Annotated in this window: 45 protein-coding genes and 3 riboswitches; of the genes, 29 read left to right on the forward strand and 16 right to left on the reverse strand. The window is 51.7% G+C overall.

Features of this window, described 5'->3' with window-relative positions:
• Positions 1-225: 225 nt before the first annotated feature.
• The 7 genes from ACFSDB_RS11530 to ACFSDB_RS11560 form a co-directional block, all read right to left on the reverse strand.
• Positions 226-1,779 carry a polyamine aminopropyltransferase gene (locus tag ACFSDB_RS11530; protein WP_204893283.1) on the reverse strand — a complete coding sequence of 518 codons (1,554 nt, stop codon included), beginning with the start codon at positions 1,777-1,779 and terminating at the stop codon, positions 226-228.
• A 16-nt stretch (positions 1,780-1,795) separates the two neighbouring features.
• Positions 1,796-2,191 (reverse strand): DUF350 domain-containing protein, encoded by a 396-nt coding sequence (locus ACFSDB_RS11535; RefSeq protein ID WP_204893234.1) that lies wholly within the window; start codon positions 2,189-2,191, stop codon positions 1,796-1,798.
• Between the two features lie 23 nt (positions 2,192-2,214).
• Positions 2,215-2,766 carry a DUF4247 domain-containing protein gene (locus ACFSDB_RS11540; protein WP_204893235.1) on the reverse strand — a complete coding sequence of 184 codons (552 nt, stop codon included), beginning with the start codon at positions 2,764-2,766 and terminating at the stop codon, positions 2,215-2,217.
• Between the two features lie 60 nt (positions 2,767-2,826).
• A complete protein-coding gene (locus ACFSDB_RS11545; RefSeq protein ID WP_204893236.1) occupies positions 2,827-3,498 on the reverse strand; it encodes a PspA/IM30 family protein in 672 nt (223 codons plus the stop codon).
• Between the two features lie 18 nt (positions 3,499-3,516).
• Positions 3,517-4,026, reverse strand: a complete 510-nt coding sequence (locus ACFSDB_RS11550; protein WP_204893237.1) for a DUF4178 domain-containing protein — start codon at positions 4,024-4,026, stop codon at positions 3,517-3,519.
• A gap of 230 nt (positions 4,027-4,256) precedes the next feature.
• Positions 4,257-5,018, reverse strand: coding sequence for a peptidoglycan editing factor PgeF (gene pgeF / locus ACFSDB_RS11555; RefSeq protein ID WP_204893238.1), 762 nt, complete (start codon positions 5,016-5,018; stop codon positions 4,257-4,259).
• A 63-nt stretch (positions 5,019-5,081) separates the two neighbouring features.
• Complete coding sequence (locus ACFSDB_RS11560) at positions 5,082-5,531, reverse strand: SRPBCC family protein (protein ID WP_204893239.1); 450 nt, start codon at positions 5,529-5,531, stop codon at positions 5,082-5,084.
• 717 nt (positions 5,532-6,248) lie between these two features.
• Here ACFSDB_RS11560 and mnmH point away from each other — a divergent pair.
• The 4 genes from mnmH (at position 6,249) to ACFSDB_RS11580 (ending at position 10,193) form a co-directional block, all read left to right on the forward strand.
• Positions 6,249-7,358 (forward strand): tRNA 2-selenouridine(34) synthase MnmH, encoded by a 1,110-nt coding sequence (mnmH, locus tag ACFSDB_RS11565; RefSeq protein ID WP_204893240.1) that lies wholly within the window; start codon positions 6,249-6,251, stop codon positions 7,356-7,358.
• Between the two features lie 71 nt (positions 7,359-7,429).
• A riboswitch (Lysine riboswitch) is annotated at positions 7,430-7,613 on the forward strand.
• A gap of 133 nt (positions 7,614-7,746) precedes the next feature.
• Complete coding sequence (locus ACFSDB_RS11570) at positions 7,747-8,592, forward strand: transporter substrate-binding domain-containing protein (protein ID WP_204893241.1); 846 nt, start codon at positions 7,747-7,749, stop codon at positions 8,590-8,592.
• A 63-nt stretch (positions 8,593-8,655) separates the two neighbouring features.
• A complete protein-coding gene (locus ACFSDB_RS11575; protein WP_204893242.1) occupies positions 8,656-9,423 on the forward strand; it encodes an amino acid ABC transporter permease in 768 nt (255 codons plus the stop codon).
• A gap of 35 nt (positions 9,424-9,458) precedes the next feature.
• Positions 9,459-10,193: an amino acid ABC transporter ATP-binding protein gene (locus ACFSDB_RS11580; protein ID WP_377340126.1), complete on the forward strand. Its 735-nt coding sequence runs from the start codon at positions 9,459-9,461 to the stop codon at positions 10,191-10,193.
• A gap of 33 nt (positions 10,194-10,226) precedes the next feature.
• Here the strand turns inward: ACFSDB_RS11580 and ACFSDB_RS11585 are convergent, their stop codons facing one another.
• Positions 10,227-11,153, reverse strand: coding sequence for a DMT family transporter (locus ACFSDB_RS11585; protein ID WP_204893243.1), 927 nt, complete (start codon positions 11,151-11,153; stop codon positions 10,227-10,229).
• A gap of 215 nt (positions 11,154-11,368) precedes the next feature.
• On the opposite strand from ACFSDB_RS11585, the gene ACFSDB_RS11590 reads away from it, so the two are divergent.
• The 8 genes from ACFSDB_RS11590 to ACFSDB_RS11625 all read left to right on the forward strand — a co-directional run bounded on the left by ACFSDB_RS11590 (position 11,369) and on the right by ACFSDB_RS11625 (position 19,754).
• Positions 11,369-11,857, forward strand: a complete 489-nt coding sequence (locus ACFSDB_RS11590) for an Lrp/AsnC family transcriptional regulator (protein WP_204893244.1) — start codon at positions 11,369-11,371, stop codon at positions 11,855-11,857.
• A gap of 13 nt (positions 11,858-11,870) precedes the next feature.
• Positions 11,871-12,275 (forward strand): MazG nucleotide pyrophosphohydrolase domain-containing protein, encoded by a 405-nt coding sequence (locus ACFSDB_RS11595; protein WP_204893245.1) that lies wholly within the window; start codon positions 11,871-11,873, stop codon positions 12,273-12,275.
• A 32-nt stretch (positions 12,276-12,307) separates the two neighbouring features.
• Positions 12,308-12,649: a zinc ribbon domain-containing protein YjdM gene (locus tag ACFSDB_RS11600; protein WP_204893246.1), complete on the forward strand. Its 342-nt coding sequence runs from the start codon at positions 12,308-12,310 to the stop codon at positions 12,647-12,649.
• Between the two features lie 569 nt (positions 12,650-13,218).
• Entirely contained in the window at positions 13,219-13,839 is a 621-nt protein-coding gene (locus ACFSDB_RS11605) for a muramidase family protein (protein WP_204893247.1), read from the forward strand.
• Positions 13,840-14,094: 255 nt separating this feature from the next.
• On the forward strand, positions 14,095-17,238 hold the full coding sequence (locus ACFSDB_RS11610; RefSeq protein ID WP_204893248.1) for a DEAD/DEAH box helicase: 3,144 nt from the start codon (positions 14,095-14,097) through the stop codon (positions 17,236-17,238).
• A 14-nt stretch (positions 17,239-17,252) separates the two neighbouring features.
• Entirely contained in the window at positions 17,253-17,867 is a 615-nt protein-coding gene (locus ACFSDB_RS11615; protein ID WP_204893249.1) for an NUDIX hydrolase, read from the forward strand.
• Positions 17,868-18,071: 204 nt separating this feature from the next.
• Complete coding sequence (locus ACFSDB_RS11620) at positions 18,072-18,530, forward strand: hypothetical protein (RefSeq protein ID WP_204893250.1); 459 nt, start codon at positions 18,072-18,074, stop codon at positions 18,528-18,530.
• A gap of 147 nt (positions 18,531-18,677) precedes the next feature.
• Positions 18,678-19,754 carry a branched-chain amino acid aminotransferase gene (locus ACFSDB_RS11625; protein WP_204893251.1) on the forward strand — a complete coding sequence of 359 codons (1,077 nt, stop codon included), beginning with the start codon at positions 18,678-18,680 and terminating at the stop codon, positions 19,752-19,754.
• 133 nt (positions 19,755-19,887) lie between these two features.
• On the opposite strand, the gene ACFSDB_RS11630 is transcribed toward ACFSDB_RS11625, so the two are convergent.
• Positions 19,888-23,400 carry an Ig-like domain-containing protein gene (locus tag ACFSDB_RS11630; protein WP_204893252.1) on the reverse strand — a complete coding sequence of 1,171 codons (3,513 nt, stop codon included), beginning with the start codon at positions 23,398-23,400 and terminating at the stop codon, positions 19,888-19,890.
• Between the two features lie 882 nt (positions 23,401-24,282).
• On the opposite strand from ACFSDB_RS11630, the gene ACFSDB_RS11635 reads away from it, so the two are divergent.
• The 7 genes from ACFSDB_RS11635 (at position 24,283) to ACFSDB_RS11665 (ending at position 32,262) form a co-directional block, all read left to right on the forward strand.
• Entirely contained in the window at positions 24,283-25,170 is an 888-nt protein-coding gene (locus ACFSDB_RS11635) for a proline iminopeptidase-family hydrolase (protein ID WP_204893253.1), read from the forward strand.
• Positions 25,171-25,566: 396 nt separating this feature from the next.
• Complete coding sequence (locus ACFSDB_RS11640; protein ID WP_204893254.1) at positions 25,567-26,769, forward strand: Bcr/CflA family efflux MFS transporter; 1,203 nt, start codon at positions 25,567-25,569, stop codon at positions 26,767-26,769.
• A 144-nt stretch (positions 26,770-26,913) separates the two neighbouring features.
• Positions 26,914-28,311: an alkaline phosphatase gene (locus tag ACFSDB_RS11645; RefSeq protein WP_204893255.1), complete on the forward strand. Its 1,398-nt coding sequence runs from the start codon at positions 26,914-26,916 to the stop codon at positions 28,309-28,311.
• 12 nt (positions 28,312-28,323) lie between these two features.
• Positions 28,324-28,965, forward strand: coding sequence for a DUF4352 domain-containing protein (locus ACFSDB_RS11650; protein WP_204893256.1), 642 nt, complete (start codon positions 28,324-28,326; stop codon positions 28,963-28,965).
• Positions 28,966-29,289: 324 nt separating this feature from the next.
• Entirely contained in the window at positions 29,290-30,723 is a 1,434-nt protein-coding gene (locus ACFSDB_RS11655) for a carbon starvation CstA family protein (RefSeq protein WP_204893257.1), read from the forward strand.
• A 182-nt stretch (positions 30,724-30,905) separates the two neighbouring features.
• The gene (locus tag ACFSDB_RS11660) at positions 30,906-31,256 is read left to right on the forward strand and encodes a PadR family transcriptional regulator (protein WP_204893258.1); all 351 of its coding nucleotides are present in this window, start codon (positions 30,906-30,908) and stop codon (positions 31,254-31,256) included.
• Positions 31,243-32,262 (forward strand): HAAS signaling domain-containing protein, encoded by a 1,020-nt coding sequence (locus ACFSDB_RS11665; protein WP_204893259.1) that lies wholly within the window; start codon positions 31,243-31,245, stop codon positions 32,260-32,262. Before ACFSDB_RS11660 ends, ACFSDB_RS11665 begins: the two co-directional genes overlap by 14 nt.
• 90 nt (positions 32,263-32,352) lie before the next feature.
• Here ACFSDB_RS11665 and ACFSDB_RS11670 read toward each other — a convergent pair whose 3' ends face one another.
• On the reverse strand, positions 32,353-32,733 hold the full coding sequence (locus ACFSDB_RS11670; RefSeq protein WP_204893260.1) for a VOC family protein: 381 nt from the start codon (positions 32,731-32,733) through the stop codon (positions 32,353-32,355).
• A 284-nt stretch (positions 32,734-33,017) separates the two neighbouring features.
• Between ACFSDB_RS11670 and proB the strand changes: the two genes are divergently transcribed.
• On the forward strand, positions 33,018-34,139 hold the full coding sequence (proB, locus tag ACFSDB_RS11675) for a glutamate 5-kinase (protein ID WP_204893261.1): 1,122 nt from the start codon (positions 33,018-33,020) through the stop codon (positions 34,137-34,139).
• 3 nt (positions 34,140-34,142) lie between these two features.
• Positions 34,143-35,411, forward strand: coding sequence for a glutamate-5-semialdehyde dehydrogenase (locus ACFSDB_RS11680; protein ID WP_204893262.1), 1,269 nt, complete (start codon positions 34,143-34,145; stop codon positions 35,409-35,411).
• 40 nt (positions 35,412-35,451) lie between these two features.
• On the opposite strand, the gene ACFSDB_RS11685 is transcribed toward ACFSDB_RS11680, so the two are convergent.
• From ACFSDB_RS11685 to mtnW, 6 genes are all read right to left on the reverse strand, one after another.
• Entirely contained in the window at positions 35,452-35,859 is a 408-nt protein-coding gene (locus ACFSDB_RS11685) for a DUF4395 domain-containing protein (protein ID WP_204893263.1), read from the reverse strand.
• 562 nt (positions 35,860-36,421) lie between these two features.
• The gene (locus ACFSDB_RS11690; RefSeq protein ID WP_204893264.1) at positions 36,422-36,601 is read right to left on the reverse strand and encodes a hypothetical protein; all 180 of its coding nucleotides are present in this window, start codon (positions 36,599-36,601) and stop codon (positions 36,422-36,424) included.
• Between the two features lie 115 nt (positions 36,602-36,716).
• The gene (locus ACFSDB_RS11695; RefSeq protein ID WP_204893265.1) at positions 36,717-37,253 is read right to left on the reverse strand and encodes a 1,2-dihydroxy-3-keto-5-methylthiopentene dioxygenase; all 537 of its coding nucleotides are present in this window, start codon (positions 37,251-37,253) and stop codon (positions 36,717-36,719) included.
• 16 nt (positions 37,254-37,269) lie between these two features.
• On the reverse strand, positions 37,270-37,887 hold the full coding sequence (locus ACFSDB_RS11700; protein ID WP_204893266.1) for a methylthioribulose 1-phosphate dehydratase: 618 nt from the start codon (positions 37,885-37,887) through the stop codon (positions 37,270-37,272).
• Positions 37,884-38,549 carry a 2-hydroxy-3-keto-5-methylthiopentenyl-1-phosphate phosphatase gene (locus ACFSDB_RS11705; RefSeq protein ID WP_204893267.1) on the reverse strand — a complete coding sequence of 222 codons (666 nt, stop codon included), beginning with the start codon at positions 38,547-38,549 and terminating at the stop codon, positions 37,884-37,886. Before ACFSDB_RS11705 ends, ACFSDB_RS11700 begins: the two co-directional genes overlap by 4 nt.
• 5 nt (positions 38,550-38,554) lie before the next feature.
• Positions 38,555-39,769, reverse strand: coding sequence for a 2,3-diketo-5-methylthiopentyl-1-phosphate enolase (gene mtnW, locus ACFSDB_RS11710; RefSeq protein WP_204893268.1), 1,215 nt, complete (start codon positions 39,767-39,769; stop codon positions 38,555-38,557).
• A 144-nt stretch (positions 39,770-39,913) separates the two neighbouring features.
• A riboswitch (SAM riboswitch) is annotated at positions 39,914-40,020 on the reverse strand.
• 167 nt (positions 40,021-40,187) lie between these two features.
• A riboswitch (SAM riboswitch) is annotated at positions 40,188-40,342 on the forward strand.
• Positions 40,343-40,447: 105 nt separating this feature from the next.
• On the opposite strand from mtnW, the gene mtnK reads away from it, so the two are divergent.
• From mtnK to ACFSDB_RS11750, 8 genes are all read left to right on the forward strand, one after another.
• Positions 40,448-41,635, forward strand: a complete 1,188-nt coding sequence (gene mtnK / locus ACFSDB_RS11715) for an S-methyl-5-thioribose kinase (protein WP_204893269.1) — start codon at positions 40,448-40,450, stop codon at positions 41,633-41,635.
• Positions 41,632-42,693 carry an S-methyl-5-thioribose-1-phosphate isomerase gene (gene mtnA, locus ACFSDB_RS11720; RefSeq protein ID WP_204893270.1) on the forward strand — a complete coding sequence of 354 codons (1,062 nt, stop codon included), beginning with the start codon at positions 41,632-41,634 and terminating at the stop codon, positions 42,691-42,693. The genes mtnK and mtnA overlap by 4 nt, the downstream gene beginning before the upstream one ends.
• A complete protein-coding gene (locus tag ACFSDB_RS11725; RefSeq protein WP_204893271.1) occupies positions 42,690-43,772 on the forward strand; it encodes a sugar ABC transporter substrate-binding protein in 1,083 nt (360 codons plus the stop codon). Before mtnA ends, ACFSDB_RS11725 begins: the two co-directional genes overlap by 4 nt.
• 62 nt (positions 43,773-43,834) lie before the next feature.
• Positions 43,835-45,391 (forward strand): sugar ABC transporter ATP-binding protein, encoded by a 1,557-nt coding sequence (locus ACFSDB_RS11730; RefSeq protein ID WP_204893272.1) that lies wholly within the window; start codon positions 43,835-43,837, stop codon positions 45,389-45,391.
• Positions 45,315-46,352 (forward strand): ABC transporter permease, encoded by a 1,038-nt coding sequence (locus ACFSDB_RS11735; protein WP_204893273.1) that lies wholly within the window; start codon positions 45,315-45,317, stop codon positions 46,350-46,352. Before ACFSDB_RS11730 ends, ACFSDB_RS11735 begins: the two co-directional genes overlap by 77 nt.
• A gap of 406 nt (positions 46,353-46,758) precedes the next feature.
• Entirely contained in the window at positions 46,759-47,151 is a 393-nt protein-coding gene (locus ACFSDB_RS11740) for a cbb3-type cytochrome c oxidase subunit I (RefSeq protein ID WP_204893274.1), read from the forward strand.
• A 198-nt stretch (positions 47,152-47,349) separates the two neighbouring features.
• Positions 47,350-48,357, forward strand: a complete 1,008-nt coding sequence (locus ACFSDB_RS11745; protein WP_204893275.1) for an EAL domain-containing protein — start codon at positions 47,350-47,352, stop codon at positions 48,355-48,357.
• A 168-nt stretch (positions 48,358-48,525) separates the two neighbouring features.
• Positions 48,526-49,119 (forward strand): flavin reductase family protein, encoded by a 594-nt coding sequence (locus tag ACFSDB_RS11750; protein WP_204893276.1) that lies wholly within the window; start codon positions 48,526-48,528, stop codon positions 49,117-49,119.
• Positions 49,120-49,221: the final 102 nt, after the last annotated feature.

The following is a 49,221-nucleotide window of genomic DNA, read 5'->3' on the forward strand; positions in this document are numbered from 1 at the left end:
AGGCTTGGCGCTCGCCCGCGGCAAAGAGATGGCTCTAAGGAAGTTAGAGCCATCTCTTTGCGACGAGCGCATAGCGCGCAGGAGCACAGGGGTTTTACGAAGCTGTCTTGCGGAATATCGTCTATGAGTATTCTTTACTTCAATTTATATAATAAAAAAGTGTTGAAGAATGAAATCTTCAGCACTTTTTCCTTTTAAGCAGGTTTTATTTGAGAATGAAGCCTCTCAATAATTCGTCCATGATTTCTCGTAGACCTCGATCAAGTTCGGCCGGATCAGCGTGTTGGGTTCAAGCGTGACCGCTTCGCCGCTGCTGTCCAGGATCTCTGCATCTTCATCTTTGCCGAACGCCGTCAAAGCCGGCAGCAGCTCGGTGGTCAGGTACTCGGTGTCCTCGATGATGGCCAGGCGGTCCATGTCTACTTCGCCGCGTGAAGCAAGCACATAGCCCCAGCCGCCGAAGCTCGGGATATCGGCATGCAGATTTTGGGTCTGGAGGCCGGTTGCCTGGATGGTCTTGTCGATCGTCCAATAGACTTGCGGCGCGAACACCGGGCTTGTGGCCTGGACCATCATGGCGCCGTCGGGATGCAGATGGTTGCGGGCAAGCGAATAGAATTCCTGCGTGTAGAGTTTATTGAGCGATTCGTTGTTCGGGTCCGGCAAATCGATGATGATGACATCATAAAAGCCGTCCGCATTCTCCAAAAAGCGGAAGGCGTCTTCGTTGATCACCTTCACTTTCGGGTGGTCGAGCGAGCCTTCGTTGAGTTCGGTCAGCAAATGCTGGGTGCGGGCGATTTCGGTCATTTTCGGATCGAGGTCGACCAGGTCCACATTGCCAAGGTCCTCATATTTCAATAGTTCCCTTACCGCGAGCCCGTCTCCGCCGCCAAGGACCAGCACGCGGTCATGGCGCGCTGCCGCAGCCATCGGCGGGTGGACCAGGATTTCGTGGTAGCGGTGCTCGTCGGAAGCGCTAAACTGCAGCTGGCCATCCAGGTAAAGGCGCGTATCGCCCTGCTGCTTGGTCAGGATGATTTTCTGGTACGATGTCTGCTCGGAGAAAATCACCGGATCCTTGTAGAGCTGCTGCTCGAAATGAAAAGCCGCCTGTTCACCGAACAAGGCGCCACCGATAAGAATAGCCAAAAAGAAAATTCCGGAAGCCGCATGCAGCTGGAAACGTTTCAGTTCATGCTTGAAGCGGAAAACGATCCAGAGGGCGACGGAGACGTTGATCAGCGCCACCAAAAAGGACGTTTTGACGAGCCCGAAATACGGGCGCAGCAAAAAGAGGAAAAGCAGCCCGCCGACTAAGCCGCCGGCATAATCGGAAAACAGCACCTTGGCCGCGCTCTTCTGGAGGGAGACGCCGATTTCATTCGCTTTGCGGATCAAAATCGGCAGCTCGACCCCTGTCAACGAACCGACAATCAGGATGACGCTGTACAAAAACAGCGAACTGGTGCCGGGCGGCAGGTAAGCCGTCACGCCGAACAGCAGCATGGCCGAAAAGCCGCCGATGATGCCGATGGCGTATTCGATCCAGATGAAAGAGGCGATCAGGTGCCGGGTCATTTTCTCGCTGAGGTAGGCGCCGATGCCCATCCCGGTTAAAAAAAGGGAGATGGTGAGCGTATACTGCTTCACTCCATCTCCTAAAATGTATGAACCGAGTGCTCCGAACAGCACCTCGAAAATGATGCCGCAGATGGAAACGATCCCGGAAGCATAGTATATCGCCCGGCTTTGCCGGACGGATTCCTGTTGGGTCAGCATGGGAACCACCGCCTTACGTAATCGAAGCGCCGATGACGAACGCCAATCCGACAGAAACGGCAAATGAAATGATACCGACTGATGTATTTCTTTCTTTCAGCTGAGTTTCAACCGAAAAGCGGGGCGTCAGCAATTCGAACAGGAAATAAGCGATGAATTGCAGGAGCAGCCCGAAAAGCCCCCAGGTGACGGTTTCGATAATGGTGTCGTTTTCCAAGATGGAGAACGTCAAGATGACGCACGTACCGATAATTTTTCCGGCAATCGACAATGCGACGGCCGTGTTGTTGGCGTTGATTTCTTCCCAGTCCTTGTATTTTCTCGTCAAGAGTTCAAAAATGACCAGTCCGACAAGGACAACAGCGATTGCTGCCAGGAAATATAAAAAAGTCAGTAAGAATGAATTCACAAGTCAAGCTCCTTTGCTATGAGTTATTTTCCGACGCCCGGACCGCCGCCGCGGAATACGGATCCGCGCCCGCCTGTAGTGGATGGAATCGAATTGTATCCGCCGCCGCCGGAATAGCATCCGCCGCGTGCACAGCGGGTGGCCTGCGACTGGCTCCAGCCCGATCCGAACCGGTTGCTGATGAATGAACCGAAGAACATCCCCGTGAAAAAGCCGGGGTTGTAATGGTTCCGGACAAATTCGTCATCTGCCACTTCGACAAGGGTGGAGCCGGGATTGTCCGGGTCTTCCGTCAAAATAATGAATTCATCATCATAGACCATCACCTGGCGGCCTTCGACTTTCTCGCCGATTTGTTCAGGCTCCTGGATTTCGCTCAGTTCCGCGATGGTGCCTTCAATGTCCTTGCCGGACCGGTACATCATCGCCCGGCTGTTTGAACCGCTTTCGCTTTGGACAGCATTTACAAACGTATAATTGTCTTCCACATAATCTTCCGCCTGTACAAGGCTGCCGCATGCCGACAGGAACAGGACTGCAGCCACCACGCCCGTTAGCCAAGTTTTTTTAGTCATCGTCTAAACACTCCATATGAACGGAAACGGCCCGTCCGCAAGCGAGCGGACCGCGGTTCGTTATTCTTTTCCAAACTGTTTTTTCAAGGCGGCCAACTCGTCGTCCACGGCGCTGCCTTTTTTCAGCGAATCGAATTCATCGTCGAGGCTGCGCGAGCCTGCCCGCAAATCTTCTGACGTCTCCGCTTCCGCTTCCAGGTGCATAACTTTCTCTTCCATCCGGTTGAAGCCTTGGCGGGATTCGTCGCTGCCGACGGAACTCATTGTACGGTTGATCTTGGTGCGCGTCTTCGCAGATTCCGCACGCGCTTTCAGCGAATCCTTCTTGATCTGCATTTCTTCGTATTCGCGCTTCATCTCCGCAAGCTTTTCGCGCAGCACGGCCGAATCGCTCGCTGCCCGTTCGTAAGCCTCTTTCATGGAATTGGCCTGGATTACATGGTTCTGCTTGTCTTCCAAAGCACGGCGGGCCAAGTCTTCATTGCCGGCTTCGACCGCTTGGACGGCTTGCTGCTGGCGTTTCTCCACCATGCTGCTGGCATCATCGTATTTTTTCTTCAGGATCTTTTCATTGGCAATCTGTTTGGCGACAGCCGTCTCGGCTTCCCGGATGTCCAGGGCCATGTCCCGCATGAATTGGTCAAGCATTTTCACCGGATCTTCCGCTTTATCAAGTGCTGCGTTAAGCTCCGATTCTACATAAGTGCGTACACGACTGAAAAATTGAAACATATTCTCTCCTCCTATTGGTTAGCTTGCCGCTAGAATGGTGATTTCGTATTCTTCGATGCTGTAGCCTTTGCTGACTTCGACTTCGCTGCCCCATACTTCGATGGACAGGAAGGTTTCGCCGGATTCATCCAAGTATTCGTAATAATCCATTTCCGCACCGTTGATATTTTCGCTGCGGCCTTGAGAGGTAACGTACGCCCGGCCCTGCTCTTCGAGATAATAGGTTTTGCCGTCATGCTCAATTTGCTTCGCTCCGGGTTCAAGCCCCGGAATCCGGATCTTTTCATAAATGCCCACTTCCAGCTCATCATCCATTTCCACGCTGAGCCATTTGCTTTTGCCGGCAGATGCAAGCTGATAGGCATCCCATGTATAGCCGTTGTCATTGTAATGGATTTTGCCGACGACTTCGTAGTCTGCCAGGTCATAGGTCACGAAATCCTTGACCCGCAGATTGCGCAACGTCCGCTTTTCCACTTCCGGCGGTTGTTTGTCCGTTCCGCCGAACAAACGATTAAAAAACCCCATGTTCTCACCTCTTTAGGAATTACGGGCCATGTGCAAAGAAGTTTCATTTTTTGAGCAGACACTTGCTGAAAAAACGGCCCTTCAAATTCCCGGAATTGAAAAGAATTTCGTTTTTGTATACCCGGTCCAAACAGCGGTTAAGCCTGTTTGGGCAGGACGGGAAAGAAAAAGCCCGCGGCGCAAACCGGTGCATCCGATCGGGCCGTGGGCCATGCTGATATCTTTCGGCTTTACTGTTTTTTCATAATAAATGCCATGTGCCGGCCGCTTTTTTTGTCCTGACGGTAGGAGAAGCCTTGGGAGCTGTCAAACGTACACGTGCGGTCGATGGAAATCCGTTCTTCCGGGACGCCCGCAAGTTCGATCTGCTTTTTCACGGCCGCCTGGTTATCGATGTGGTATTTGCCCGTCGCTTCCTTGAAATACATGAACGCATCCGCATAGCCGAGCGCTTTGAATTTGGAATAGACGTCTTCGTCCACTTCGAAGCGGTTCTGGCTCAAGGCGGCGCCGATCTGGACGCGGAAACCGTCCGGCGGACAGTTTTCCGTGTGGATCAGATGCCGGAACAGCTGTAAGGCGATTTCCTTTACGGTTCCCTGCCAGCCCGAATGCACTGCGCCGATGAGCCCTGACGTTTCGTGATAGAAGACGATCGGGACGCAGTCGGCGGCAAAGCTCGTCAAGACGATCCCCGGTTCATACGTATAAAGGGCATCGGTCTCCGGTATGGCCGTACTTGCTGAAAAGGCGCCGCGGCCTTTGTCCACAGCCTCGGCGCGGTGGAAATTCGCGCTGTGCGTCTGATTCGCACAGACAAAGTTTTCGAGCTCCGTGCCGAGGGAGGCGGCAAAATGCTGCCGGTTCCGGAGGACGAGCGCCGGATCGCTGCAGGCATGGAGCGCCATATTATTGGATTCCAATGCCGCCTCGTCTTTCAATGTCAGCCCTGCAATGTATCTTTCATTATCAACATAAATTTTCCTATCCATATCATCACCCAATTTCAATATAAAGGAGCAGGGGAGATAAGCCAAACAAAAAAGGGGATTCTGCTAATCAGTCCCTTCGCAGATGGCTTTGATGTTTTCGAGCGTATGGTTTGCGGAATTTCTGCTAATCCGTTCGTAGATCATCCGGTCGGTGATACGGCCGAAGAGGTCATGCGGAATATAGCTCTCAATATCCAGCGTCAGCTCGGTGCCGTTGTCGACCGCTTTGTACAGGCCGGTCTGTTTTGCAGTGAAGCTGCCGCTCATCATGCCGGTCCAGCGGGCAGTGGAGCCGGAAAGCTCGCATTCCGTCACTTGGATCGTCTGCGGGAAATGCATGCCCATGATAGCGTAGTCCGCTTCGACGACAGTGCCGGCTTCGCCGTTTCCGTCGATTCTCTTCGGTGCCGCCAGGTTGTTATAGAAATAAGCCCAGTTTTCAGGATTGATCGTATACTGGAAGACATCTTCGAGCGGGGCGTTGATGAAAATGCTTTGGTTTGTATGCGCCATGGAACCGTTCGCCTCCAATAAAATAGGATATACGTTTAAATTAACATAAAATTCTAATAACTTCATGTTATTATTTCAAGGCGGGCAAAAGGGTTCCGGCTGCCGAGTATTAAAACCCTCCTGGAAAACGGTTGGGTGTATACGAACTTGTAGACAAAAGAATAATTTTTTAATTATATGAATAAACTAATGGAAGTTAGGTTGGATCCTCCACTTCAGCCGGACGCTTTCCGCGGGCTCGCGCCGAACTAACTCGGACTGGCGTCCGAGTGGATTTCGGCACTTCGCTTTCCCGCAGGAGTCGCCGCCTTCCGTTGCGGATCCTGAAGCCTGCGGCTTGTTCCTGGTAGATTAAATCAGGATCAGCGTCCTTATCTTATCTATTTAGATACAGGTGATGTTTCCGACCGTGCTGGCCACGAGACTCCTGTGGGCCCAGCTCGAGCTGAAGACCCTGGACTGAGCGTAGCGAGGGAAGCGGCTGAAGCCGAGCCCACGGAAAGCGAAGTGGCCAGCCCGGTCGGGCTTATTCTCTATTCATTCAAATTAGACTTTGTCTACNTCTCTATTCATTCAAATTAGACTTTGTCTACAGTCTGGGGTGTATACTTGGATAAGAGGCTTGGCAATGCCAGGCCGAAGTACAAAGTAACCTTAACGAGTGCTGCCGGCCGAGTATGGCGGCGGCTGCCCGAGGAACTTTTGGAGGAAAGAATCATGTTCAGCAATATAACTGTCGAAGAGCTGGTCCCGGCAATCGAAAACGGAGGAATGGTCCTGATCGATGTCCGGTCGCCGGCTGAATTTAAAAATTTCACGATTCCCGGAAGCATCAATATCCCGTTTTTTGATGACGCGGAACGGGCGGAAGTCGGCACGCTTTATAAACAGGTCAGCGTCGAAGCCGCAAAAGAGCGCGGACTGGAAATCATTTCTGCGAAGCTGCCGGAATTTATCCGGCAATTCAAAGCGCTCGAAGGAAATCTGACGGTTTTCTGCTGGCGCGGCGGAATGCGAAGCCGGACCACTGCCACGCTATTGAGTTTGATGAATATCCATTCGCACCGCTTGGAGGGCGGAATCCGCAGCTACCGGAAATGGGTAGTGGCGCAGCTGGAGGAAATGGCGGCTCCCTCCCGTGCGTTCGTGTTGAACGGCTTGACGGGCGCTGGAAAAACAAGAGTGTTGAAGGCACTGGAGAAGGAAGGCTATCCGGTCATCGATTTTGAAGGGATGGCGAACCATAAGGGATCCATCTTCGGCCAGATCGGCCTCGAGCCGCATAACCAGAAAGTGTTCGATTCGCTGCTTGTGCATCGGTTGAGAAAGCTGGCAGATGCCCCGTATGTGCTGTTTGAAGCGGAAAGCCACCGGATCGGGAAAGTGGTGATCCCGCCGTTTTTATGCGACTTGAAAAACCGGAGCACGCATTTAGTCATTGAAATGCCGATGGCTGAAAGGGTAAAGGAAATCATGGAAGATTACCGGCCGGGAGTGTATGCCGCAGAATGCCTCGAGGCGTTCCACCGCATAAAATCCCGCATTCACGTGCCTGTTGCAGGGCAGATCGAAGCGGATTTGGAAGCGGGGAATTTCCCGTCAGCCATTCAATTGCTGCTGGAATCCTATTACGATTCCCGCTACAAGCACACGGAACATCAATATCCGGATGCGCAGAAAAAGTTCCTGCAGGTAGGCAATGTGGAAGAAGCCGCGCGGGCTGTCAAAGGGAGCATTCCGCACTTTTCCGAAGGGCAGCAGGAATCACGCGGAAATAGGGCCGCCGCTTGGCGGGAGAGCCCCGATTCAATCGAAGTCGGGCGATGAAAACTTAGATTGACAGGTAAAAAGCCTTATTGTAGACTATGAAAAACAAGTGAATATATAACCTCACTTTCTGGTGAGGTAGAGGCGCGGGATTTATTAGTCCATAGAAGAGTTTGAGAAGCTGGGATGCTATGGAGAAGGAAAGACCGCCGAAGTTTGTAATATTTCTCGACTATTACTTGCTGGGTCTGCAGTGAACAATTGCAGGACTGCCGCCATGGACTTCCCGGTCCGTAGCGGAGCGCTATCTCGAACCAGGGAAAAGAGGATTTAGGGCAACTATGCATATAGCGATCTGAGTCTATCTCAGGTCTTTTTTTGTAGCTGGTTGCCTTTTTTGTATATTCAGAAAAATTAAAAGTGCAAAAACCAAAGGGGGAAAAGGATAATGAAGAAGAAAACAGGTTTGTGGTTGACGGCGATTCTTTCGGCCGGCATGATGCTTGGCGGATGTGGATCGGAAGAAAGCGGCTCGACAGGCGGAGGAGCTTCAGAGGAAAGCGAAACATTCAAGGTCGGGATGGAAGCTGCGTATGCGCCGTTCAACTGGACGCAAGGGGATGATTCCAACGGCGCAGTGAAAATTTCAGGGAATGCGGAATATGCTGGCGGCTATGACGTGGAAATCGCCAAGCGCATCGCTGAAGACATGGGCAAAGAGCTTGAAATCGTCAAAACGGAATGGGATGGTCTGGTGCCGGCTCTGACTTCCGGCAAAATCGATGCCATCATTGCAGGGATGTCGCCGACAGCCGAACGCAAAGAGACCATCGACTTTTCGGACCACTACTACACTTCTGAACTGGTGATGGTCGTGAAAAAAGGCGGCGAATTTGAAAATGCTACAAAACTCGCAGATTTTGAAGGCGCGAAAATCACGGCACAATTGAATACATTCCACTACACCGTCATTGACCAGATTGAAGGCGTCTCCAAAGAGACGGCTATGGAAAGCTTCCCGTCGATGCGGGTAGCGCTTGAATCAGGCATGATCGACGGCTATGTATCGGAACGCCCGGAAGCGGTCAGCGCTTCTGCAGCAAATGAAAACTTCGCGATGGTGGAATTCGAAGACGGATTTGAAACATCGGAAGACGATACAGCGGTGGCCGTCGGACTTGAAAAAGGAAGCGACCTCGCCGAAGCGATCAATGAAACCTTGGCGGGCATTTCCGAAGAAGAGCGCCAGGAAATCATGGATACAGCAATCCAGAACCAACCAGCTGCGCAATAATGAAGGGGTGGCGCCGGCTGCATGCACATGCGGCCGGCTTTACTTTTGCTTAGGAGGAAAACAATGAGTCTTGAATGGGTCATTACTATACTTACAGATAATTGGCCGATGTTCCTGCGCGGAGCAGGAATGACGCTGTTGATTTCGATCATCGGGACATTGATCGGCGCTGCCATCGGGCTGATCATCGGCATCATCCACACAATCCCGATGCCGGAGCGGGGCATTAAGAAACCGCTATTGAAAACGGTCAACGGGCTGCTTTCCGCCTATATCGAATTTTTCCGGGGCACCCCGATGATGGTACAGGCCATGGTCATCTTCTACGGCTCGGCGATGGCGTTCGGCATTGACATGGACGTCTTCACCGCCGCTATTTTCATCGTTTCGATCAACACGGGAGCGTATATGGCCGAAATCGTCCGGGGCGGCATCATTTCCGTCGACAAGGGCCAGTTCGAAGCGGCGCAAGCCATCGGCATGAACCATTTCCAGACGATGATGAACGTCGTCCTGCCGCAGGTGATCCGCAACATCCTGCCGGCCACCGGCAACCAGTTCGTCATCAACATCAAAGATACAGCGGTGCTCAGCGTCATCGGCGTAACGGAATTGTTTTTCCAGACCCGTTCGGTTTCCGGGAACAATTTCCGCTATTTCGAATCGTTCTTCATCGCCTGCGTCCTTTATTTCATCATGACGTTTGCCATTACGCTCCTCTTGCGCAAACTTGAAAGAAGGCTGGCAGGGCCGGCAAACTACAGCATGATCGGCGGATTGCCGATGCAAGTGGTGAACCCGGAAGATACGGAACACAAAATCAAAGAGTGACGGCGCCAAAAAGCTGAAATGGAAGAGGAGAGTTTATGGAAAAAGTGATCGAAATCCAGCATTTAAGCAAATCGTTCGGAACGCATGAAGTGTTGAAAGACATCGACTTTTCAGTTCATAAAGGCGAAGTGGTCTGCGTCATCGGCTCTTCAGGGTCCGGAAAATCGACGCTGCTCCGCTGCATCAACCTGCTCGAGAAGCCGAGCGGCGGAAAAATCATCTATAACGGCGAGAACATCCTCGATGACCGTCATGATATCCACGCCTACCGCACGAAACTCGGGATGGTGTTCCAGCAATTCAATCTGTTCAACAACCACAACGTCCTGGCCAATTGCTCCGTCGGCCAGGTGAAAGTGCTGAAGCGCCGCAAGGAAGAAGCGGAAAAAGTGGCGATGAAATACTTGAATGTCGTCGGCATGGACCAGTACGTTAACGCCAAAGCCCAACAGCTCTCGGGCGGCCAGAAACAGCGGGTGGCAATTGCGCGCGCGCTGTCGATGGAGCCGGATGTCATGCTGTTTGACGAACCGACTTCGGCCCTCGATCCGGAAATGGTCGGTGAAGTGCTGAAGGTCATGAAAGACCTCGCGAAAAGCGGGTTGACGATGCTAATCGTCACTCACGAAATGGAATTTGCAAAAGAAGTGGCTGACCGGGTCGTCTTCATGGACAAAGGCGTCATCGTCGAAGAAGGGCCGCCGGAGCAGATTTTCAATGCGCCGCAAAAAGAGCGCACGCGTGAATTCCTGAAACGCACATTAAGGTAATTAGGCACAAAAAGAACCCTCTGACGGACCGGGCTAGGCCTGGCGCGTCAGAGGGTTTGTTATGCCTGCAGAGGGTTGTCTGCGGAACGATTTTGTCTTGAACAGGCTGAAAAGATAGCAGCCAAGAATCACGAGGGCGCTTCCGAGCACCTGCACGCCCGACATGCGTTCGCCTAGGAGCAGGAACGCAAGGAGGGCAGTGAAGACCGGATTGAAGTTCAAAAATAGCCCGGAAGTCGTCGCCCCCAGTTTTTGGACGCCGATGTTCCAGAGAACAAAACAGATTACGGTCGAGACGACGCCCGTATAAAGAATGGAATAGACGAAAGATGCGTTGATGTTGGTCACAGTGAAGTCGGCAAGATTGAACGGCAGCAGCACGGCGACGCCGAATATGCCTGAATACAACGTGGCCATCATGGGGGAGACATGCGCCATCGCCCATTTGCTGCAGACCGAATAGATTCCCCAAATGCCGACAGCGGCCAGCATGAACAAATCGCCCTTGTTGAATTGGAGCGACACCAAGAGTTCGGCATTTCCTTCCGTCAGCACGAGTACCACGCCGAACAGCGAAAGGCCCATCGCGGCCGTCTGCAGCGGACGGATCCTTTCCTTCAGTAAAAGAGCGGAAAAAACAGCGATGGAAATCATGTTCAATGTGGAAATCAACCCAATGTTCGTCGCGGACGTATGGTCGAGTGCGATGAATTGCAGGATGTTGAACAGCACCACGCCGGTTACGCCCATCAACGCGAGCGGCAGCAGCGCCTTGCGCGGCGGCAGGAGCTTTTTCTCGCTGGCCCAGACAAGCGGGATGAGGCAGAGCACGGCAATCATCCATCGCAGGCTGGTCAGCGTTATCGGCGAGGCGTGTCCGACCAGCCATTTGCCGACCACAAAATTGCCGGCCCACATGAAGCTTGTCAGCAATAATAGCAATGAATAGAAATAGCGCATGGCGAACCTTCTTTCCCGGATTTTCTGCAGGAGAACTTCGACTTATTAAGTTTCATGTTAATAATTTTAGCATTTCACGCTATACTAAGAATGAATCTTTTGAAGAATGGTTAAAATTCAAAAAGAATTAAAGTTATTTGATTTATTTCATTATATTCTTCAGAAGTACCTGCTTTATCGAGGCAAGCTCGGAAAAATCGAAAGGGAGTGGAGAAGTGGAATCGGTCGTCAATAAAGTGCTGGATCAGACAGATGTCCAGATCCTCGATATTTTGCAGCGGCAGGCGGATTTAAGCAATACGGAAATTGCGAAGCGGGTCAATCTGTCTTCTCCGGCCGTCCATTCACGGATCAAGCGTTTGGAAACGGAAGGCTATATCAAAGGGCACGTTGCTATCCTGAACCAGGAAAAGCTCGGCTTTGATCTCCTGTGTTTTATATTCATCAGTACGAACCTCCATCAGGCAGAGGAACTGGCAACATTGGAGCGCGCCTTGGAAGGGATGCCGGAAGTGCTGGAATGCCAATGCATCACGGGGGAATACGATTACTTGCTGAAAGTCGCCAACCGGAACCGCAGCGGCCTGCAGGCGTTCATCCGGAAACTGAACGAGCTCGGCATCGCCAAAATCCAGACCAATTTGGCCCTGCGGGAAGTCAAAAGCTCGACGGTGCTGCCGATCGGCGAACCGGAAACCACATGAATGGAGGGGCAGCATGAAAGAGATGCAGAGATTCACCGAACAGTTTCAAGAAGAGATGGGCTGGAGCATCAGTGAGGGGAGCTATCCGGAAACCCGCACGTCGCTACTGGGAAATTACATGCTGTTGACGACGGAAGTGGCCGAAGTGGCGGAAGAGCTGCGAAAAGCCTTTAACCTGACGCGCCGCTATATGGACGAGGGGATGGACGAAGACGCAGCGTTCCGGCTGGCGTCGCAGAACGTGAAGGAGGACATCGGCAAAGAACTGGCCGATTGCCTCGCCTATATGGTGAAGTTCGCGAACTTTTTCGGCATCGACATGGAAGAAAGCTTTTATGCGAAAATGGAAGAAGTGAAACACAGGCAAAACAAAGATGCGGTCGCAACAGGCAGCACTCCCCAAAAGAATCAGGCATAAACGATCATCAAAATGGATGGAGGAAATGAAAAATGGAGAAATTGCCAAATTGCCCGGAATGCAATTCGGAATATACATATGAAGACGGCAGCATGCTGGTGTGCCCGGAATGCGCACATGAATGGGTGCCCGGCGCAGAAGCCGAGACGGAAGAAGCCCAAAAGGTCGTGCGCGATGCCAATGGCAACGTTCTTTCAGACGGCGATTCCGTCACGGTCATCAAGGACTTGAAAGTGAAAGGAAGTTCATCGGTCCTGAAGATCGGCACAAAAGTCAAAAGCATCCGGCTGGTTGAAGGCGACCATGACATCGACTGCAAAATCGACGGGTTCGGCCCGATGAAACTGAAGTCGGAATTTGTCAAGAAAGGCTAAAGCTGTTTACGTGAAATGAACATCAAAATAAAATGAAGTACAGGGCTGCCGAAAAATCGGCAGCTTTTTGATTGTGCGGCAGCCCACTGTCTTTTGATAATTCTTTTCTTAAATCTTGGAGTTAGGAATACCTTGAAGTTTGCCAACTTGTCTTGTGAATAATCATTTTTCTATCGGAATTCCTTCAATTTATTATTCACATTTTTACTTTCTCATTTGCAAATCCAGTCATTAATAATTTGTAATATTATCAGAAAAATAACAAAATAATGATTATTTATTTTTGTTAACGGGAACTTAAGGGTTAAAGGAAGCAAAATAAGAACGGAAAGCAGGGGAATAAGATGGCAAATTGTATGTTCAAACCCGTCCCTCAGGCTAAAAAGAAAGAGCCGAATTCGGCCAGAGGAAAGAAACAGATGGCCAAAATCCTCTTATCGTTTGCGCTAGTCTTTTCCGCTGCAGTTGCTGGTCCGGCCCTTGCACCTACCGCGTCTACTGAAGTGGCCGGTTAGTACATTGTCAAAAAAGGCGACACATTCTACAGCATTGCAAAAAAGTACGGGTTGGTGGTTGAACAGCTGATGGCCGCGAACTTCACCACAAGCACCAAAATCATTGTCGGACAAAAAATCGCCATTCCAGCCAAAGACCAGCCGTGGTCTGGAAATCAGGAAAATCTGGATAACCGAAATTATCGGGTGGTAAAAGGGGATACCTTGTACTCTATCTCGAAACGGACCGGCGTTTCGATCGAAAGCATCAAGAGATTAAACCGCTTGACTTCAGACCTCATTAAAATCGGCCAAATCCTGACGCTTTATCCGGACACTGGGGTCATAGAGCGGACTTCTGCCTCGTACTTCGTGAAGTCGGGCGACACCAAGTACACATTGAAAAATAAGTTCGGCAACACAATCGCTTTGCCAAGTGGGACATTGCAGGTGCTTCAAGAGCTTAAAATCTCAGGGGAAGTATTGGAAATCACCACAGACGAACCTTTTGGGTTGGCAGATGGCCGCGTGATTGAAGTGAAAGTGGGAAATGACTATTACGCAATAAACTTGTATCAAGGAAACGAGCCTATCCAGCATTTGGCAGACCGGAACGATCTTCGCCTAACATTCACGGTGGTTCGTGTGGGGCTGCGCTATGAATTGGTCTCTTTTGCGGTGCAGGAACTGGAATGAAAAATGCGATAAACTAAGTTCGTTTTCTAGAAAATTTATGTAAGGCACCTTAAAGTGAAGCTGAAATGAGATGACCTTGGCATTGTGCCGGAGGTCATCTTTTCTCTTTCATTGTTTGAAGTAGTAGTGTTCCACGTGAAACAGATAGAGCAGACTTCGGTTTTTATATAACCCAAACAAGCGATCAATTGTACAGAAAGAACGTTTTTAGCGATAATGGAGGATACAAGAGATGGATGGCAAAGGGGCAAAACCATGAATTTTTCGTTGAATGACAGACTCATAAAAAAATTATGCGGCGATGCCGCTTATAAAAAAGGACGGAGCTATTTCCTTAACGGAAAAGTAGAATTGGCCCCTCAACACGCAGGAGAGCCGGAAAAGGGGAGGGTGTGGACAGGAGCCGGGTTTGACGTGTCGGTAAAAGCTGTGGGCGGCCGGGTGGAAGCATCCTGCAGCTGTCCGCCGGTCGCTTTTGTCGGTACTTACTGCCAGCACATCGCAGCTGTTCTGCTCGCCATCGAAGAGCGGCAAAAAACAGAAGGCGAAGCGGCAGACCGCATGCTGGGGCTGTTCAGCCAGACGCCTGTCCAGCCGAGCGGAAGGCAGCTCCACTTCGACAGGCGCGAGACGATGCCAGTCGAAGTCATTTGCGTGCCAATCGGCAGGGAAGAAGCCGGCTTCAGCATTGGCATCCGCCTGGCGGCCGGAGGACGGAGGGGTGAAGCGATCGCGGAGCCCCGCCGGTTTTTGAAAAAAATCGCCGGCCGGCTTCCCTATGAATATGCACCGGGCAAACTTTACAGTCCGGAGCGCCATAATTTCGGCCGGGAGACAGATGCCGTGCTGCGCTTTTTGATGAAGAGCCAGGCTGCTGCCTATGATGGGGGCGGGGATGTGCTGCCCGTTTCGGCAGCTGAATGGGAGCTCCTTGTGCCGCTCCTCGAAGCGGCCCCTGACGTCTATATAGAACAAGGAACACGCCGTTACCCGGGCCTTTCCTACGAGGAACGGCTGCCGCTCGCCTTCGAGCTGGTCCCTGCAGAAGCGGGCAGTTTCCGCTTGGAAGCTTCCGGGCTCGACGGGATTGTCGTTTTCACTGCCTACGACTGCGCCCTTTCAGAAGGGAAGTTGTACCGGTTGGCAGCCGAAGACTGCCTGCGGCTCGCGGAACTGAAAGGGATGCTTGGGGAAGGGCGGGATTTCCGGATCCCGGAAAGGCAGGTTCCCCATTTCCTGGAAACGGCTGTACCGGGCCTGATGCGCCTTGGCGAAGTGGATGTGGCTGAAGAAGCGGCCAAGACGATTGAAGAAACCCCGCTGAAAGCGAAATTGTTCCTCGACCGGGTGCGCAGCCGGCTGCTCGCCGGCGTCGAGTTCCATTACGGAAAACTCGTCATCAACCCGTGTGAAGAGGAAGAGCAGGAGTATCGCCACATCCCGGGCATCCGGCGCGAACGCGGCAAGGAGCAGCGCATCATGAAAGCGATGGAGGACAGCCTCTTCACCAGGACGCCGGGCGGATTTTACCTGCAGGACGAAGAAGCGGAATACGAATTCCTCTACCGGAAGGTTCCGGAATTGGAGGAATTGGTGCAGGTCTATGCGACAAGTGCAGTGAAGATGCGCGTGCAGCGCGGATACAGCGGCCCGAAGATCCGGGTGGAAGTCAAGGAGCGCACCGACTGGCTGTCGTTCCGCTTCGACCTCGAAGGGATCCCGGAAACAGAGATCAAAGGGCTGTTGCAGGCGATCGAAGAAAAGCGCAAGTACTACCGGGTGCCGAATGGCACGCTAATGTCGCTTGAAACGCCGGAATATTGGGCGCTGCAGGACTTTATGGAGGAACTCGGCCTGGTCGTGGACGATTTGGAAGAAGAGGAGATCCGGGTACCGCTGATCCACGGCATGCGGCTCGCTGGAGAATTGGAAGAAGGCGGGCTGGCAGAGCCGGACGGGGCGTTTGCGGCATTGATGAAAAACCTATCAGACCCGTCTGAAGCGTTTGCGGCAGTTCCGGATGAACTGAAGCTGGTGCTCCGGGACTACCAGAAAACCGGGGTTGCCTGGCTGAAAGGGCTCGCCCGTTATGGATTCGGCGGCATCTTGGCCGATGACATGGGCCTCGGGAAGACGCTGCAAAGCATCGCCTTCATCGTTTCGGTGCTGCCGGATGTGCGCCGGCGCAAAGAGCCGGCACTGGTCGTCTGCCCGTCGTCGCTTGTCTACAATTGGCTGAATGAATTGAAGAAATTCGCGCCGGGTCTGAAAGCCAAGGTCATTGACGGCAATCGTTCTAACAGGATGGCAGCATTAAAGGACCTTTCGGCTGCCGATGTGGTCATCACCTCGTATCCATCGCTCCGGATGGACAGCCACCTCTACAAGGGCAAGAAGTTCCATACGATTTTCTTTGACGAGGCACAGGCATTCAAAAATCCGGTGACCCGGACGGCCCAAGCCGCAAAAACGCTGGAAGCGGATTACCGGTTCGCATTAACGGGAACACCAGTAGAAAACTCCCTGGATGAACTATGGTCCATCTTCCGGGTCGTCTTCCCGGAACTGCTGCCAAACCGCCGCGAGTTCAGCGAGATGAGGCGCGAGCACATCGCCAAGCGCATCCGGCCGTTCCTGCTGCGCCGGACCAAAGGGGAAGTGCTCGGCGAATTGCCGGCAAAAATCGAGACCGACCAATACTCCGATCTGTACCCGGCACAGAAAAAACTGTATGCCGCGTACCTGGCAGAACTGAAGCACGACGCGCTGAAGCACCTGACAAAAGGCAGCTTCCAGAAAAACCGCATCAAAATCCTGGCAGGGCTGACGCGCCTGCGCCAGATCTGCTGCCATCCGGCCCTGTTCGTGCAAGGCTACGAAGGCGGCTCCGCCAAATTCGATCAGCTGATCGAAATTCTGGAGGAATGCCGGCTCAGCGGGCGACGAGTGCTGATCTTTTCGCAATTCACCCAAATGCTCGGCTTGGTCGGACAGAACCTCAGCCGCCAGGGTGTCCCGTATTTTTATCTGGACGGGCAGACACCGCCCGTTGACCGCGTGGAAATGTGCAGCCGGTTCAACGGCGGCGAAGGCAGCCTGTTCCTGATTTCTTTGAAAGCGGGTGGCACCGGGCTGAATCTGACAGGGGCCGACACGGTCATCCTTTATGACCTGTGGTGGAATCCGGCAGTCGAGCAGCAAGCTGCTGACCGGGCGCACCGCATGGGCCAGGAAAACGAAGTCCACGTCATCCGGATGATGGCGAAAGGGAGCATCGAGGAAAAAATCAGCGAACTCCAGGAGCGGAAGAAGAATCTGGTCGATGAAGTGATCCACTCCGGCGAGGAGTCGCTCACTTCCTTGACAGAACACGATATCCGGGAAATACTGATGTTATAGTGAGAGGTGATTGGATGGACGCCAAAAAAATTACCGAAAAGATCAAAACCCATAAACCGCAGGTGCTCGGCAGCCGCAATTTCTCGAAATACTCGATTTTGCTGCCGCTTGTCCAAAAAGACGGGGAAGTCCATGTCCTCTTCGAGACGCGCTCTGAAGAGCTCCGCCGCCAGCCGGGGGAAGTCTGCTTTCCGGGAGGGCGGATTGATCCGCAGGACAAGACGCCGAAATTTGCGGCGCTTCGGGAAACCAATGAAGAGCTCGGCATCAGCGAAGATGAAATCTCGGAAGTGTTCCCGCTCGACTACATCGTCTCGCCGTTCGGAATGATCGTCTATGCGTTTGCCGGGTTCATCGATCCTTCCGCGACGTTCGAACCGAATCCTGCAGAAGTGGGCAGCCTCTTCAGCGTGCCGCTGAGTTTTTTCCTCGAAAACGAACCGCGCATCTACCAGATCCAATTCGATGTCCAGCCGGAAGATGATTTTCCGTATGAGCTGATCGAAGGGGGCCGCGATTATAGCTGGCGCGCCCGGGAGATGGAAGAATATTTCTACCTGTATGAAGACAAAGTGATATGGGGGCTGACCGCCCGCATCCTTGCCCATTTTATCGATGTGATCCGCTAGAAAGCACTGCTCCGAATGCCGCGTGGCATCGAGGCAGTGTTTTTTTCTCTTTTCATATTGACGGAATAAATAATTTATTTGAAAATGGAGAAAGCTCCATCTTCGCAAGCCACCGCTTTTTTAACCCCCGCATCACATTTTTCCCAGACGGAAAACCGGACCCTTCTCTAATGAATGATCAAAAATAGAAGGGGAGGATCAAGGATGGCTTCTGTTTATTCTGCTGTTGAATGTCCGCATTGCGGAAGATCTGCTAGTGAAGATTATTATTATAAAATTAGTGTGGGGTACATTGTCTGCAGGCGCTGCGGATATAATGCTGTTCGATCCTGCATGCCGGAAGAAGCTATAAAATATGGACACGAAATCCAGGAGAACTTGGGCTATGGCGTCTGTTGCCAGGTATCTGCAGATGGCCGGCGCAAGATGACACTGCTCAATTGCTATCCCGATAACCTGGAGGAGTTCAAACTCGAAATCGAGAACGGCGACCCTGAATTAAAAGAAAGCTATCTTGTCACTTTTTTAGACGGGGTCTTTGAAATCATACTTGGAAACCCGCCGGAAAATTTTCATTTGACGTTCGAGGAGTACAAAGAAAAGATGCATGAAAAGTATGGTGGCTTCGAAGAGTTTGATGGCTTAGTCCCCATCGAAAATTAACAAATGAATAGTTAGTCAGCGCCAATGTCAGGCCTTTACTCTTAATTTTCTTTATTTTATAAAAAACGCTTTCGCTTGGTAGAGAGGGGGTGTATAATTATCCGCATTACCCAATCCCATCTACGATTTCGAAAGGAGTGCCTGACATTGGTAAGTACATACGAACTTGAAATTGTTAACAGCACGAATAAGAAAGAGAAGCCGTCACAGGATCAGGTGCCCTTTGGGACCATTTTTACTGACCACATGTTCACGATGGAATATGAGGAAGGAACAGGCTGGCACGAACCGAAAATCACGCCGTACGCGCCGATTACGCTGGACCCGGCGGCCATGATCTTCCATTACGGACAGACGGTTTTCGAAGGCATGAAAGCCTACCGGACCGAGGACGGCAGAATCTTGCTGTTCCGTCCGGAGAAGAACTTCGAGCGCCTCAACTTGTCGAGCGAGCGTCTCAGCATTCCGCCGGTCGATGAAGCGAAAATGCTCGACTACCTGACAAAACTGATTGAGCTGGAGAAAGACTGGGTTCCTTCCACGCAAGGGACATCGTTGTATATCCGGCCATTCATTATCTCTACTGAAGCGAATCTGGCAGTAGGGCCATCAAAAACCTATAAACTCATGATCATCCTGTCTCCAGTTGGCTCTTATTTCCCGGGCGGTTTGAAACCGGTCGTGATCCATGTCGAAGACCAGTTCACCAGAGCCGTAAAAGGCGGCACGGGAATGGCGAAGACTGCCGGGAACTATTCATCCGGCTACCAGGCGCAGGCCCAAGCAAAACAAGCAGGGAATGCAGATGTCTTATGGCTCGATGGCGTCGAGAAGAAGTACATCGAAGAAGTCGGCAGCATGAACATCTTCTTCAAGATCAACGGCGAAGTGGTGACGCCGGCACTCAACGGCAGCATCCTGAAAGGCATCACACGCACCTCGATCATCGAATTACTGAATTCGTGGGGCGTGCCGGTGACGGAACGGAAAGTTTCGATCAATGAAATCTATCAGGCCTTCGCAGACGGCCAGCTCGAGGAAGTATTCGGCACGGGCACGGCTGCCGTTATCTCCCCAGTCGGCGAACTGAACTGGCAGGGCCGGAAAATGGTCGTCAACAACCACGAAATCGGCGAGTTGTCGCAGAAATTATACGATACGATCACCGGCATCCAGACAGGCAAAGTGGAAGATACGCTTGGCTGGACGGTTGAAGTGAAATAAATAAAGTCGAAAAAGCATCCACCCTGAATTGGGCTGGATGCTTTTTTGTTAGGCCGTTTTTTATGAAGGCAGTATGACAGGCGACGAGCCTGGATAAAAAAACCAGCACCGCCGGAGCGGTGCTGGTTGGCTGTTATTTCTTGATGCTGAAGGTCTGTGATTCGTTGCGGGTCGTCATGCCGTCAAGCGTGATGTTGATTACGGCTTTATACTGGCCGACTTCCAAATCTTTTGTGCCGAGGTTGAAGATGTATTGATTGTCAGTCAGGTCATAGCGGAACAGATTGCCGGTTGTCGCATTCGAAGTGGAAGTCACTTGGATTTCTTCTCCAGCTTCGTTGTTCGACAGTTTGACCAGGTGGATGGTCGCTGTTGCGTCTTTGACGAACAAGCTGCCGTCTGCAATCTGGAACTTAACTGGAACCGTTCTGTTTTTCTGGAATGCGCTCTTGCCGTCTGCTTTGACCGGCTCAAGGACGCCGCTAAAGCCGTATACGTAATAGGACATGGCATACGTGCTCACATTGCCCGCTTTATCGGTTACAGAGACTGTCACCAATTGTTTTCCGGTTTTTGACGTATCCAATAGCGTTGTTTCCGTTTGGAGGCCTTTGTCAAAATTATCGGCAGCAACTGGAGTTACTGATACTGTCTGGCCTTTCAGGAAGCGCTGGCCATCGAACAGTCCTTGCAAGCCGCTGATGACTGGAGCGATATTGTCGACCACATAAGTGATCGAAGCTTCGGTTTGGTTGCCCGCAGCATCCACTGCCGAAACGGTCAGCGTATGCTCGCCTTCAGCTGTCGCCAGTTCATCCGCTTTTACTTCTCCTAAATGAGCATCCGTTGCTGTGTAGTAAGTTCCGCCAGCCAAAGCTTCAGCGAGCGATTTGCTTGTGTAATGGGCACCATTTTTCAAAATGAAATCGATCGCCGGTTCGGTGTTGTCCACTGTGTACGTGATTGCTGCTGTTGCCGTGTTGCCGGCTCGATCGGTTGCTGTCACGTTCAATGTATAGCTGCCATCCGCGTTCGTCACCAAAGTATCTTCTTCTACTTTAACGCCGCCATTCTCGTCTGCAGCGTTATAATACTGGCCAATCGCTTCGAGTGAAGCTGCGTTATAGACGCCGCCGTTTTTCAATTCAAATGAAATGCTTGGTGCTGTGTTGTCGACCGTATACGAAACGGTTTTGGAAGAAGTATTTCCTGCTTTGTCGGTTGCCGTAATAATGTATTCATGTGTTCCTTCTTCAGTTTCGAAATCGCTCGCACTGTCAGAAGCCGGGTTGGCGTCAACGATTGCATAAGGCTTTTCAGTCAGTGACGTCAGATAAGCCGCGTTATAGAACCCGCCGTCTGCCAGTTTTTCGCCGTTCAGTTCGATGACAGGAGCCGTATTGTCGACGTGGTATTCGACGGAAACGGTTGTTTCGTTGCCCGCTTTATCGACTGCCGTCACAGTTGCCGTATGCGTGCCGTCCGTTGAAGCAAGAGGGGAAGCAATCGTACCGGCTAAGTGGGCATCTTCTGCTGTCCAATATTGCCCCAGCTCCTCAAGTGCCGCAAGGTTATAGTATTTGCCTGCTTCAAGAGACAAGGAAACTTCAGGCTTTGTGTCATCGATCGTGTAGCTGGCTGTTGCTTCGTTTGTGTTTTTCGCCAAATCGGCAGCGCTGACAGTCAGGCTGTTTTTGCCTTCTGCTAAGCTGACATCATTAGCGGAAACCGATTCTTCGTCCAGGTTTTCGTCTGTTACTGAATAATATGGATCAAAAGTTTTGAAGGCAGCGGAAGTATAGAAGCCGTCGTTTTCAAATTTGAAATCAATGCTTGGCAGTGTATTGTCCACTGTATAGCGGATTGTTTTTTCGGTTTTATTGCCAGCTTTGTCTGTCGCAGAAATTACGGCAGCGTGCTTGCCTTCAGTGAAATTCAGTTCGCTTGCAGAGACGCCCTCTTCATCAAGATTAGTATCTGAAACGCTGTAATAAGTTTGGAGTGCCCGCAGAGCGTCCGCGTTATAGTAGCCGCCGTCCACTAAAGTGGAGGTGATGGCCGGTGCTGTGTTGTCTAGCGTATACGTGACAGCAGCTTGGCCAGTGTTTCCTGCAGCGTCAGTGGCTGTAACTGTTGCGGTATGGGTTGCTTCATCCGTCGTATTCCAGCCGATTACGTTGGATTTATAAGAATTGGTTTCATCCACAGTGAACGCCGGTTGTTCCGGCAAGTTAGCGGAATTGTAGTATCCGCCATCAGCCGGTGCAGAAATCGCGACTTTCGGAGCTGTATCGTCAACCGTATACGAAACAGTTGCAGTCGTGCTGTTGCCGGCTGCATCCATAGCCGTCACCTTCAACGTGTGCAGGCCTTCGGCAGCGGCAGATTCATCAGCGGAAACGATGCTGACCACGCCGTTCTTGTCTGTCGCGTTAAACAGAGTTGCTGGAAGATTGGCTGTTTGGTAGAATCCGCCGTTTTTCAGATTGAATGAAATTTCAGGTGCAGAATCATCCACGGTGTAAGTGACGGTTTCAACGGAAGTGTTTCCAGCTTTATCCGTCGCGGTTACCGAGAAGGTGTGCGTGCCTTCTTCGAACTTCAACGGGCTTGCCGTGACTTTCTCAGCATCCAAATTGGCATCGTCAACTGTATAGAAGTCAGCAAGGCCTTCAAGGTATGCGGAAGTATAGAACCCGCCGTTGGCCAGTTTTTTAGCATCGATCGCGATTGCCGGTCCAGCGGTATCGACTACATAATTCACCGTCTTCACCGTTTCGTTGCCAGCCAGATCCATCGCAGTCACAGTCGCCTGGTGCTTGCCGTCTTCTGTGCCGAAGCCATCAGCCCCTGTGCTGAAAAGATTAGTGTCCGATACGGAATAAAATTCTCCAACAGAGCTCAGTGCGCGCTGGTTGTAAAATTTGCCTTCTTCCAGGTGGATGGACACATTTGGTTTTGTGTCATCGATTGTATAAGAAGCTTGAGCGCTTCCCACGTTGCCAGCAAGGTCTGTCGCTTCAACTGCCAGCGACTGGCTGCCTTCTGTAAGGACCGGCGCAGCAGCTTTGGTTTTCGTGCTGTCTAAATTATCATCAAAAATTGTATAAAGCGGTTTGATCGCTTCAAAAGCGGAAGATGTGTAATAGCCGCCGTCTGTGAAGTTGAATACAATCGAAGGGACTTCATTGTCTACAAAATAAGTGATCGTTTTTTCCGCTTGGTTGCCCGCTTTATCTTCTGCGGTGATAGAAACCGTATGCTCGCCAGCAGAAGTTTCCAGCGGATCTGCCTGAGAACCTTCCAGGTTTAAGTCGGTGACTTCAAAATAAATTTCTTTCAGTGCTTCGAGAGTCTCGGTATTGTAGACGCCGCCATCCGCCACTTGGGAAGTGATGAGCGGATCTGTGTCATCTACTGTGTACGTGGCTGAAGCGGTGCCTTTGTTCAGATAAGCATCTGTAGAAGAAACCGTCAGCGTGTGGGTGCCTTCTTCTTTGCTCCAGCCTGTGGAGCTGGTTGTTGTGGTGCTATCGTCTACTACAGTAAACGCCGGTTCTGCTGGAAGCTGGCTTGATTGATAGAAGCCGCCATCGATCGGGTTGGTAATTGAGACAGTTGGGGCAGTGGTGTCAGTTGAAAGCACTTCGATTATTAAATTGTCTAGATTCTCGTTGAAAAGTGGCTCTGTTTTTCCATTTCCATTTGTAACTTCGTTGGTAATTGATACTGTGAGAGGAATATTGAAGTTTTGGGAATTAGCTTCTTTAGCATCAACTTTTATCTGTAAAGGAGTATTCTGAAGTGAATTCCCGTTAAATTTAATTGTTGCAGGCTTTCCTGAAGTATAACTACTTCCTTTCAGAAGATACTCTGTATCGATTGTTAAAGTCCCTTTGAGATTCGAACTGTTGCCTGCATATGATAGGTTAATGTTAAATGTCTTAATCTCGTCTTGCTTAAGTACAACTTTTCCTTCGCTTGTAGCAATTAATTCTGGTTTTATCACCAATTCAACTGCCAACGTCGAACTCGTCGAAACAACCCCCGATAACAATAAAGCCGATACCACAGCAAACCCCTTTGATGCTTTTTTCTTCATTCTCTTTCTCCTCCTTCAGGCTGGTGTTCTTTTTTTTTCAAAACTATAAAAGCTGGCTGATTGGCTCCGACCACCCAGTGAGTCCGGTTGCGCTTGGACAAAATGAATCCGGCAAAGGACTTATGACTAAAACTGAACAAAAATAATCAAAAAATCAATTGTGACTGATAAATTATGCCTAGTAATCGGATTATAGCACCTCTTTATTACAAAATATATACAATTTTTAGAAAACTTGAAGAAAAAATTAAAGAACTCTAAAATGTGCTCATTCGCCAATAAATTCAGCTGGAAAATCTTAAAGAGACAAGCTTCCGATCTTTTATTCTGATGGACCGAAAAAATCGTCGATAAAGGCTTTAAAGGGAAAAGAGGGCCGATGAAGAATTTAGTAATAGAGACAACATCTGAGGAGGGTATGACGGAATGGAGCATGTGACTGAAGGGTTTATTCCTGTTGAAGGAGGCAATGTATGGTTCCGCATTACAGGAGCCGGGCCGGGGATTCCGCTGCTGGTGCTGCACGGAGGTCCAGGCGGCATGAGTTCTGAGATCGATCCGCTGCGGAATTTGGGCAGCGAGCGGCCGGTCATCCAATACGATCAGCTCGGGTGCGGAAAATCAGGCCGCCCGACGGATACGGATTTATGGACGGTGGAGCGTTATGTAGAGGAGCTGGAGCACGTAATCGAAGCGCTGGAGCTTAAAGAGTTCCATCTGCTGGGGCATTCGTGGGGATCGATGCTCGCCGCTTCGTACCTCCTGCATAAACAGCCAAAAGGCGTCCGGAGCGTCATCTTTTCGAGTCCTGCGCTCAGTGCGCCGATGTGGGAAGAGGACCAGCGGAATTACTTAAAAGCGTTTCCGGAAGACATCCAGGAAATTGTTGCGCGCAACGAATGGGCGCAGACGACGGATACGGAAGAGTATCAAGAGGCGATGATGGCCTATTACAAGCGCCATATGTGCCGGATCGATCCGTGGCCGGAAGAGATGAAAAAGGAATTGGATGAGATGAACCTCCAGATCTACCATTACATGTGGGGAGCTTCCGAGTTCACGGTGACGGGCATACTGAAGGATTTCGACGTCACGGCCCGGCTCGTTGAACTCGACTTGCCGGCACTCTTCACCTGTGGGCGCTTTGATGAAGCGACGCCGGAGACCACTGAATATTATGCTAGCCTCGTGGCGGATTCGGAATTCCGGCTATTTGAAAACTGCTCCCACATGCCGGGGATCGAAGCGCCGGAAACCTATCCGGCAGCAATACGCGAGTTTATCAACGGACAGGAATTCAAGCCGGGTGCGTGAATGGAATAGACAAAAGCGAAAGCCTTCATTTTATATGGAGGCTTTTTTGTTTGGGGAAGAGAACGTTCGGGTGCTTGAAACCAATAAGCAACGGGTGTTGCTGAACGCTCATACCACCAGGTCGAACGCTCATTACCGCGCGCTCAACGCTCATAAGTCCCAGGTGAACGCTCATAATACCGGGCTCAACGCTCATAACCTCGCAGCGAACGCTCATAAACTTCAAAGAAATAAACCCAACCTGAATCGAAGCGTCCTCGGGAGAAAAACGCTTTAGCCGAGCAAAATGAGAGGGAAATAATGCCTTTTGTGATAATCTAGTAAACAGCTGTTTTGAACGTATACATAATAGCGAAAATAAATAGAGGTGTTCTCGGAAAGAAAGGCTGTTGCATTATGGAAAATCTTACAGGTGCGAAACGCGCACGTTTCGTCATCCTTTTAGGGGCGCTCACATCGCTCATCCCGTTCACGATCGATATGTATTTGCCGGCGTTCCCGGTACTGGCAGGCATATTCGATACGACGGCTTCTTCGGTCCAGTTAAGCTTGACGGCTTGTCTCTTGGGGCTTGCGCTCGGCCAGCTCTTTGCCGGCGCGCTCAGCGATATGCACGGCAGACGGAAGCCGCTGATCATTTCGTTGGTCATTTACGTCATCGCTTCGGCGGCCTGCATTTTCGCGCCGAATATCTATATCTTCATCGCGCTGCGCTTCGCGCAAGGGTTTGCCGCTTCTGCAGGACTCGTTATTTCCCGGGCAATAGTGCGGGACGTCAGCAGCGGGGCAGAGCTGACGCGGCTGTTCGCATTGCTGATGGTAGTGAACAACCTGGTGCCGCTTCTTGCGCCATCTGTCGGAAGCGGCGTGCTGCTGTTCGCCGACTGGAAAGGCATCTTCATGGCGCTGTCGCTGCTCGGGATCACCTTGCTGCTGATCACTGTATTTCGTCTGCCGGAGAGCCTACCTGCCGAAAAGCGCATCCCGAGCCAATTGGGTTCGACGTTCGGCAGTTTTGCCTCGATCTTACGGGACAAGCAGTTTACGGGCTATGCGCTGGCACAGGGCTTTCTGATCGGCGGCGTTTTCGCCTATGTCGCAGGGACACCGTTCATCTACCAGAACATCTACGGCGTTTCGCCTCAAGTGTTCAGTTTGCTGTTCGGCATGAACGGCATCGGCCTGATCATCGGAAGCTACGCGGTCGGGCGGTTTGCGCATAAGGTGTCTGAAAAACGCTTTTTGGAAGGTGCGCTTTATGCGGCGGTGTTGTCGGGCGCGGTGCTGCTCGCTGTGGTCGTTTTGCACGGACCGCTATGGGCCGTCGTCATTCCGATCTTCTTTTTCGTCTCGGCAATCGGCGTGGTCGGGACAGCTTCGTTCACACTGGCAATGGAACGCCAAAGCCATGTGGCCGGCAGCGCGTCCGCCTTGCTTGGCCTTTTGCCTTTCATCCTCGGAGCCTTGACGGCGCCGCTTGTCGGCATCGCCGGGGAAGAAACGGCCGTTCCCATGGGCCTGACCATCTTCACGATGTGCCTGATTGCGCTGCTCGCGTATTTATTCCTGGTGAAAAAAGCTGTAAAACCTGCTGTTTAATGGAATAAACGATTTCCGGACCGCCTGCTCCTTGCAGGCGGTTTTTATTTTAATATAATTTACAATTTCCAAACATTGCTGTGATTTTCCATTAACAACTGCCCCGTATACTGGCGTAGGAAATAAAAAATTGGAGGCGGAAAAATGATCAGCAAACCATTCACGAAAAAAGTTCTTCCATTCGTCATTGCATCGGCCGTAGCACTTACAGGAATCGCATCGTCTGTGCCGAGTGCAGAAGCGCATGCACCTGGCAAAAGCCAAGGGAAAGCGCACCAGCAAGGAAAAGTGAAAAACGTCATTTTCCTGATCGGGGACGGCATGGGAACTTCTTATACATCGGCTTACCGCTATATGCAAGATAATGCCGGGACAAAACTGGCCGAAGGCACGGCTTTCGATTCATACCTTGTCGGACAGCAGATGACTTATCCGGAAGATCCGCATCAAAACGTCACGGATTCAGCTTCTGCAGCAACTGCCATGTCCGCGGGCATCAAAACGTACAATAACGCAATCGCTGTCGACAACGACGAAAGCGAAGTGAAGACGGTGCTTGAAGCAGCCAAGGAAAAAGGCAAAGCGACCGGCCTTGTTGCCACTTCCGAAATCACCCATGCGACACCGGCTTCATTCGGGGCGCATGACATCGCGCGCAAAAACATGAATGCCATTGCTGATGATTATTACGATGAATTGATTAACGGCCAGCATAAAGTGGACGTATTGCTGGGCGGAGGCACAAACTTGTTTGAGCGCAAAGACCGTAACCTAACGGAAGAGTTCAAGGAAGATGGCTACAGCTATGTAACAGACCGCAAATCCCTTCTTGAAAACGACGATGAGCAAGTGCTGGGTCTGTTCGCGCCGGCCGGCTTGCCGAAAATGATCGACCGCGAAGACACGGTTCCGTCTCTCGAAGACATGACCTCTTCGGCGATTGATCGCCTGAACAAAGACAAAGACGGATTTTTCCTGATGATCGAAGGAAGCCAGGTGGACTGGGCCGGGCATGACAACGACATCGTAGGCGCCATGAGCGAAATGGAAGATTTCGAGAAGGCATTTGCGGCGGCGATCGAATTCGCCAAGAAAGACAAAAACACCCTAGTGGTTGCAACGGCTGACCATTCAACCGGCGGCTTCTCGATTGGAGCAGACGGCATCTACAACTGGTTCGGCGAGCCGATCAAAGCAGCGAAACGTACGCCTGACTTCATGGCCCAGGAAATCATCAATGGTGCTGATGTCGAGGCGACACTAGCTGAATTCATTGACCTTGAATTGACGGATGCGGAAATCGGTGCAGTGAAAAAAGCGGCTGAGACGGATAATCTGACAAAGATCGACAACGCTATCGAAGAAATCTTCAATGAGCGCACACACACCGGCTGGACGACAGGCGGACATACCGGCGAGGACGTGCCGGTCTATGCATTCGGACCTTCGAGCGGAGAGTTTGCAGGCCAAATGGAGAATACCGACCATGCGAAAATCATTTTCGATCTATTGAAAGCCAAAGTGGAAATCAACGATAAATAAGGGAGCGGAGTTATGAAAAAGCAGAGCATGTACATCTTCCTGGCTTCGGCATTGCTGCTTGCGGGATGTTCCGGCAAGGAAACAACTTCATCTGCCGTTTCCGCCGGCAGCCTGAGCGAACCTCCGGCTTATTACGAAGGATACGCCGAGAGCCCTCAGGTGACAGGGGATCAGGCGTTATTGGCGGAAGGCGACACGGTGCGTGACGACAAAGGTGAACTGGCACTCGAAGGAGTCAATCTGGAAGGGGAGACGCTGACCATCGGCGAGATCGAATTGACGGTGCGGGAAGCGAAAAACCTTCGGTACAAACCTTCTTACGGGTTGATCGACTTTTTCCACTCTTACACACATGACACGGAATTCAATTTGGTGAAGCTGTTCGTGGAAATCAAGAACATAGGCGATGAACCGCTCCGGTTTGCGCCGGTCGCTCTCCTGGAGACGAGCGCAGGGGAGACCAAACTGTGGGAAGATGATGTTTACTTGGAGGAACTGAACGGCGAGATTACGCCGGGTGAAACGAAAAAAGGAAATCTAGGCTTTATCGTTGAAAAAACCGGCATTGAATCGGTCCTCATTACGACGAGCGATTTGTTCAACGAAGACGGAGAAGTCATTGTACCCGCTCAGCAGATCAATATGGATTTTTAGGCAGCACTTCAGCGCCGGCTCTCTTCAGGAGAGCCGGCGTTTTTCATTTGAAAGAACATGCAAAATACTATTCAAATTAAAGGCCAACTTCTGATATAAATTATCTTGAATTAAAAATAAATATATTAATATATTTTAATTTACAATAATTTTTCTTTTCTTGTAGGTACATTTTCCTTTTCGCAGTTGAATTTTGAGCCAGTGACAGGGTAGATTTAATTAAATATGTAAGAAAACATAGTTTTTTCAAAATATTATATTTTTAATCATTTAATTAGTGTTATTATTCTAATAACGCAGAACAGTACATAGGAGGCGTAACGGATGATCACTTTTTTTGGAGCACTTTTATTTTTGATTCTGGGATATGCATTTTATTCGAAATTCATTGAAAGAGTATTTGGGGTGGACGACAATACACCGACGCCTGCTTATACGAAAAGGGACAATCTTGATTTTATGCCGATGAGCTGGTGGAAAGGGAACTTGATCCAGCTATTGAACATCGCCGGGCTCGGACCGATCTATGGCGCGGTAGCCGGTGCTTTGTACGGGCCGGTCGCATTTGTCTGGATCGTGGTCGGTTCTATCTTTGCTGGAGCTGTGCATGATTATTTCTCCGGCATGATGTCGATGCGCCACGGCGGGGCTCAATTCCCGACGCTTGTCGGCCGTTATCTTGGCAAGCACATGAAACTGTTCATCAACGGCTTGTCGCTTGTGCTGATGCTGCTGGTGGCGGCGGCGTTCACGGCCGGTCCGGCACAGCTGATTTCCCAAATCTCACCGATCAGCTTTACGGTGGCGCTGGGGCTGATTTTCTTCTACTTCATCCTGGCGACCATCCTGCCGATCAACCGCGTCATCGGCCGCATCTATCCACTGCTGGGCGGCATCTTATTGTTTATGGCAATCGCCGTAGCGGTTGCGCTTGTATTCTCCGGCAAACCGATGCCGAACTTAACGTTCTCGAACTTGCATCCCGGCGAGCTTCCGATTTGGCCGCTGTTGATGGTCACCATCTCCTGTGGAGCGATTTCCGGTTTCCACTGCACGCAAAGCCCGATTGTTGCCTGCACTATGAAAAAAGAAACCGACGGCCGCAAGATCTTTTACGGGGCGATGATCATCGAAGGCGTAATCGCATTGATCTGGGCCGCTGCGGGCATGACGTTCTTCAGCGGCACCGAAGGCTTGGCAGCAGCGCTTGCTGCGGGCGGACCTTCAGGCGTCGTCAACGAAATCTCCATCTCGCTTCTTGGCACATTGGGCGGAATCCTGGCTATTTTTGGCGTAATCATCCTGCCAATCACCACAGGCGATACAGCACTGCGCTCATCCCGAATGATTGTAACGGATATCCTGTCCAACTTCATGGATATGAAAGGCAAATGGAAAATCCTTTTGGTGACAATTCCATTGGGCATCCCGACATTCTACATGGCAACCATCGACTATACATTCCTTTGGAGATATGTCGGTTGGACCAATCAGGTCGTAGCGACCGTCATGCTGTGGACGGCAACGGTCTATCTGCTGAGAAACTTCAAATTCCACTGGATCGCCGGAATTCCGGCAAGCTTCATGACCGGCGTGGTTTCCTCCTATATCTTCTACGCGCCGGAAGGGCTGAACATGGACTACCAGCTGTCGATGATCATCGGTTCGTGCATTACACTGGCTGTCCTGCTGTGGTATGCCGCACAAATCATCAAGTACCGAGGCTTGAAGGCAAGCGATTCCGAATACGCAGCATAATGAACGGGCTTGGATCTTATCCAAGCCTCTTTTTTTATGCCTTTATTCCATATTTCGCGTTGACGGAATATACAAACAAAAGATTATTTAATTATCAGATTTCTATTGTTGGAGAAAATCAAAAGGTGTATGATAAAGGCAAAGATAGTGTACGACACATAGTATAAAAAGGGGATGGCGAAATGGACGATCCGCTCTTCAGCAGCTTATCGACGGAACTGCGCAGAGGCACGCTCACGCTTGCTGTTTTGAGCCAGCTGCGGCACCCGCAATACGGCTACTCACTCGTGCAATTGCTGGAAAGCCATGGCATTTCCATCGAGCAGAGCACACTTTATCCGCTGCTGCGCCGACTGGAAAAACAAGGGCTGGTCACAAGCAGCTGGGAAACACCGGAAAGCAGGGCACGGAAATACTATGTACTGAGCGAACACGGAAAATGGACATTCGGACAACTGAAAAAGGAATGGGAGAAAACGTCCGAAGGGCTCCGCACTTTAATGGAAGGAGAGGTTGGCAATGAACCTGATTGACCTCTATATCGGCGAAGTGACCCGCAGGCTTCCCGAAAAGAACAGGGCGGACATTGCTTTGGAGCTGCATTCTGCAATCGAAGACATGCTGCCGGAGGATCCTTCGGAAGAGGAGATCAAAACGGCTCTGGCAGAAATGGGGGACCCGGCCGTCCTGGCCAGCGGCTATAACGACCGCCCCATGCACCTGATCGGCCCGCGCTATTTCGAAATGTACCTCAGCCTCTTGAAGCTGATTGTGCCGATTGCTGTGATGGTGACGCTCATCGTGCTGGTCATTACGACAATCTTCTCAAATGCGGGAGATGCAACAGTGGGGGATGCAGCAGCTTCGCTGGTCGGAGATGTTATCTCAGCCGCCATCGCCACAGCGGTCCAGGTCTTTGCCTGGCTGACGCTGGTCTTTGCCGTGATTGAGCGCTTTGACCGGTCGGCATCGCAAAAACCGCTGACAGGCGCCAGCAAAGAATGGACGCCGGACGACTTGAAGGAGGTCGCCCATATCCCGAAAGAAAAAATGATTTCCAAGTACGAAATCATAGGTGCATTGATCTGGACCGCGATCTGGTCAGCGGGCTACTTCTATGCGGACCGTTTGGTCGGCATTTACCTGGACAGAGGGGATGGCCTTGAACTCACCGCGCCGGCGTTCAACCAGGAAGTACTGTTGTCGTATTGGCCGCTGGTCGTCCTGGCAATCATCCTGCAAATCGTGCTGGCCGCCTACAAATGGCGGGCAGGTCAGTGGACCCAAAGGGTGGCAGTGCTCAACGCCGTAGTCCAAGCCGTCTATGTCGGCACGGTCATCCTGATTTTCACGAATCCGAACCTGATCAACCAGGGCTTCTTAGATGAAATGGCTGCAGTCTTCGGCGGCACTTCCGGCTTGAACTGGATTATCGGAAGCATCCTGCTGATTGCTGTCATCGCTGCCGTTTCCGATTCCTACCAAGGCTTCAGAAGAGCGCGCATCCCTTCGGAAAATAGGGTAGAGAGAGCGGTTTGAGAAGCCGCTGTTTTACCGGTTCCCAATAAAACCACAATAAAAGGCATGATTCGGCGGAATTCCGGATTCATGCCTTTAACTTCGCTTTTCTTAAGAAGCCTCGATCTCACTCATCAATGCGTGGGTATTGCCTTGGGTATCGGTGAAAAACGCCATCCACGTCTCAATCTGCCCCATCTTGGCCACTCGATGCGGTTCATCGATAAACTGCACCCCTTTATGCTTCAATTCCGCAAATGCCTCGTGAATCGCTGCAACCTGAAAATACAGGATGGAGCTCGAATGGGCAAACTCCTCTTTTTCCGGCAAGCTCAATAGCAACCGGATTCCTCCGCAATCGAAAAATGCCAGTGTGCCGGTGTTGAAAAGGAGCGGCAGCTCCAATACGTTTTCATAAAATTCCACCGCCTGTTCCAGGTCTTTCACCGGAACCGCTACTTGTCCGATTTTTTGAATCATCCCTGCTTCCATCTTCATTCCTCCCCGAATATGAAACTGCTGGCTGCACTTCGTTTGCCCGCTTTGCCAAACAACCCTGCATAAATAAAAATATACCATGTTGTTCCATGTGATTGCATTGTACAGGAAAAATGAAAATCGCCAGCAGGTAAAAATGAATATTTATTCTATTTTTAGATTAAATTAAAGGAATTTATGAGTTTTTATTGATTAAAAATTCTAAATGATGCATAATAATTCTATTATTTATTTTCTCTATGTGCCTCGGGCAATAAAAGGACAGGTGGTGGCCAGTAGTGAAGAAGAAAAGGATTGTCGTAAAAATTGGCAGCAGTTCATTGACCAATACAAACGGCGGGCTTTGCATCGAAAAACTCCAGGAACACGTGGAAGCCCTGGCGCATTTGAAAGAAGAGGGACATGAAGTGGTCCTCGTTTCTTCCGGAGCGGTCGCGGCTGGATTCAGCGACCTGGGCTACTCGGCCCGTCCGGTAAGCATTGTCGGAAAACAGGCGGCAGCGGCGATCGGGCAGGGGCAATTGCTGCATGCCTATGCCCAGGAATTCAAGAATCATGGCATCGTGTCCGCGCAATTGCTGCTGACGCGCCAGAACCTCCTAGAGAAAGACCTCTACCAGAACGCCGGAGCGGCGCTCGGGGAACTGCTGAAACGCGGCGCTCTGCCGATCATCAATGAAAATGATTCCGTGTCGGTCGAAGGCCTGACGTTCGGGGACAACGACATGCTGTCGGCGCTTGTCTGCGGGCTCGCGCATGCACAGATGCTCATCATCCTTACCGATATCAACGGCATCTACGATAAAAACCCCCGTGCCCACTCAGACGCTTCGCGTATCGATTTTCTGCCAGGGATCTCTGACAAGATGGTCGAAGAAACTTCGAGCGAAGGTTCGATTGTCGGCACAGGGGGCATGAAGTCGAAAGTGGAAGCTGCCCAGACTGCGCTCGCGCTCGGGACCCCTGTCTTTATCGGGACCGGAGCAGGGAAAGACAAGCTTACGCGCATTGTGGCAGGAAAAGGGGACGGAACTTACATCGGCGACGACCCTCAGGCCACAGTAAAGAATTCCAAGCAATGGCTTGCCCTGCATTCGGTTCCGCACGGGAAGATCGGCGTGGATGACGGGGCGGCGCTCGCCATCTCGCAGCATGGCAAGAGCCTGCTTCCGGTCGGCATCACGGAAATCAGCGGGCGGTTCACAGCAGCGGACGTTGTGGAAGTTGTAAACCCGGCCGGCGAAGTGATCGGGCGCGGCCAGGTGAACTTCTCGTCTGATGAACTCCACGAAATCAAAGGCTTGTGCAGCAATGAGGCCCGGGTCATCACCAAAACCGGGAAGCGCCAAGTGGTCATCCACCGCAATCAATGGTTCAGCCATACAGGAAAGGGGAGATGAACGATGAGTGAACTTCTTGAAACCGTCCAAACAAGCGACTTGATTACAAAAGCGCAAGGAGCCAAAGCGGCAGCCGGAGTGATGGCACAGATGTCGACCGCCCAGAAAGACGGTGCGCTGAAAAGGATTTCAGAACAGCTTTTAAAAGAACAGGATTTTATTTTGGAGGAAAACAGGAAAGACATCGAAGCGGGCAAGCAGGCGGGCATGAACGAGTCGCTGGTGGACCGCCTGAAACTCGATGAATCGCGCCTCGGCGATATGGCGTCCGCACTTCTTCAACTGACCGAATTGCAGGATCCAATCGGCGAGAAACTCGAGGAGTGGGAGCGGCCGAATGGCTTGAAGATGGAGAAGATCCGTGTGCCGCTTGGGGTCATCGGCATGATCTATGAAGCGCGTCCGAACGTTACCGTCGATGCGTCCAGCCTGTGCCTGAAAACTGGCAATGCGGTGGTGCTTCGCGGCAGCTCGACCGCCATCCATTCGAATAAAGCCCTTGTGCAAGTGATCCACAACGCCTTGGAAGGGAGCGGGCTGCCGAAAGAAGCGGTGCAATTGGTTGAAGACACGAGCCGGGAGACGGCGGCGCAAATGTTCAAGCTAAACGATTATTTGGACGTGCTGATCCCCAGGGGCGGCGCAAAGCTGATCCAGACGGTCGTAGCTAATGCCACAGTGCCTGTCCTTGAAACCGGCGCCGGCAATTGCCACGTCTTTATCGACGAATCGGCGGACCCGGCCATGGCCATACGCATCGCCTTAAATGCCAAAGTGCAGCGGCCGTCGGTGTGCAATTCCTGCGAAACGGTCCTTGTCCACGCAGCGTGGGCCGAACAGCATTTGGACGAGCTCGTCCTTGCGCTCCAGGAAAACGGTGTGCAGATCCACGGCGATAAAACCGTACAGCAGTGGAACGGTGTCGTTCCGGCAACTGAAGAGGATTGGGGGACCGAATACCTGGCCCTTGAAGCCGCGGTCAAAGTCGTGGGTTCTGTAGAAGAGGCGATCGACCACATCAATTCCTACGGAACCCAGCATTCCGAAGCGATTGTTTCGGAAGATGCCGACAGCATCGGGAAGTTCTTCAACCGAGTTGATGCAGCTGCGGTGTACCATAACGCTTCGACCCGCTTCACAGACGGCTTTGAATTCGGGTTCGGCGCCGAAATCGGCATCAGCACCCAGAAGCTCCATGCACGCGGACCGATGGGGCTGCCGGCACTCACTTCGACTAAATACCTGGTCCATGGAACAGGGCAGACCAAATAGAAGAAAGGCCGGAAGCGAGGGCTTCCGGCCTTTTGTCGATTTAAGCGTTAGCTTTTTGGTGTTTCCACATCATGTAGCGGTAACGGATCGTGCAGCCGATGCAATAGCCCATCAGCGCCACGCCGGATGCAATCAAGACCATGAGGCTGAACGCATAGCCTGCTGCGGTGATGCCTAGCGCAAAGAACAGCAGCGACAAGCCGAGGCAGATGGTAGCAATCCACTGATTGAAGAGCTGTTGGTCGCGGTCTTCCTGGATATACTGATTCGCCGGTTTTTTCAAAAATCGTTTATTGAACTGGATGACGGGATTTTTTTTGGTGATCAATGTATAAGCGCCGACTAGGAACGGCAAAAGCAAAATCGCTTTATGGAAAACAAGGGCAAGGATGACGGAAAGGACAATAAAGGCTTGATTGGATTGCACAAGCGGTTTTGGAATAGACATACAGCAACCTCCTTTGATTATTCATTATTATACCAAGTTGTTTAGTTGGTTTAAAGGAAGTTGCTTGAACTTTAATGTTTCTTTTTATCTGTATACGGTGAATTAATGAAAGATGGCTGATATGCCGCTTCGGCGCTTTGGGCATGGCTTTCGCCATGAGCCGGGAAGGACACCCGTCTCATAGCGAAAAACCTTCTGCTCCTGCATCGCTGCGCTAGCTTCGTCGCAAATAAAATGGCCCAAACTACCTTTGGCCCATTTTATTGCCTAGCCCGTGGACGCGCCGGCGCTGGTGCAGTTTATTGAACGCGGATGATTTTACCTATTTAGCAATACTGTCAGAGATATGGAGCAAAACAGCGGAGACACCCGCGGGAAAGCGAGACAGCCGAGACCCCGCAAGCCGCTACGCGGCTGAGGAGGCTTGGCGCTCGCCCGCAGGCAAGCGCAGCTGTTTTGCGGAATATCGGGAATGAAAAAAACCTACTTCACCGTATCCTGATACGCTGCATGCAAAAAAGCCGGTGCCTTTATTGAAAAGAGGCACCGGCTTTTTAGGTGATTACTTGTCTGTGTCTTTTTTGCCTTTCGGCTTGAGCGCGGATGAAGCACTGAGGGAAATTGCCAGCGCTACACCGATGATGAAAAACGCGAGATTTTTCTGGACGATGCCGAGAACCAGGAAGGGCAGTCCAATGGCGATGCCGGTCCCGAAGTTCAAGCTGGCCGCTTTTTCTTTCAAATTCCTCACATCCCCTCAAATTCTATGTCCTTAAGATACGGATGGGCACCCGGAAAGTTCCGGAAAGGAGGCAAACAAAAAAGAACCGGCACAAGGGCCGGTCCAGTTCGTTGACTTAAGATTGCACGCCTTCTTCTTCCTGGTAGACCGGCACCCATCCTTCAGTTGTGACAAAGATGCGCACGGCGACCACTTTGCGGTCATCTGCCAATGTGAAATAATGCGTGATGTTTTCAGGCACAGAGATCAAGTCCCCTGGAGACAGGTGGACTTCGAAAAAGCGCTCGTCTTTGCCTTGGATGATGAAGACACCGTGTCCGCTGACGATATAGCGCACTTCGTCGTCCGTGTGGATGTGCTTGCGCTGGAAGTTTTTCAGCAGCTCGTCGAGTTTCGGGTTGGAATCCGACAGGGAAATGATATCCGCTGCCTGGTAGCCGCGGCGCTCGGAAATGTCGTCGATTTCGGCTTTGAACGCTGCAAGGATTTCTTCCTTCTCTTCGTCGCTCAAGTCGAATTTTTCCCGGAGGTGCTCCGGCAATTTGTTGATGTCCCAGTGCTCATAGACGACTTCCTGCTGCTCCAGGAATGCTGCTACTTCGTTTTGCGCTTCGATTGTTTCATTCGTGCCTTGGATTTTGATGATTGCCATAATGGATCTTCCTCTCTTATTGTGAATGGATTTGGTATAACGCCATTTGGTACTGGAATAAAAACTCGCTGGCTTCAAGCAGTTTCTTCGCTTCAAAGCCGTCCTTGCCCCAGACGGTGATGCCGTGGTTGCGGATCAGCACCGCGCCGCTGTCGGCTTGGATATGCTTTTGGAACTCTTCCGCAAGGTCAGGGATATGCGCATGGTTCGGGATGATCGGGATTGTCAGGACCGCATCTTCATCCCACAGGCCGAATGCCTTGATGAGCTCGAGGCCTTTGAAATCGATCTTGCCCTGATCGCCGTAGATTTCTGAAATGACGTTATTGGCGACGGTATGGATGTGCAGGCTGCAGCCGGCGTTGGTCTTGGAATAGACCTCGCAATGCAGCAGTGTTTCCGCCGAAGGCTTTAAAGGCGTGTCGTCCACCGCTTTGCCGGATGCATCTACCAGCAGGAAATCTTCCGAGGTCCGTTTGCGTTTGTCTTTGCCGCTCGCGGTCACCAGGAATTCGAGCGGCGCGTCCTGGACCTTGATCGCCAAGTTGCCGCTCGTTCCCATGAACCAGTCGCGCAATGCGAGTTCGTCTTTGATGTCTGCAAGTTCCTGCCATCTTGCCTGAAGGGCCGTCATGATTTCACCCCCAGCCGTGCATCGATGATCGACATGACGTCGCGGAAGTTCTCGAACGGTTCATACGGAAGGCCCAGCTCTTCGCATTTCTCGATAAGGAAGTCGCGTGCAATGACAAGGTCTGCCCTTTTCGCCGCTTCGAGGTCGGTAATGGAATCGCCGATGACGATGCTGTCCGCGCCGTTTTCCAACAGGTTCCGGATGATCGATGGCTTGCAGCATCCGCAGCCTTGGCTCGTGCATTCGCCGTCGCATCCATGCGGGAAAGAAATCCGTATCGTGTCGCCGGAAAAATCCGCTTCGTTGCAATAAACGCCGGCAAACGGGCCAAACGGTTCGAGCAGCGGATGGACGAAAAAGTCGATGCCGCCGCTGACGATGTAGAGCGGAATGTCCTGTTCCTTGGCATAAGCCACAAATTCAGCAAAGCCTTCGCGGATTTCCGCCTGTTCAAGCACGTAGTCGACGACTTCGTCTTTCTTGGCCGAAGGCAGAAGCGAAAACATTTTCGCCACGCCTTCGCGGATTGATATATTCTGTGCCAGAATGTCGTCCTTAATTGGACTCCATCCCGGCGGATCGAAATGTTTCATGATAGCGATGATGTTGTCGTTGTTGGTGATCGTGCCATCAAAATCGCAAAAGATGACCGGTTTGTCCATTGCCGTTACCCCCATATGTCCAGTGCTGTTTTCAATTCTTGATGCTGTTCAGAAGCTTCAGCCAGCGTTTTTCCACTGAGTACGGCGTCGACCGCTTGGCGGAATGCCTTGCCGCCGCCAGCCGCGCCGTCGGGATGGCCATGTACGCCGCCTCCGGCATTGATGATGCTGTCGATGCCGAAATCGTTGATCAACAGCGGCACGAGGCCGGGATGGATGCCGGCTGATGGAACCGGGAAGCTGCGTTTCAGCGGGCTTTCCTCCACCAAGGCATGGCCGAGTGTCAGTGCCTGTGCTTTTTCAAGTGCAACACTTCCGTAAGGGGAAGGGAACAGCGAGAAGTCGGCTCCGGCGATGCGCGTCAGCTTCCCGAGCGCAAGCGCCGTCGACAGCCCGTAGAACGGGGAAGACGTAAAAGCGCCACTGAATGCCGGATGCGCCATGAGCGGCAAGCTGATTTCTTCATCTTCCGCCAGTTCCTGCAGCACATCAAGTCCGTACGCATGGACATTGAACAAAAGGGCGTCCGCGCCGAGTTCGCGCGCTTTTTTCGCTTTGTCACGCAAGCCAGAAGTGCGGCCCGATAAGTTCACCGCGTAAAGCGTGCGGTGGCCGGTTTCTTCAAAGACGGCTTCGAGCGCGCTCTTGCCGGTGGTGATGCGCTGATCGAACGGCGTCAGCGGATTGTCGAAGAGGATTTCGTCGTCTTTCACCAAATCCACGCCGCCAAGCGCCTGTTCGCGGAGCTGTGCGGCCATGAAATCCAGGTCGCGGCCGATGACACCTTTGAATATGCTCATGACGAGCGGCCGGTCCATGACGCCCAGCTTGCTGCGGAGACCGTCGATGCCAAAGCGCGGACCCGGAAAATGGCTCAGCAGCTCTTCGCTGAAATCGAGGTCCAGGAGCTTCACTTCGCCGTCGAGCGACAATTTGCCGAATACTGTCGTCAGGATCGCCGGCAGGTCCGCTGAGAAGTTGGCGCTCGGATAAGCGATCTTCACTTCGGCTTTTATGGTGTCGGGCTTCAGCGGATGCGGAGCATCCCCGAATTCCTCCACCGATACGACTTGGCCTTTATGGTGCTTTAATTGTTCCTGTTCCAGCAAAGGCAGGTCCGTCCACGAGCCAATTGTCAGGCCGAGGGCGATGCCTTCCGCCTTTTTTTCAAATGAACCGGGTTTGCCGTAAAGCTGGTACGTTGCCGTCAATATGCTCACTATATGCACACTCCATTTTTAGTAAAGATTAGGTATCATGATTCTGAAGAAGAATGAGCGGAAAGCGTCCGCATGAAGCGATTTCTTCAAGATACAAAATAAAAAAACCTCTTCAAACAAGAAGAGGTTAAGGGCGTTAACAACTTCTTATTTCTCAGCTGCGAAATCGCGCTGCAAGAATTAGCACCGTGTCCACTGGACCGGTTGCCGGGTATCATAGGGCTTGTCCCTCCACCTGCTCTGAATAAGAAAGTATTCAATTGGTTTTTGAAAGAGTAAATTAATTTTGATTATTCCATGCCGAAAACTATCTGTCAATCGTTATCCGTGAAAATTTTTTTGCAAAAAAAATTATTGACACTCAATTCTGAACCATGATAGGATTCATTTCAAACAGCATACAGTTTTACAACAAACACTCTTATCAAGAGCAGGCAGAGGGATATTGGCCCTATGACGCCCAGCAACCGACCGTAATACCTTCGTGAGAAGGGGCGCTTTTGCGCCGGGATGAACATCCCGCAAGGCACGGTGCTAATTCCATCAGAAACCGCGGTTTCTGAAAGATAAGAGGTGCGGAATCTCTTATTCTACGCCTCTTTCTTTGGAAAGGGGCTTTTTTATTGCCCAAAAACAGCTTCTCAAACCCAACCACAACAGCTGAAAGGTAGATGACCTATGACAATAGCAACAAACCAATATGCAGCATTAACCGAAGAAACCGCAATCGCCCTGGCGAAAAGCGTCTATCCGTTCCCGGAAGGGGCAGAACTTTCGAGCCGTGAAATCGGCGACGGCAACTTGAATTACGTGTTCCGGATCACCGATTCGGCCAGCGGCAAAGGCGTCATCATCAAGCAGGCGTTGCCGTATGCGAAAGTCGTCGGCGAAAGCTGGCCGCTGACATTGAAGCGTGCAGAAACGGAAGCCGCAGCGCTCCTGAAGCACGGCGAATTCGCTCCAGGCCTTGTGCCGGAAGTGTATGCCACTGATACGGATTTGGCGGTGACGGTCATGGAAGACCTGTCGCATCTGAAGATTGCCCGCGAAGGCCTCATTGCAGGCGAAAGCTATCCGAAGCTTTCATCGGATATCGGGGAATACCTGGCGCGCACGCTATTCCATACATCGGATTTTGCGCTCCATCCGTTTGAGAAAAAGCGGCTTGCTGCGGAATTTTCAAATCCGGAGCTCTGCAAAATCACGGAAGACCTGATTTTCACTGATCCGTTCTTTGACCGCGAGACGAACGATTTTGAGCCTCAGCTGCGCCTGGCAGTGGAGGCGATCTGGAACAACGCGCCGCTTCAGCTGGAGGCCGCCAAATTGAAGTACAGCTTTTTGACGGAAGCGGAAGCATTGCTGCATGGCGACCTCCATACGGGCAGCATCTTCGCCAGTGCGGAAGAGACGAAAGTCATCGATCCGGAATTCGCGTTTTACGGGCCGATCGGTTTTGACGTAGGCCTGTTCCTTGCAAATCTGATCGCTCAAGGGATCACGCGCACCGGCGAAGGGCGCAAAGTGATCACAGACCATATCGCAAAGACATGGGAAACGTTTGAAGGGACTTTCAGCGCTTTATGGGAAGCAGAAGGCGTGGAGGCGTTCAAAAATACACCCGGCTACCGCGAAGCGATCCTTGAAAAAGTGTTCAGCGATGCGCTCGGCTTTGCCGGCTGCGAATTGATTCGCCGCACCATCGGCTTGGCGCACGTCAAGGACCTCGACGGCATTGAAGAGGAAGCACGGCGCATCGAATTGAAAAAACAGGCGCTGGAGCTCGGTGAAACCTTGATCCTCAACCGCCGCACCATCAAAGATATAGGGGCAGTTGTCCGTTTGGCAGAGGGGGAAGCGCGATGAGCATCCCGTTGTCGATTTCCTGGTCCGAAGGCCAACTGGTCATTCTCGATCAGCAGAAACTGCCGCATGAAATTGAATATGTCACACTCGAGACGCTCGAAGATGTCTTTGACGCCATTTTCACATTGAAAGTGCGCGGCGCTCCGGCAATCGGCATCGCCGCTGCCTACGGGCTGGCGCTTTCCGCCGTCCGCCACGAAACGGAAGACTTGGAGACGTTTTTCCACCTCGTCCAAAAAGACGCCGAATACCTTGGAAGTTCGCGCCCAACGGCAGTCAACCTCGTCTGGGCGCTCCAGCGGCTCGCATCGGTGGTCCGGAACGCCGGATCGGTGGATGCGGCAAAACAATTGCTGGCAGAAGAAGCGGTCCGGATCCACGAGGAAGACGAAGCTTCCTGCCGCCAGATCGGCGCATACGGACTCGAGCTGCTCGAGGGCAAAAAACGCGTCATGACCATCTGCAACGCCGGTTCCATCGCGACGGCCAAATACGGCACGGCGTTGGCGCCGTTCCATCTCGGAGCGGAAATCGGCCGGGAATTTGAAGTCTACGCCTGCGAGACGCGGCCGGTCTTCCAAGGATCCCGGCTGACTGTCTGGGAGCTGCAGCAATCGGGCGTCAACGTCACGTTGATCACCGACAGCATGGCAGCCCACACCATCGAGGCGAAAGAAGTCGAGGCGATCATCGTCGGTGCGGACCGCATTGCGGCGAACGGCGACACGGCCAATAAAATCGGCACACTGAACTTGGCGATCCTCGCAAATGCCTATAACATCCCGTTTTATGTAGCCGCCCCGTCTTCGACATTCGACGTGTCGATCGGTTCCGGTGCAGAAATTCCGATTGAAGAACGGAAACCGGAAGAAATCACCCATTTTGCGGGAGAGCCGGTGGCGCCGCTCGGAACAAAAGTGTTCAACCCGGCCTTTGACGTCGCGCCGGCCCGGCTCATCACAGCCATCATCACGGAAAAAGGCATCATCAAACCGGAATATGAGAAAAATATCCCTGCCGCCCTAGGCGCTTATACAGGAAAAGGAGCCCATTCATGAAAAGACAATCGTTTTTATTGCTAGCATTTCTTTTGATCATCAGCGCGTTTTTGGCGGCCTGCCAGCCAAAAGGTGAAGTCAGCGAAGAAGCAACGACCGACGCGACGAAAGCGGAAGCTTCGGACAACCCGCTTGCCGGAAAGAAAGTCGCGCTCGTCATGCAGCAGAACCTCGGGACGTTTTCGGCCCAGTACATTGAAGGCGTCAAAGAGCAGGCCCAAAAATTCGGCGGCAGCGTGACTGTCTTCACGTCTGACGGCGACCTGGCGAAAATGGCATCGAACCTGGATGCAGCGGTCAACCAGGGGTTTGACGGCATCATGATCGACCATGGCACAAAAGAAGCGCTGAACCAAGGCGTCGAAAAAGCGGTGGAAAAAGGCATTCCGGTCGTCGCGTTTGACGCCGGCGTAGAGGTGCCGGGTGTGGTATCGCTTGAACAAGGCGACCAGCAGATGGCGGAAATGACCTTGCAGAAATTGGCGGATGACAACGGCGGCGAAGCGAACATCGTAAAAATCTGGGTAGCCGGCTTTGCGCCGATGGAACGCCGCCAAGTGGCGTACCAAAAATTCCTTGAAAGCAACCCGGGCATCAAAGAAATCACGGCGTTCGGTGCTGCCACGCAGAACACGGCGCTTGATACCCAGGCGCAGATGGAAGCGGTCTTGAAGCAATACCCGAACGAAGGCGAAATCACAGCGGTATGGGCCGCGTGGGATGAATTCGCCAAAGGTGCGGTTCGCGCCATCGAACAGGCGGGGCGCACAGACATCAAAGTCTACAGCATCGACATGAGCGATGAAGACCTGCAGATGATCCAGAAAGAAAACAGCCCGTGGGCAGCTTCTGCAGCGGTCGATCCGATGGATATCGGGCGCATCCAGGTGCGCTACCTGTACCAATTGATCAACGGCGAAACACCGGAAGAAAAAGTAGTGCTTGAACCGGTCTTTGTGGACGCGGCGAAACTTCCGGAAGAAGCGATCACCACAGCAGAACTCAGCGAATACATCGACGGCTGGGGAGCGAGCGACCAAGGCTATACGGAAGACCTGAAAAAGCTGGAAAACGAATAAATGAAAGAGGAAGAGCTGTCCTGAACGACGGGGTGGCTTTTTTCTCAGAAAGGAGGCGCAGCATGGAACAGCGATTGCTCGACATGGCCGGAATCCATAAAGCGTTCGGAAGCGTGGCAGCGCTCCAAGGAGCGGAATTCAGCTTGGCGCGCGGCGAAGTGCATGCGCTGCTTGGCGTCAACGGCGCCGGAAAAAGCACATTGATGAAAATCCTCTCCGGCGTCTACGCGCCGGACAGCGGCAGCATCCGCCTCGAAGGGGAAGAAATCGGTCTCCACTCGCCGAAAGCGGCAAAAGAACATGGCATCTATACGGTTTATCAGGAAGTCGATACCGCAATCGTCCCGGGGCTATCGGTCGCAGAGAACATCTTGCTCGATGAGTTTGCGAGTCGCGGAAGTTTTTTCATTTCCAAAAAGCAGTTGCATGCAAAAGCGCGCATTGCCCTTCAAGAACTTCAGGCAGAAGGCATCGATGTCCGCCGGAAAGCGGCTGGCCTGACGCTTGCAGAAAAACAGCTGGTGCTGATTGCCCGTGCGCTCGTGCACAAGGCGAAGGTCATCATTTTCGATGAACCGACCGCGCCGTTGTCGCTGCGCGAATCGGACAAGCTATTCGCTGTCATCCGGGACTTGAAAGCGCAGGGCGTCGGCTGCGTCTTCATCTCGCACCGGCTGCCGGAAGTGTTTGAAATCAGCGACCGCATTACGGTCATGGCCGAAGGGAAATGGGTCGGCACGTTTGATACCCGGTCGGCTGTACAAGAAGAGATTGTCGAAGCGATGCTCGGTGCCAAGCTCAGCAGTGAACTGGTCCACCGGGAGCATGCCATCGGCGGTCCGCTGCTGGAGGTGGAAAATGTATCGGACGGCGACAAGTTGAAGGATGTTTCTTTGGCGGTCGCGTCCGGTGAGATCGTCGGCGTGGTCGGTCTGGTCGGGGCCGGGAAGACGGAGCTTGCAAAAGCGCTGTTTGGCAGCGCCAAAACCGTCGCGGGAACGGTCCGGCTGGACGGCAAGGAGCTGAACTTGAAGCACCCGGCTGACGCCATCCGCGCAGGAATGGCCTTGGTGCCCGAAGAGCGGCGCAAAGAAGGGCTCTTCGTCCACGAATCGCTCGAAACGAATGCCTCGTTTCCGAATTTGCGGAAATTCTCGCCGCGCGGGTTCATGGATAAAGGAGCGGAAAGCGGATTCGCGAAAGACATTATCGGGCGGCTGGGAATCAAGGCCGGCAGCACGAAGACGCCGCTTGTCCACTTGAGCGGGGGCAACCAGCAGAAAGTGGCGATCGGCAAGTGGATATCGCTCGATTCCCAGCTGTATTTATTCGATGAACCGACCAAGGGCGTGGACATCGGCGCTAAGGTCGATATTTTCAAATTGATCCGCAGCCTTGCTTCGAGCGGCAAGGGCTGCCTGTATTTTTCAAGTGAGATCCATGAAGCGATCGGCATCTCCGATCGAATATTGGTCATGTACAACGGTCAGATCGTGAAGGAATTTTCACGGCAAGAAGCGACCCAGGAAAGGATTTTATTATATGCAAGCGGTGGAAAAGAAGGGCAAACTGAAAACGGAGAGCCCGCTGAAGGAAAACGCCATCCAGTTTCTGTTTAAATACGGGGCGATTGCGCTCCTTGCAATCATCGTGTTTTATTTCAGCACCGTCAGCGACGCGTTCTTCACATACGGCAACTTTACGGATATCTTGCGGTCGATCTCCATTGTGACGCTGCTCGCGCTCGGAGTGACATTCACTTTAGTGGTGGACGGCTTCGATTTGTCGGTCGGCTCGACGATGTCGCTGTCGACCGTGGTGACGGCGTCGCTCATGGTCTGGTACGACATGCCGCTTTGGCTGGTCCTGCTGCTGCCGCTTCTGGTCGGAGTCCTGGTCGGTGTGGTCAACAGCTTCCTGATCGTGGTGGTCGGCATTCCGGACCTGCTCGCGACGCTCAGCATGATGTATATCGTCGCCGGGCTTCACCGGACCTATACGGAAGGCTACTCGATCTACAATAATATGCCGCTGACGTCCGGCGGAACCGCTCCTGGCCAGTTATCGGATGCGTTTCTGTGGATCGGCCAGGGGCAGATGCTCGGCCTGCCGGTGCCGGTCTGGATCATGCTTCTCTTCGTGCTTGCGGCGTATGTTCTGCTCAACCACACGCGCTGGGGCCGGATCCTGTACATGACCGGCGGCAATGCGGAAGCTGCCACGCTTTCAGGCGTCAATGTGAAAAAAGTGAAGTTCACGGCATACGTCGTATCCGGCGTGTTTGCGTCGATGGCGGGCATCCTGTTCACGGCGCGCGTCGGCTCCGGCCAAATCGACGCCGGGGCGCCACTCCTCATGGAAGCGGTGGCCGCAGTATTCGTCGGCTACTCGGTGCTCGGCGCCGGCAAACCGAATGCGCTCGGCACGTTCTTCGGGGCAGCCGTCATCGGCATCCTGCTGAACGGCTTGACGATCCTGAATCTCCCGTATTATGCATTCGACATCATCAAAGGCGCTGTGCTTGTGGCGGCGTTAGCGGTGACGTATGTTTACGCGAAGAACAAGTTTGCCAAGACTTGAACCTGAAAGGCTCCCGCATAGGGAGTCTTTTTCTTTTAAAAAAACGATCCGATAATAAACCAAGTTGTGTTTGGTTTATAGGAAATAATTTGTTAGAAAAGCAGGAAAAGAACCCCATTTCCAAGAAATATAAAGAGACAATATAGATTGAGAATAACGTAATTTTAACGGAATGATCAAAAAGTCAGGTCAATGAAAAGCGTTTATCTTTCTCTCATCCAATTCATACATATAGGGTAGTGGCGTGACTACACTAGCAGCATTGATTTTATAAAAATATAAGCGTGTTGGAAAGGATCTGATAATGCACGGAGAAATCAACTTATAGGATTTGCAACCTGAGATGTTTGGACACAATGCCATTTCCGAAAAAACTCTAGCAGATTTGAAAGGAGTTTGATGTAAGATGGCAACGGCTTTTATTAAAATAGCTGCTATTTACCTGTTGATCGGCATCAGTTTGGGAATTTACATGGGAATTGTTGAAGAGTTTGAATATACCCCTGTTCATGCCCATATCAATTTGCTCGGCTGGGCGACGACGGGGCTGTTTGGTGTGATTTATCATGTTTTGCCCGAAGCAGGGAATAGCAAATTAGGAAAAGCTCATTTCTGGCTCCATAATATCGGATCATTCCTTGTGCTGTTTGGAATGATCCTGTTTGTAAATGGGGAAGAGGGGCTGGCTTTTCCGGTCGCATTAACTGGAGCGTTGGCTGTGGTAGCCGCCACTTTGGTATTTATCGTGAATTTATTCAAGAATGCCAAAGAGACGCAGCCTCGAAGAAGACAAGAATAAAGAGGGAAGGATTGAAAAATTAAAGACTCCTAATATAGGAGTCTTTTTTTGCGCGCCAGTAGAGGCATAAAAGTTCTCTTTACAAGCCATGACTCTTTCCACTATAAAACTTCGATTTTCGAAAAAATTGGATAAATAGGTATAAGAAATTACAGGAATAAAGTACACTATTATTACCAATATCAAGGGGGAAGGAATTTGGAATGTAATAATTGTACAGTTGCGAGCTTGAAGTTCGAAATTCGCCTGGAAGGTGAATTGAACAGCTCGGTGTTGGAACAAGTTGCGGAATTTTTGGAAAGACGAAATATAGCAGTGACCCGAAAAGAAAACAAATTGCAGATGGACGAACAAGGGGCCAGGGAATTTCTCGATTTCTGCAATGACTTGCTGGATCCGGCGGAAGCGGTGTTTCGCATCAACCAGGAGGCCTGGAAACCGCTTTCTGAAATGGAGCATGTCTTCAATATGGAATGGATCGATGACGTCATCCGATACGAGCGGCTCAGCTGCCATTACCAGCCGATCATCGATGCCGAAGGAAATATCTACGCATATGAAATGCTGGCGCGTTTTCAAAATGAAGACGGTTCGACGATTTACCCGAATGAAATCTTTCCGGCTGCCAAAAGCCGGGGGCGCTTGTATGCACTCGATCGGGTATGCCGCATGACAGCCGTCAAGCATGCAGCTGTACTGAAAGGCGAGAAGGCGTTTATCAATTTCATTCCGACATCGATCTACTCGCCTGAATTCTGTCTGCGTTCGACGACAGAACTTGCCAACAAACTTGGGGTCGACCCGCAGCAGCTGGTCTTTGAAGTCGTCGAAACCGAGCAAGTGGACGATCTCGATCATTTGAAGAAAATTCTCGCCTATTACAAAGAAAAAGGCTTTGAATACGCGCTGGATGATGTCGGCGAAGGCTACAGCACGATCGAAATGCTGGCTGACCTGAAACCGAACTACATGAAGCTGGACATGCAATATGTACAGGGCGTTGCGAATGACGCAGTAAAACAGGGGCTGGCTCTCCAGTTTCTTGAAAAAGCCGTGGAAATCGGGTCTGTGCCACTTGCCGAAGGCATCGAGGAACGGGCGGACTTTGACTGGCTGAAGGAGCAGGGCTACCAGCTGTTTCAGGGGTACTATTTCGGAAAGCCGTCTCCGGCTCCGACGAAAGTCGAAGGGGCGCTCACGCTTTAAATAGAAAGACAAGACGAAAAAGGAAGCGCCGGTCCAAAAGGCACCTCCTTTTTTGTTTGCCTGGAAAAGCACATTTCACTCCGAACCATTTATAATGGAGAGAGCAAGATGTCTGTCCACCCAGTTCCATCACTTCCAAAAAACCAGTAAAAATCAGGAGGAATCGCCATGCTTTCGATCGACCCGAACGAACAGACAGAACGCGAGAACTATAAGTTGCTGGTCGGCAGCGTCATTCCGCGCCCGATTGCCTTTGTCACCAGCATGTCGGCTGACGGCATCGTGAACGCGGCGCCGTTCAGCTACTTCAATATTGTGGCATCCGATCCGCCGCTCCTGTCGGTTTCGGTCCAGAGCAGAGCGGGCGCGCTGAAAGACACGGCACGGAACGCCATCGAAACCGGAGAATTCGTCATCCATGTCGTGGATGAGTCGAATGTAAAGGAAGTCAATAAAACCGCTGCCTCCTTGCCGCCGGAAGAAAGCGAAATCAGTTTGACCACCTTGACGCTCATCGACTCCGAAGCTGTGAAAGTGCCATCGGTGAAAGAAGCGAAAGTCCGGTTTGAATGCCGGCTGGAGCAGGCAGTGGAACTCGGCGGCACCCGCCTTTTGATCGGCCGGGTCGTCCGTTTCGTGATTGACGAATCAATCTACGATAACGGCCGCATCGATCCGGAAGCCTTGAAGCCGGTCAGCCGCCTCGCCGGCCTCAACTATGCCAAGCTTGGCGACATCTTCCCGCTGAAGCGCCCGGAATAACAAAAACCCCTGATGAGAATGAACTGAACCCCAAATGGTAGACACTTTATAAAAGTGACCCCATTTGGGGTTTTTTCTATTTTCACACCCCGGTATACTGAA

The sequence above is a fragment of the Planococcus chinensis genome (assembly GCF_042681545.1).
GTDB lineage: Bacteria > Bacillota > Bacilli > Bacillales_A > Planococcaceae > Planococcus > Planococcus chinensis.

Bases quoted from the DNA above. Each gene is read 5' to 3' on its own strand.
- ACFSDB_RS11680 (WP_204893262.1), top strand. From the start codon at position 34,143: ATGAGTGAACTTCTTGAAACCGTCCAAACAAGCGACTTGATTACAAAA.
- ACFSDB_RS11640 (WP_204893254.1), top strand. From the start codon at position 25,567: ATGGAAAATCTTACAGGTGCGAAACGCGCACGTTTCGTCATCCTTTTA.
- mnmH (WP_204893240.1), top strand. From the start codon at position 6,249: ATGTTCAGCAATATAACTGTCGAAGAGCTGGTCCCGGCAATCGAAAAC.
- ACFSDB_RS11545 (WP_204893236.1), bottom strand. From the start codon at position 3,498: ATGTTTCAATTTTTCAGTCGTGTACGCACTTATGTAGAATCGGAGCTT.
- ACFSDB_RS11705 (WP_204893267.1), bottom strand. From the start codon at position 38,549: ATGGACAAACCGGTCATCTTTTGCGATTTTGATGGCACGATCACCAAC.
- ACFSDB_RS11580 (WP_377340126.1), top strand. From the start codon at position 9,459: ATGGAAAAAGTGATCGAAATCCAGCATTTAAGCAAATCGTTCGGAACG.
- ACFSDB_RS11665 (WP_204893259.1), top strand. From the start codon at position 31,243: ATGAACCTGATTGACCTCTATATCGGCGAAGTGACCCGCAGGCTTCCC.
- mtnK (WP_204893269.1), top strand. From the start codon at position 40,448: ATGACAATAGCAACAAACCAATATGCAGCATTAACCGAAGAAACCGCA.
- ACFSDB_RS11600 (WP_204893246.1), top strand. From the start codon at position 12,308: ATGGAGAAATTGCCAAATTGCCCGGAATGCAATTCGGAATATACATAT.
- ACFSDB_RS11585 (WP_204893243.1), bottom strand. From the start codon at position 11,153: ATGCGCTATTTCTATTCATTGCTATTATTGCTGACAAGCTTCATGTGG.
- ACFSDB_RS11700 (WP_204893266.1), bottom strand. From the start codon at position 37,887: ATGACGGCCCTTCAGGCAAGATGGCAGGAACTTGCAGACATCAAAGAC.
- ACFSDB_RS11575 (WP_204893242.1), top strand. From the start codon at position 8,656: ATGAGTCTTGAATGGGTCATTACTATACTTACAGATAATTGGCCGATG.
- pgeF (WP_204893238.1), bottom strand. From the start codon at position 5,018: ATGGATAGGAAAATTTATGTTGATAATGAAAGATACATTGCAGGGCTG.
- ACFSDB_RS11540 (WP_204893235.1), bottom strand. From the start codon at position 2,766: ATGACTAAAAAAACTTGGCTAACGGGCGTGGTGGCTGCAGTCCTGTTC.
- ACFSDB_RS11670 (WP_204893260.1), bottom strand. From the start codon at position 32,733: ATGGAAGCAGGGATGATTCAAAAAATCGGACAAGTAGCGGTTCCGGTG.
- ACFSDB_RS11685 (WP_204893263.1), bottom strand. From the start codon at position 35,859: ATGTCTATTCCAAAACCGCTTGTGCAATCCAATCAAGCCTTTATTGTC.
- ACFSDB_RS11645 (WP_204893255.1), top strand. From the start codon at position 26,914: ATGATCAGCAAACCATTCACGAAAAAAGTTCTTCCATTCGTCATTGCA.
- ACFSDB_RS11735 (WP_204893273.1), top strand. From the start codon at position 45,315: ATGCAAGCGGTGGAAAAGAAGGGCAAACTGAAAACGGAGAGCCCGCTG.
- ACFSDB_RS11655 (WP_204893257.1), top strand. From the start codon at position 29,290: ATGATCACTTTTTTTGGAGCACTTTTATTTTTGATTCTGGGATATGCA.
- ACFSDB_RS11615 (WP_204893249.1), top strand. From the start codon at position 17,253: ATGGACGCCAAAAAAATTACCGAAAAGATCAAAACCCATAAACCGCAG.
- ACFSDB_RS11725 (WP_204893271.1), top strand. From the start codon at position 42,690: ATGAAAAGACAATCGTTTTTATTGCTAGCATTTCTTTTGATCATCAGC.
- ACFSDB_RS11730 (WP_204893272.1), top strand. From the start codon at position 43,835: ATGGAACAGCGATTGCTCGACATGGCCGGAATCCATAAAGCGTTCGGA.
- ACFSDB_RS11595 (WP_204893245.1), top strand. From the start codon at position 11,871: ATGAAAGAGATGCAGAGATTCACCGAACAGTTTCAAGAAGAGATGGGC.
- ACFSDB_RS11740 (WP_204893274.1), top strand. From the start codon at position 46,759: ATGGCAACGGCTTTTATTAAAATAGCTGCTATTTACCTGTTGATCGGC.
- ACFSDB_RS11750 (WP_204893276.1), top strand. From the start codon at position 48,526: ATGCTTTCGATCGACCCGAACGAACAGACAGAACGCGAGAACTATAAG.
- ACFSDB_RS11560 (WP_204893239.1), bottom strand. From the start codon at position 5,531: ATGGCGCATACAAACCAAAGCATTTTCATCAACGCCCCGCTCGAAGAT.
- ACFSDB_RS11620 (WP_204893250.1), top strand. From the start codon at position 18,072: ATGGCTTCTGTTTATTCTGCTGTTGAATGTCCGCATTGCGGAAGATCT.
- ACFSDB_RS11635 (WP_204893253.1), top strand. From the start codon at position 24,283: ATGGAGCATGTGACTGAAGGGTTTATTCCTGTTGAAGGAGGCAATGTA.
- mtnA (WP_204893270.1), top strand. From the start codon at position 41,632: ATGAGCATCCCGTTGTCGATTTCCTGGTCCGAAGGCCAACTGGTCATT.
- ACFSDB_RS11550 (WP_204893237.1), bottom strand. From the start codon at position 4,026: ATGGGGTTTTTTAATCGTTTGTTCGGCGGAACGGACAAACAACCGCCG.
- ACFSDB_RS11650 (WP_204893256.1), top strand. From the start codon at position 28,324: ATGAAAAAGCAGAGCATGTACATCTTCCTGGCTTCGGCATTGCTGCTT.
- ACFSDB_RS11695 (WP_204893265.1), bottom strand. From the start codon at position 37,253: ATGGCAATCATCAAAATCCAAGGCACGAATGAAACAATCGAAGCGCAA.
- ACFSDB_RS11570 (WP_204893241.1), top strand. From the start codon at position 7,747: ATGAAGAAGAAAACAGGTTTGTGGTTGACGGCGATTCTTTCGGCCGGC.
- ACFSDB_RS11660 (WP_204893258.1), top strand. From the start codon at position 30,906: ATGGACGATCCGCTCTTCAGCAGCTTATCGACGGAACTGCGCAGAGGC.
- ACFSDB_RS11610 (WP_204893248.1), top strand. From the start codon at position 14,095: ATGAATTTTTCGTTGAATGACAGACTCATAAAAAAATTATGCGGCGAT.